Genomic DNA, 57,179 nt, shown 5'->3' with positions numbered 1-57,179 from the left:
GTGCAGGGCGAGGCGCCCGAGCCGTATGCCTCGAACGGCATGATGATCTTCGAGCCCGAGACGACGCCGGGCTCGGGGACCGGTGCCGAGGCCGGCGCGTCGCTGACCGTCGTCGGCGACTCCGACCAGTCGATCTACGCCTTCCGCGGTGCCGACATCCGCAACATCAGCGAGTTCGAGCGCGACTTCCCCGGCGCGAAGGTCGTGCTGCTCGAGCAGAACTACCGCTCGACGCAGAACATCCTCTCGGCCGCCAACGCCGTGATCGGCAACAACTTCGACCGCAAGGACAAGAAGCTCTGGAGTGACAAGGGCGACGGCGAGAAGATCGTCGGCTTCACCGGGTACTCGCAGCACGACGAGGCGCAGTTCGTGGCCGACGAGGTCGAGGCGCTGCGCCGCGCGGGCATGCCGTACTCCGAGATGGCCGTGTTCTACCGCACGAACTCGCAGTCCCGTGCGCTGGAGGAGATCTTCATCCGCGCCGCAGTGCCGTACAAGATCATGGGCGGCACGAAGTTCTACGAGCGCGCCGAGATCAAGGACGCGCTGGCCTATCTGGTCTCGGTCGCCAATCCCTCCGACGAGATGGCGCTGCGCCGCATCCTGAACAAGCCGCGGCGCGGCATCGGCGATGTCACCGAGACGGCGATCGCGCGCTTCGCCGAGGAACAGGGGATCACATTCCGCGAGGCGCTGTCGCACCCCTCGCAGCTCGGGGTCGGCCCGAAGCTGCAGGCCGCGATCGGGCAGCTCGACCAGGTGCTCACCGAGGCGACGGCGATCATGCTGCCGGCTTCCGGCGAGGTCCCCTCGGCGACCTCCGTGGCGGAGGGGCTCTCGCTGCTGCTCGAGAAGAGCGGCTACTTCGACTCGCTGCGCCGCAGCCGCGACCCGCAGGACGAAGCACGGCTCGAGAACCTCGACGAGTTCGTCGCCGTGACACGCGACTTCGCGCGGAACAACCCGGACGGCACGCTGGTCGACTTCCTCACCGAGGTCGCGCTGGTCTCGGACGCCGACGACCTCGACGACGAGTCGGGCACGGTCTCGCTGATGACGATGCACACCGCGAAGGGTCTGGAGTACGACGCGGTGTTCGTGACCGGTGTCGAGGAGGACCTCATCCCGCACCGCATCTCCGCAGGCGAACCGGGTGGGCCGCAGGAGGAGCGCCGGCTGTTCTACGTCGGCCTCACCCGCGCGCGCAAGCGCCTGCACCTGTCGCTGGCGATGACCCGCGCGCAGTTCGGTGAGGTGTCCGTGGCGATGCCGAGCCGGTTCCTGCAGGAGATCCCGGCCGAGCTCATCGACTGGCGGCAGTCGCCTGGCGACGTGAACTCCCGCGGTGGGACGCAGTCGCGCGCTCTGAACGCGCGCAGACAGGGCGGCGGCGGCCGCGACCGGTTCGCCGCGCAGCCGCTGGAGAAGCGCCTGACGCCGCTGTCGACCGCGATGGACCGGTTCCCGAACAAGGTCACCGCCAAGGTGCGCGACAACGGCGACCTGGAACTCGTGCCCGGCGACCGCATCCGGCACGACGACTTCGGCGAGGGGCGCATCGAGGCGGTCACCGGTGAGGGAGCCAAGCGCATCGCCCACGTGCGGTTCGACGCGGCCGGGCAGAAGAAGCTGCTGATCAAGATCGCCCCGATCGTCAAGCTCTGATTACGCGGTTAGGCTGACACATATGGCCCTGTTCTCCCGCCGCAAGAAGACTGCAGATCCCTCCACCGTCGAAGAGGATGCTCCGGTCCCGGGCGCTCCCGTCGAGGACATCGCCGCGCCGGAACCGGTCGAGGAAGCCGTTCCGACCGTCGGCATCTCCGTGCAGGCATTCCGAGGGGTCGGAGCGGACGCCGGTCCCGAAATCGCGGCACCCGTCGACGAGCGGGCTGCGGGCAGCGATGCCGACCGTCCCGTGGCGCAGGCGGCCCCTCGTCCACGCCGTGAGGCCACGGTCAACGTCGTCGAGACCGAGAAGCCCCGCCTTCCGCTCGCCTCAGCGCTGCCGCCGGAGGACACCCACACGATTGAGGGCCTGAAGGACAACGTTCTGCTGCGTGAGGCCCTCGCCGAGATCGCAGAGGGCGCGAGCAACGAGGAACTGCTCGGCGTGATGCGCCAGTCGATGCAGGGGCACCTGTACCTGCGCGTCCACGGCGACGCGAGCGAGCAGATCAACAGCGGACAGTCGCTGTCGGTCGCTGTGATCCGCGAGGACGAGAAGTCGTTCCTCCTGGCGTTCACCTCCGGCGCGGCGCTGCGCGCCGCGGTCGAGACCGAGGAGGACCCCTCCGCCACCTCTGCGATGGCACAGCCGGTCGCGCTGATCTACCAGCAGGTGATCGACGGCGGGTTCACCGGCATCATCATCGACAACGCGTCTGCGCCGCATCGCGTCGTGTTCCCGACCGAGCTGCTGCAGCAGGCCATGAGCCAGAGCGACCCGGCCATGGCGATCAAGGGCCTGGTCTCCGCGCCCCGTCAGCCCGACACCGCGGCGCGGGTCGGGGAGGCGCTGGCGAAGACCAAGGTCTGGGTCGCGGTGAGTGACGGCTCGACCGGGGCGCCCGTCGGCATCGCCGAGGCGCACACCGCCGACGGCAAGCGATTCCTCCAGGTGTTCTCGCACCCGCTCGAAGTGGTCGCTCTGGGCCGGAACGACCGCCCGATGCCCTTCGAGCCGGAGCAGCTCGCGAAGGTGCTCAGCAGCCACACCGAGCTCGACGGCGTGGTCGTCGACTCGGCCGGACCCTCGCTGGCCGTCGAGCGCGACGCGCTCGGTCCTGTGCTGGTGCTCGCCGTCGATCTGGGCGACGACTGACCGACTCTGCTGGTATCCGGTCGCCGCGTTCCCGTGGTTGAATGAAGGTTAGCCTTACCTCATTCACGAATGGCGGACGCATGCTCATCGACGACACTGTGATCGACGCCGTCACCGCGCACATGAACGGTGACCACTCCGATGACAATCTCATCATCGTCCGCGCCTTCGGGGTGCCGGAGGCGACCGGTGCCGCGATGATCGGACTGGATGGCACAGGCGGTCGCTGGCAGGCGGACGTGCCCGGCGGCTCAAGGGAGGTCACGGTCGCCTGGCCGATCGAGATCGCCGAACGGCGGGACATCCGCCGCGCCGCCGTCGAGCTGTACCGCGCCGCCTGCCGCGAGCTGGGTGTCGAGCCTCGCGCGGAGGAGCAGCATCCGACCCACCTCGCGGGGCAGCACGGCCAGCATGCGCATCACGGTGAGCAGGGGAACCCGCACGGCGCCTCCCACCTGCACGGCGCCTCCCGCCCGCACGGTGCCCACGGAACGGACGCGCGGGAGACCGCCGGCTTCGCCCGCGAGTTGCGCGAGGCCACCTGGGGCGACCATGGTGACAGCGAGGGCGCCGACTTCATGGCCGACATCATGCGCGGACGAGGCACCCGCACCGACTACGCGCAGCTGGTCGTGCAGCACTGGTTCATGTACGAGGCGCTGGAGCGGGCATCCGCTCTGCTGGCCGCCGATCCGCTGCTCGCGGCGGTGCACCCGGCCGAGCTGATCCGACGCGATGCGCTCATCAGCGACCTCGAGGCACTGATCGGCGCGGACTGGCGCGACGCGATCGAGGCCGTCCCGGCGACCACCGCGTATGCCGCGCGGATCGACGAACTCGCGGAGCAGGGCTGGATCGCCGGCATCCTCGCCCACCACTACACCCGCTACCTCGGTGACCTCTCCGGTGGTCAGGCCATCGCGCGCCGGGTGTCCGGTCAGTTCGGGGGAGAAGGCGTGTCGTTCTACGACTTCTCCACGCTCGGCGACCTGGGTGGTTTCAAGGACATGTACCGCCGCGTGCTCGACGCCTTCGGCGCGACGCTGGACGCCGATGAGCGCGCCCGCATGCTCGACGAGGTCCGCGCGGCCTACCGGTTCAACACCGAGGTCTTCGTGGACCTCGGGCGCGCCCGCGCCCTCGCCTGACGGTTCCGCTCGTCGGCGCGGCGTCCTAGTCTCGGAACATGGCCTCTGAGCGCGTGACGCTGACCGTGACCGACACCGACGGGGAACGGCAGATCGGACTGTCCAGTCCGAACCGTGTGGTCTGGCCGGACGAGGGCGGCGGTGGCATCACCAAGGCGGAGTACGCCGACTACGTGCAGACGGTCTCCGCGGCGTTCCTGAACGCCAACGGCCACCGGCCGGTGTCACTGGAGCGGTTCCGCGACGGCATCGGCGGCGAGGGATTCTTCTCGAAGAACCCGCCGAAGGGCACGCCCGACTTCGTCGACTCCGTGATGTGCACGTACAACAGCGGTCGCAGGCATCCGCAGATCGTGCTGAACCGCACCAGCGCGATCGTGTGGGCCGTGCAGATGAACACGATCGTGTTTCACCCGTGGGCATCGCTCGCGGCCGACACCGACAACCCGGTCGAACTGCGCATCGACCTGGATCCGCAGCCCGGCACGGGCATGGCAGAGGCGATCGTCGCCGCACGAGAGCTGCGCGCCGTCCTGCGCGAGGCGGATCTCGAGCCGTTCATCAAGACCAGCGGCAACCGCGGTCTGCACGTGTTCTGCCCGATCGCGCCGGAGTGGGAGTTCCTCACCGTGCGTCACGCGGTCATCGCCACCGGGCGCGAACTGGAACGGCGGATGCCGGAGGCGGTGACCACGAACTGGTGGAAGGAGGAGCGCGGCGAGCGCATCTTCGTGGACTTCAACCAGGCCAATCGCGACCGCACCATGGCCGGCGCCTACAGCCCACGAGCGCTGCCCGGCGCGCCGGTGTCCACGCCGATCCACTGGGAGGAGCTCGACGACCTGGACCCGAAGCGCTTCACCGTGCGCAGCATCCCCGCCAGGCTCGCCGAGGTCGGCGACCCGTGGGCCGGGATGCAGGACGCACCGGGGCGGATCGACACCCTCCTGCAGTGGTGGGACCGCGATGCGGAGAACGGGCTGGGGGAGCTGCCGTTCCCGCCGGAGTTCCCCAAGATGCCGGGAGAGCCGCCCCGGGTGCAGCCGAGCAAGAAGGTCGCCGCGAACTGGGAGAACGATGCCTGAGCACACCGCTTTCATGGACAGGCTCGTCGCTCGGATGCTGGCGACACCCTGGCTGGTGCGCGCGCCCATCGGCCTGTACCGTGCGGGCTTCGGCTGGATCTTCGGCGACCGCCTCGTGATGATCGAGCACCTCGGCAGGAAATCCCACCAGCGCCGGTTCGTGGTCGTCGAGGTCGTGGAGCGCGAGCACAACGTGATCCGGGTCGCATCCGGGTTCGGCCGGAAGGCGCAGTGGTACCGCAACCTGCAGGCCAACGGCGTCGCCTATCTCAGCACCGGTCACGCGCGCCGGGCGCGGGCCGCGGTGCGAATGCTCGACGCCGAGGAGTCCGCGGCGCGGCTGAAGGTCTACGCGGCCGAGCATCCGGACGCCTGGAAGCACCTCAGCGCGGCGATGGACTACGCCGCCGGGGGAGAGGCCGAGATCCCGATCGTCGAGTTCACGCCGCCGCGTACGGGCCGTTGAGCGTCCTTCGTCTCGTCGCTGCGCTCCTCGCTCAGGGTGCGGTTCCTCGGGTCCTGAGCGCCCTTCGTCTCGCTTCGCTCGCTCAGGACCCGTGGCACACCAAGGCGCTCAGGTCAGCACGTCCGCGAGGTCGTACCCTGCCACAGTGTCAAGCTGGTCGTAGGTGCAGGAGGAGGCATCCCGATCAGGGCGCCACCGAGCGAACTGCACGGTGTGCCGGAATCGCGCCCCCTCGAGCTGGTCGTACTTCACCTCGAGCACCCGCTCGGGTCGCAGCCGCACGAAGGAGACGTCCTTCGCGCCGCTGAACCGGGAGCGCTCGCCCTCTCCGGTGACGGCCGCCCCCTCGGCATCCCGCTCCACGAGCGGCTCCAGATCCTCGACCAGCTGCTGCCTCATCGCGTCGCTCCAGGCGGCGACGCCGCCGACCTGACGCAGGACACCGTCATCCCCGTACAGGCCCACGAGCAGCGAGCCGACGCCGGATCCGCTCTTGTGCACCCGGTAGCCGAGGGCGACGACGTCGGCCGTGCGAGCGTGCTTGATCTTGATCAGGGTGCGCTTTCCCGGCGCATACGGATCGTCCAGAGGCTTCGCGACGACGCCGTCGAGCCCTGCGCCCTCGAACTCCTCGAGCCAGCGCTGGGCGATCGCGCGGTCGTCGGTGGTGCGCGTCAGATGCAGGGGGTCGGTCGCATCCGCCAGCATCCGCTCGAGGCGTGCACGCCGCTCGCGGAACGACAGCCGCTGCAGGTCGTCGTCGCCCTCGGCGAGCAGGTCGAAAGCGATGAACATCGCCGGCGTCTCGACGGAGAGCTTCGCGACGCGAGAGGCGGCCGGGTGGATGCGCTGGCTGAGCGCCTCCCAGTCCAGGCGCTGCGCGCCGGCCGGTCCGGTCGCGACGACGATTTCGCCGTCGAGCAGGCACGGCCCCGGCAGGATGCCCGGGAGCTGCTCGACCAGCTCGGGGAAGTAGCGCGTCAGCGGCTTCGCGCCGCGCGACCCGATCTCGAGGCTCTCGCCGTCCCAGGCGATCAGCCCGCGGAAGCCGTCCCACTTCGGCTCGAACAGCATCGGCGTCTTCGAGGGATCGGGCACGGCCGCAGCGGCCTTGGCGAGCATCGGCGCGGGGATCTCGTACATGGTCACCATCCTGGCCTGTCTGCCGTCATCCCACGAGGGGTCAAGATCTGCGGGGTCGGCGGGGCCGGACCCGACGCTTTCTGACCCCTCAGGCGAGGGAGGAGGCGAACAGATCCTCCAGGGACGCGGGCGTGCCGGCATCCGCCAGCGCCGTGCGCGCGGCATGCCAGCCGGCCATGCCGTTCACGCCGGGGCCGGGCGGTGTCGACGCCGAGGCGAGGTACACCCCGCGCATCGGGGTGCGCCACGGCGTCGCGGAGACGACCGGCCGCCGGAACGCCTGCGCCATCGAGAACGAGCCGCCGAAGATGTCACCGCCGATCTCGGACGGGTTCAGCGCCTCGCGCCCGGACGCCGCAACGGCGTGACTGCCCAGAATCACGTCGCGGAAACCGGGGGCGAAGCGCTCCACCTGCCGGATGACGAGCTCGGTCGGGTCGAGGTCGGAGCCGAGCGGCACGTGGATGTACGCCCACAGTGCGGCTGCGCCATCCGGGGCTCTGGTGCCGTCCAGCACCGACGGCTGCACCGCGAGCACGTAGGGGCGATCCGACACGGCACCGCGGGCGACCGCGTTCTCGCTCGCGGCGATCTCGGCACGCGTGCCGCCGACGTGCACGGTCGGCGACTGCGCGACCCGCTCGTTCGCCCACGGCACCGGCCCGCTCAGCGCGAAGTCGACCTTCGCGGCCGCCGGCCCGTAACGGTACCTCGTCAGCGCCTGCGCGTACGCGGAGGGGATGTCCGGATGCGTGAGCGCCAGGCGAGGCGAGCAGTTCAGCACGAGCAGATCTCCGCGCGCCGGGTCGCCCCAGTCCAGATCGGCCAGGTCACCCACCTGCTCACCGGTGCGGATGCCGCCGCCGTGCGCCTCGAGGTCGTCCTGCAGGGCGTCGGCGATGCGCTGCGCGCCGCCGCGCGGGTAGGCCCAGCCCCAGGCGCCATGGGCCTGCGCGGCGAGGAGCAGTCCCGCCGCGGCGGAAGACGGCGAGGGGAGCGGGGTCGCCGCATGCGCGAGCACCCCGGCCAGCAGCGCGTTCGCCTCGTCGGTGCGGAACGCGCGCGGTCCGAGCGGACTGCCCTGCTCCAGCATCCGCACGCCGAACCGGATGCCGGTGACGGGGTGGCGCGGAACGCGCAGCATCGTCCCGCCGGTGAACTCGACCACCTCGTCGAGCCGGCGCACCAGCGGACGCAGCAGCGCGTTCCACGCCCTGGCGTCGACGCCGAGTCCCTCCGCGGTGCGCTCCAGGTCGCGCCAGGCGATGCCCGCGCGCCCGCCGTCGAGCGGATGCGCATACGAGATCTCCGGGCGGATCCAGTCCACGAGGTCCGCCATGCCGAAGGCGCGGAAGAACGGCGAGGTCAGCGCCGCGGGGTGCACGGCCGAGCACACGTCATACCGGTACCCGGGCAACGGGCCTTCGAGCGTGCGCACGCCGCCTCCGACGGTCTCAGCGGCCTCGAGCACCTCGACCGCGTAGCCCGCGCGGGCCAGGGCCACCGCGGCGGCGAGTCCGTTGGGGCCGCTGCCGATCACTGTCGCGCGCACCATGTGGTTCAGTGTGTCACGGCGTGGGATCCTTGTAGTGATGAATGAAGTACAGGGGCCGACCCCCGCAGGCACCTCCCGTCCGTATCGCAATCTCGCCGAAGCTCTCCGTGCGCACCGCATCGACCCCGTGAACCACGAGTTCATCGGGCAGATCGTCGACGCCATCGGGATCAGCAGCTTCATCGACCGCGGCCGCTACATCGAGGCGATCCGCCGCGGCCCCGGTGCCGCTCTGCACATCGGCCGCACCTACACCAACGGATTCAGCGAGGACGAGCTCGTCGTCGTCGGCTCTGCTCCGCAGCGACTGCAGCCCAGCGAGGGACGCCCGCCGTACTTCTACGTCGTGCACCCGAGCGAGTTCGTCCAGGTCGCCCCGGTCAAGGCCAAGCGCACGACGACGCCGCGCACGTCCGCGCCCGCGGCGCCGAAGGTGCCGAAGGCGACGCCGAAGGAAGACCGCGACTACGGCGTCTGCGACGTCTGCTTCATGGTCAAGACGCCCTCCGGCGGCTGCGGCTGCGACTAGGACTCAGCTGAGCTCGGCCTGGACCCGCCGGGTGATCTCGGCGATCGGCATCGACCGCGGGAAGACGGCGACGACCACGTCGTCGGACGCCGCGTCAGCGGCATCCTCCAGCACGCCGTACCGTCGCCGCACGTCGGCGAGCGACTTCTGCAGCACCGACACCGGCACCTTCTTGCCGCGCAGCAACTGGCGCAGCACGTGGTTGTGCACGGCGGTGACCAGGGCGGCGAAGCCGACGGCGTCGACAGGGTCGATGCCGGGCAGCGACTGCCGCAGGTAGTCGTCGAAGAGGCGCTCGTAGCGGAACACCGTGATGATCTCGCGCTCGCGCAGAGCGGGGACGTCGCGCACGATCTGGTAGCGGCGCCTGGCGAGCTCAGGATCGCGTGCGAAGTACGAGAACACGCGTTCGGATGCCTCGCACACGGCCTGCCAGGGGTCGTCGTGCGGTTCGTCGAGGAATGCGCGCAGCTGCTCGATCAGCGCTTCGTGGTCGGCGAAGACCACGTCCTCCTTGCCACCGAACTGGCGGAAGAACGTCGATCTCGAGACGCCGGCCGCCTTGGCGATCTGCTCGACCGAGGTCTGCTCGAAGCCCTGCTGTGCGAAAAGTTCGAGCGCTGCCCCGACGACGCCGTTCGGGGGCTGTACGGATTCGTGCATAGCGAGAGCCTAACGCCGCGGTCAGGGGGTCGTGTCGCGCGGTAGTACGCTAGATGACCGGGTCGAATCATAATCGACAACCGACAATCTTGTCGCGTCCCAACCGCCGCAACCAGCGAAGGACTGCACTGTGGATCTCTACGAGTACCAGGCACGAGACCTTTTCGAGAAGTACGAAGTGCCGGTTCTCGCCGGCATCGTCGCTGACACCCCCGAGGAGGTGAAGGCAGCGGCTGAGAAGCTCGGCGGCGTCGTCGTCGTCAAGGCGCAGGTCAAGACCGGCGGCCGCGGCAAGGCCGGTGGCGTCAAGGTCGCCAAGAACCCCGAAGAGGCGTACGAGGCGGCGAAGGCGATCCTCGGTCTCGACATCAAGGGCCACGTCGTTCGTCGTGTCATGGTCGCAGCTGGTGCGCGCATCGCCGAGGAGTTCTACTTCTCCGTGCTGCTGGACCGCGCCAACCGCTCCTACCTCTCGCTGTGCAGCGTCGAGGGCGGCATGGAGATCGAGCAGCTCGCGGTCGAGAAGCCCGAGGCGCTCGCGCGTGTCGAGGTCAACGCGCTGACCGGCATCGACAAGGCCAAGGCCGTCGAGATCGCCAAGGCCGCGAACTTCCCCGAGGACCTCGTCGACAAGGTTTCCGACGTCTTCGTCAAGCTCTACGACGTCTACAAGGGCGAGGGCGCCACGCTCGTCGAGGTGAACCCGCTGGTCCGCACCGAGGACGGCGAGATCATCGCCCTCGACGGCAAGGTCACGCTCGACGACAACGCCTCCGAGGTGCGTCACCCCGAGCACGAAGAGCTCGCCGACAAGGCCAGCGAGGACCCGCTGGAGGCCAAGGCCAAGGCGTCCGGCCTCAACTACGTCAAGCTCGACGGCGAGGTCGGCATCATCGGCAACGGCGCGGGCCTTGTCATGTCGACCCTCGACGTCGTCGCCTACGCGGGTGAGAACCACGGCAACGTGAAGCCCGCCAACTTCCTCGACATCGGCGGCGGCGCGAACGCGCAGGTCATGGCGAGCGGCCTCGACGTCATCCTCGGCGACGAGCAGGTCAAGAGCGTCTTCGTGAACGTCTTCGGCGGCATCACCTCCTGCGTGGCGGTGGCAGAGGGCATCGTCAAGGCTCTCGAGATCCTCGGCGACTCGGCCACCAAGCCGCTCGTGGTGCGTCTCGACGGCAACCAGGTCGAAGAGGGCCGCGCGATCCTCGCGGCAGCGAACCACCCGCTCGTGACGCTCGCCGCCACCATGGACGAGGGCGCCGACAAGGCCGCCGAGCTGGCCAACGCCTGAGACGAAAAGGACTAGAGACATGTCGATCTACCTCAACAAGGACTCCAAGGTCATCGTCCAGGGCATCACCGGCGGCGAGGGCACCAAGCACACCGCGCTGATGCTGAAGGCCGGCACGAACATCGTCGGCGGCGTCAACGCCCGCAAGGCCGGCACCACCGTCACGCACGAGACCGCCCACGAGGGCGAGGTCGAGCTGCCCGTGTTCGGTTCGGTCGCCGAGGCCATCGAGAAGACCGGTGCGAACGTGTCCGTCGCGTTCGTGCCGCCCGCGTTCACCAAGGACGCGATGATCGAGGCCATCGACGCCGAGATCCCGCTGCTCGTGGTCATCACCGAGGGCGTGCCGGTGGGCGACTCCGCCGAGGCCTGGGCCTACGCGATCGAGAAGGGCAACAAGACCCGGATCATCGGCCCGAACTGCCCCGGCATCATCACCCCCGGTGAGGCGCTCGCGGGCATCACGCCGGCGAACATCACGGGCAAGGGCCCGATCGGTCTCGTGTCCAAGTCGGGCACGCTGACCTACCAGATGATGTTCGAGCTGCGCGACCTGGGCTTCTCGACCGCCATCGGCATCGGCGGCGACCCGGTCATCGGCACCACGCACATCGACGCGCTCGCCGCGTTCGAGGCAGACCCCGAGACCAAGGCCATCGTCATGATCGGCGAGATCGGCGGCGACGCCGAGGAGCGCGCGGCCGACTACATCAAGGCCAACGTCACCAAGCCGGTCGTCGGCTACGTGGCGGGCTTCACCGCGCCCGAGGGCAAGACCATGGGCCACGCCGGCGCCATCGTCTCGGGCTCGGCCGGTACCGCTCAGGCGAAGAAGGAGGCCCTCGAGGCCGCCGGTGTCAAGGTCGGCAAGACGCCGTCCGAGACCGCCGCTCTGATGCGTGAGATTATCGCCTCGCTGTAAGCACTGCTTTCCTGCGAAGGGCTCGGATGCGTGGCATCCGAGCCCTTCGTCGTGTCGCCCGTTTGCGGATGGCGGACCGATCTGCAGGCGGCGGCGGACACGCCGTAGAAACGTCCGCCATCCGCGGATCGGTCCGCCACTTGCCGGAGCGCGGCGGGTACGCCGTCGGGATTCGTCGTGTCGCCCGCTTGCGGATGGCGGACCGATCTGCAGGCGGCGGCGGACACGCCGCAGAAACGTCCGCCATCCGCGGATCGGTCCGCCGGGCGTCGGCCGTGCATAGGATCGAGGCATGCCGCTTTCCGGAGAGTATCTGCCGTCCACATCCGACTGGGCCCGCAGGCAGGCCGAGAGGTTCGAGGCTTCCGGCGGTGCCGAAGGCGCCGACCTTCAGGGCAAGCCGATCATCGTGCTGACCACGGTGGGGGCGAAGACCGGTGCTTTGCGCAAGACCGCGCTGATGCGGGTCGAGCACGACGGCGAGTACGTCGTGGTGGCGTCGAAGGGCGGGGCACCCGACGAGCCGAAGTGGGCCGGCAACATGCGTCGCCAGCCGCACGTGGAGCTGCAGGACGGCGCGGAGAAGCACGACTACACGGCCCGCGAGCTCGCAGGCTCCGAGCGCGCGGTGTGGTGGGATCGTGCGGTCGAGGCGTGGCCCGCCTATGCGGACTACCAGACCCGCACCGACCGCCTGATCGCGCTGTTCCTGCTCGAACGCCGCTGACCCGCTACCGGGGCGCGACGGCGTCCAGCAGCCGCTCCAGCACCGCGTGCACGGATGATCGCGCAGCGGCGTCTCCCGGACGCTCGGAGAGCCAGAGCGCGGCCTCGTTCATCGCTCCGGAGAGCAGTGCGGTCGTGGCATCCGCCTCGGCATCCGCGACTCCGGCGGCGACCAGCGCTTCGCGGAGGTGCACGGCGGATGCCTCGGCGTCAGCCTGTCGCCAGGCATCCCAGCCGAGCACGGCCGGGGCGTCGAGGAGCAGCACCCTGGCATGGCCGCCGGCGGTGATCGCGTCGAGGAAGGCGTGGCTGCCTCGGCGCAGTGCCTCGGCGGGGGAGCCTTCGCCGGCGGCCGCGACGACGGCACCCGCGACCTCCTGCTGCATCCGCTGCACGACCGCGGTGAACAGCCCCGGCTTCGACGCGTAGTGGTGATAGACGGCGCCGCGGGTGACCGCGGCATCCGCAGCGACGTCGTCGACCGATGTCGCCGCGAATCCCTGCGCGGCGAAGCGCGCGGTCGCGGCCTCCAGCACGCGCTCCGCGGTCGCGGCGGCGTCTGCGGCAGTGGCTCTGGGCATCGGGCGTTCCCTTACATACGGTGTGCATGTATCCTAACTGTGCCAGTTACAAACACAGAGTATGTAAAGGATCGCGACATGCAGATCAGCTCGTTCTATCCCGTGCTCATGGTGGAGGACGTCGAGGCCTCCGCCCGCTTCTACCGCGAGGTGCTGGGATTCGAGACGACGTTCGAGGCCGACTGGTACGTCAGCCTGCGTTTCGACGGCGGAGAACTCGCCATCCTCGACAGCATGCACGAGACGATCCCGCACGGCTTCCGACGGCCGGTGGCCGGTCTGCTGCTGAACGTCGAGGTGGCGGATGCCGCTGCCGAGCACGCCCGCCTGGTCGGCGATCTCCGGCTGCCGGAGCGGCTTGCGCTGCGCGACGAGGACTTCGGGCAGCGGCACTTCATCGTCGAGGCGCCCGGCGGCGTGCTGCTCGACGTCATCGAGCCGATCGAGCCGTCTGCGGAGTTCGCCGCGGCATACGCCTGAGTACGACGAAGGGGACGGATGCCGCAGCATCCGTCCCCTTCGTCGCGAAACCGGCTGAGCCGGCGTCAGGCGACGCCGAAGGCGACCTCGAGCGGGCCGCGGGCGAAGAACAGCACGAAGCCGGCGGCGACGATCCACAGCAGCGGATGGATGGTCTTCGCCTTGCCGGACACCGCGTTCACGACCACCCAGCTGACGAAGCCCGCCCCGATGCCGTTGGCGATCGAGTAGGTCATCGGCATGACGGTGACGGTGAGGAACACCGGCAGCAGCACACGGAAGTCGCTGAAGTCGATGTTCTTGATCTGCGCGAGCATCATCGCGCCGACGAGCACCAGGGCCGAGGCGGCGACCGCGCTGGGCACCAGCGACGTGAGCGGCGTGAAGAACATGGTCAGGAGCAGCAGCACGCCGGTGATCGCCGTGGCGAAGCCGGTTCGCGCGCCCTCACCGATGCCCGCGCCCGACTCGACGAACACCGTGGCCGATGACGACGACGTGCCACCGCCGACGACCGCGCCGACGCCCTCGACGATCAGCGCCGACTTGATCCGCGGGAAGTCACCCTTCTCGTCGGCCAGATCGGCTTCCTTCGCGAGACCGGTCATCGTGCCCATGGCGTCGAAGAAGTTGGAGAACACCAGGGTGAACACGAACATCACCAGCGCGACGATGCTGACCTTGCCGAGGTCGAACGAGAAGTCGACGGCGCCGAGCAGGCTGAGATCGGGCACGCCGACGATGCCGCCGGAGAGATCGAACCCGAGGCCGTCCACCTTCCAGATCGCGCTGATGATCGCGCCGAGCACGGTGCCGCCGGCGAGGGCGATGAGGATGGCGCCCTTGATGCGCAGCGCGATGAGCGCGCCGCCGATCAGCAGCGTGATCACGAAGAGCAGGGTCGGGATGCTCGCCACCGAACCGCCGGTGCCGAGGTCGACCGGGGGCGAGGCGTTGCCCGTCGCCGTGACGAAGCCGGCGTTCACGAAACCGATGAAGGCGATGAACAGGCCGATGCCGACGGTGATCGCGAGCTTGAGCTGCACGGGGACGGCGTCGAAGATCATCTTCCGCAGACCGGTCGCGGCGAGCAGCACGATGACCAGGCCGTTGATCACGACCAGCGCCATCGCCTCGGGCCACGTCACGGTCCCGACCACCGAGAACGCCAGGAAGGCATTGATGCCGAGGCCCGCCGCGAAGGCGAACGGCAGCCGGGAGACGAGCGCGAACAGCAGCGTCATCACACCGGCGGTGAAGGCGGTCGCCGCGGCCACGGCGGGGCCGGGCAAGGTGTTGCCGGCGACATCCGGCGTCGACAGGATGATCGGGTTCAGGATGACGATGTACGCCATCGTCACGAACGTGACCACTCCGCCGCGGATCTCCGCGCCGAAGGTGGATCCGCGCTCGGTGATCTCGAAGAAGCGGTCGACGGCGTTCGCCGGCTCCTTCTGGCGGGTGTCGGGGGCGGCAGGGGCTGTAGTCATCGGGGGACCTCCGCAGGAGAATCTATCGCGTGCCGGGGGTGCGCGGAAAAGGGTCAGGGGCGGACGACGTAGGCTTTTGACGACATGCAACGCCTCACCGTCGCCCTTCTCGCCGCACTCGACGCCGCGATCGCCGCTGCCGTCGGCCTGGCGGTGCTGCTGGCGCCCCTGACGCTGCTGTGGACCATCGCCTTCGGCGCCGCCGCCGACTGGGGCGCGCTGTGGCCGGCGAGCGGCACGCTCTGGCAGTTCGGGCATGGCGCCGCGATGCAGATCACGATCCCCGACGAGGTCGTCCGGTCCACCGGGATCGCCCCTGAGGCCGCGCGGTTCACCCTCTCGGTCACGCCGCTCGCGCTGCTGCTGTTCACCCTGCTGTTCGCGGCGCGTTCCGGGCGGCGGGCGTCCGCGGCGGGCGCCTGGCTCTCCGGCGTGATCGGCGGCACTGCGGTCTTCGCTGCGATCTCGCTGCTGGTCGCCCTGACGGCGGCCGTGCCCGCTGCCCGCATCCCGTTCTGGGTCGGAGCCGTCCTGCCCGTCGCGGTCTATCTCGCCGGTGCGCTCGCCGGTGCCGTCCGGCACGCCTGGTCCGAGGGGGACGGCGGGGTGATCGACCGCCTGCACGACGTCGTCGACGACTGGGGAGACTGGGCACCGGTGCCCGCCGAGGCCGTTCGCGGCGCAGCGGTGACCCTGGTCGCGCTCACCGGGGTCGGAGCCCTGGGCCTTGCGGTCATGATGGTGCTGCGCGGGGGCGAGGTCATCGCCCTGTTCGAGAGCGCGCACGTGGACGGGCTCGGCGCGACCGTCATCACGCTCGGCCAGCTCGCCTACCTGCCGACGTTGGTGGTCTGGTCGGTGGCATGGATCGCCGGACCCGGCTTCGCGGTCGGTGCGGGCACCGCGGTGTCGCCCGCCGGCACCCAGCTGGGCGTCGTGCCCGGAATCCCGGTGCTCGGACTGCTGCCGCCCGTGGACTCGTTCTGGACGCTCGTCGTGGTGCTGATCCCGATCGCCGCCGGTGCGCTGGCCGGGTGGATGGTGCGCTCCAAGCTGGTCTGGGAGGGCGGGGCGGAGGGATACGGCCCGCGCGCCGTCATCGCTGCCGGCATCGCCCTGCTCTCGGCCGGCGTCGCCGCGCTGGCGGCGGTGCTGGCATCCGGGTCCATCGGCCCCGGCCGCCTGGCCGAGACCGGACCGCAGCCCGGTGCACTCGCCCTCGCGATCGGACTCGAGGTGCTCGTGGGCGCCGGCATCCTGCTGCTCGCGCCCCGTCATCGTGACGAGCTCGCAGAGGAGCGCACCGACCGCTGGCGCGAGGAGATGGCGGCGTTTGATGCGGCGCCGGCGGATGCGCGGTCATCCGGTCAGGACACGCCCGGCACCCGGGTAGACTGACCGCGTGCTGACGGTCGCTGTTCTGATCTCGGGCACCGGCTCGAATCTCCGTGCCCTGCTCGAAGCCGCCCGCCACCCCGACTTCCCGGCTCGGGTGGTCGTCGTGGGCGCCGATCGTGATGCCGACGGCCTCGCGCATGCCGAGGAGTTCGGCATCCCCACCTTCACCGTGCCCTGGCACGAGCACGACAACCGGGATGCCTGGGGCGCCGAGCTCGGCCGGCAGCTGGAGGTCTGGTCGCCCGACCTCATCGTGCTCAGCGGTCTGATGCGCCTGCTGCCGGCGTCACTGGTCGCGCAGTACGCGCCGCACATCATCAACACGCACCCGGCCTACCTGCCCGAGTTCCCCGGCGCGCACGGTGTGCGCGACGCGCTCGCCGCAGGGGTCTCCGAGACCGGGGCCAGTGTGATCGTCGTCGACGACGGGGTCGACTCCGGACCGATCCTCGCCCAGGAGCGCGTACCCGTGCTCCCGGGCGACACCGAGCACAGCCTGCACGAGCGCATCAAGCCTGTGGAGCGCAGGCTGCTCATCGAAGTGGTGCAGCACATCGCCACCGGCGAGCTCGCACTCACGTCCTGAACCACCCCTCGAAACCCGACACCGCACTCCAAGGAGCATCATCATGGCCGGCCCCCGTCAGGATCCCTCGCTCTACCGCCACCGCGACACGGTCCCGATCCGCCGCGCGCTGGTCTCCGTCAGCGACAAGTCCGGTCTGCTCGACCTCGCCGCGGCGCTGACCGAGGCCGGCGTCGAGATCGTCTCCACCGGCTCCACCGCCGCGACCATCCGCGAAGCCGGTCATGCGGTCACCGACGTGGCCGCCGTCACCGGCGTCGCGGAGATGCTCGACGGCCGCGTCAAGACCTTGCACCCGAAGATCCACGGCGGGCTGCTCGCCGACCTGCGCCTCGAGGACCACGAGCGCCAGCTGCAGGACCTCGGCATCGAGCCCTTCGAGCTGGTCGTCGTCAACCTGTACCCGTTCGTCGAGACCGTGGCATCCGGGGCCGAGGGCGACGACATCGTCGAGCAGATCGACATCGGCGGCCCTGCCATGGTGCGCGCCGCGGCGAAGAACCACGCGAACGTCGCGATCGTCGTCTCGCCGGAGTCGTACCCGGCGGTCATCGAGTCGGTGCGCGCCGGTGGCACCACGCTGGTGCAGCGTCGCGAGCTCGCCGCACGCGCCTTCGCGCACACCGCCGCCTACGACACCGCCGTCGCCGCGTGGTTCGCCGAGGGCACGCTGGGCGAGGGCGAGGACCTGCCCGCGCACCTGACGATCAAGGCCGAGCGTCTCGCGACCCTGCGCTACGGCGAGAACTCGCACCAGCGCGCGGCCATCTACACCCGGGCCGGAGGCCACGGCATCGCGCAGGCGACGCAGCTGCAGGGCAAGGAGATGTCGTACAACAACTACGTCGACGCGGATGCCGCCCTGCGCGCCGCCTACGACATGGTGCTGCCGTCCGTCGCGATCATCAAGCACGCCAACCCCTGCGGCATCGCGACCACCGCGCCGAACGCCCTCGACCCGATCGCCAGCGCCCACCTGCGCGCCCACGAGTGCGACCCGGTCTCGGCGTACGGCGGCGTGATCGCCGCGAACGGCACCGTCACCCTGAAGATGGCCGAGAACCTCAAGGACATCTTCACCGAGGTCATCGTGGCCCCCGACTTCGAGCCTGCCGCGCTCGAGGTGTTCAAGGCGAAGAAGAACCTGCGTCTGCTGAAGCTGCCCGAGGACTGGCAGCAGGAGCGCATGGACGTGCGCCTGGTGTCGGGCGGCCTGCTGCTGCAGGACGCCGACCGCTTCCCGGACGACATCTGGTCGGTGGCGAAGAACTGGGAGCTCGTCTCGGGTGAGAAGCCCGGCGATGACGAGCTGGAGAACCTCATCTTCGCGTGGAAGGCGTGCCGCGCCGTGAAGTCGAACGCGATCGTGCTGGCCAAGGACAACGCGACCGTCGGCGTCGGCATGGGACAGGTCAACAGGGTCGACTCGTGCCGCCTCGCCGTCGAGCGCGCCGGTGGCCGTGCGGCAGGGTCCGTCGCGGCATCCGACGCGTTCTTCCCGTTCGCTGACGGTGCGCAGGTGCTCATCGACGCCGGCATCACGGCGATCGTGCAGCCGGGCGGATCGGTGCGCGACGAGGAGGTCGTGGACGCGGCCCGCAAGGCCGGCGTGACGATGTTCTTCACGGGCGAGCGTCACTTCTTCCACTAGGAGCGGGCCGGGCACAGCCGTGTCCGATTTCCGCGAGCCATCGTCGTCGGGGCGTGTCAGAGTAGGGGCATGACCCTGACGATGACCTTCGACGAGCGGTACCGCGCGATCAGCGCACGGGACACCCGCTTCGACGGGCAGTTCGTGACGGCGGTGCGCTCGACCGGCATCTACTGCCGGCCGAGCTGCCCCGCTCGCACCCCGAAGCCCGCGAACGTCACCTTCTTTCCGACCAGCGCCGCCGCACACGAGGCGGGGTATCGGGCCTGCAAGCGATGCCTGCCCGAGGCGGCGCCCGGCTCGCCGGACTGGAACCTGCGCGGCGATGCCGCCGCAAGGGCCATGCGCCTGATCGGTGACGGAGTCGTCGATCGCGAGGGGGTCCCCGGACTCGCACGCCGGCTCGGTTACTCGCCGCGGCACCTGAACCGGATGCTGGTCGCGGAGCTCGGCGCCGGACCCCTCGCGCTGTCCCGCGCGCACCGCGCGCACACCGCGCGGATGCTGCTGGTCGGCACCGACCTGGCGGTGGCGGATGCCGCGTTCTCGGCGGGCTTCGCCAGCCTGCGGCAGTTCAACGACACGGTGCGCGAGGTGTTCGGGATGACCCCGACCGAACTGCGGGCGCGCCGCCGCCCCGGCGGGGCTCCGGTCTGCGACACCGTGCCCGGCACGATCGACCTGCTCCTGCCCTACCGCGCGCCGATCGACCTGGACGGGCTGTTCGACTGGATGGCCGCCCGCGCCCTTCCCGGGGTGGAGGAGTCCGGTCCGCGATCGTTCGAGCGTAACCTGCGCCTGGACGGCGGACCGGCGTGGTTCCGTCTTCATCACGACGGCACTCGGCTGCACCTGCGAGCGAGGCTGTCCAGGCTCGGCGACCTGGCACCGCTCGTCGCACGCTCGCGCCGGCTGTTCGATCTGGACGCCGATCCCGCAGCGGTGGATGCGGCGATCGCCGTGCATCCGGAGCTCGCGCCGCTCGTCGCCCGTGTCCCCGGCATCCGCGTGCCCGGCGCCGTCGATCCGCACGAGATGCTGGTCCGCGCGATGGTGGGCCAGCAGATCACGGTGGTCGCCGCCCGCACTGCTCTCACAGCGCTCGCAGACGCGCTCGGCGAGCGCACCGCCGACGGCGGCATCCTGTTCCCGACGATGACCGCGATCGCCGAGCACGGCGCCGAAGTGCTGCGCGGTCCCGCCGCGCGGATCCGGGCGATCACCGGTGCCGCCGCCGCACTGGGGAGCGGGGACCTCGTGCTCAGTGTCGGCGACGACGCCGACGACCAGCGCGCCGCCCTGCTGGCGATGCCGGGCATCGGCCCGTGGACGGCGGACTACGTGCGGATGCGGGTGATCGGCGACCCGGACGTCTTCCTCCCCGGAGACGTCGCCGCCCGGGCCGGGGGAGCGGCCGCAGGGCTCCCCGCCGATCCCGCCCCGCTCGCGGCCTGGGCCGTGCGGACGGCGCCGTGGCGCAGCTACCTCACCGCGCACCTGTGGCGCAACGCGCCCGTGAAGCGCAGAACAGCGAAGAAGACCGAGGAGAAGAACTCATGAACGCCATCATCCAGACCGTGCAGACTCCGGACGGACCCTTCACGATCCTCGCCGACGACGAGCAGCGCGTGCTGGCATCCGGCTGGACCGACTCGCGCGACGAGATCGTGGCGCGGCTCGCACCGGCGCACCGTCCGGCCGCGATCGCCGAAGGCGAGACGGATGCCGCATCCGCGGTGCGCGCCTACTACGCCGGCGACCTCGCCGCGATCGACTCCGTGCCCGTGCGGCAGTTCGGCACCGACCGGCAGCGCAGCGGGTGGGACGCGCTGCGCCGGATCGCACCGGGCGAGCCGTTGACCTACACCGAGTTCGCCATCGAACTGGGCAACCCGCAGGCGGCGCGGGCCGCCGCATCCGTCTGCGCGCGCAACGCGCCCGCACTGTTCGTGCCCTGCCACCGGGTGCTCCGCGGTGACGGCAGCATGGGCGGCTTCGCCTGGGGCGTGGACGTGAAGCGCTCGCTCCTGGCCAGGGAGGCGGCCGTCTGACGGGAGGAGGTTCGGGAATACGCTTGCATCAGCGAGTTCACAGGAATACGCTGGAGGGCTGTCGCGCCGATCGGCCGGCATCGCCGAGTTTCGAGGAGGACACCATGTTCACGACCACCGCTTCGCCGGCCGTCACGGATGTCCCCGGCTCGGTCTACGCTCCCCTTCTGGGCTGAGCACCACCGCAGTCACCGCCTCCACCGACCGGCGGGTGCCCCTTGAGGCATCCGCTTCCTCATCGTCGCCGTAGTTCCGCCCTCTCTTCAAGAATCCTCGATACGTCACATGTCTGCGTCCTCCACCCCCTCTTCTGCTTCCTCATCCCTGTCCACCCCAGCTGCGCTGTGGCGGCTGAAGCCGTTCATCCAGCCGATCATCGGCCGCCTCGTCGGCGGCGCCGCCAGCGCGCTCGCCGCTGCCGTGCTCGCGCTGATGGTGCCCATCGTCCTCGAGCAGATCATCCGCGGCCCGATCGCGACCGGCAACGTCGCGGCGATCGTCGGCGGCGCCGGCATCGTGCTGCTGCTCGGCCTCGGTGAGGCCGCGATGGTCTGGCTGCGCCGCTGGTTCGTGCTCACCCCGGCCACCGAGGTCGAGTACCGCATGCGTGCCGACATCTACGCGCGCCTGCAGACCCTGCCGGTCGCGTTCCACGACCGCTGGGGCTCCGGCCAGCTGCTCAGCCGCATGATGCAGGACATCGGCCTGATCCGCCGCTGGATCGCGTTCGGCCTCATCCTGCTGGTCGTGAACCTGCTGACCATCGTCATCGGCGCCGTGCTGCTGTTCCAGTGGCACTGGCTGCTCGGCACGATCTTCCTCGTCACCGGTGTGCCGATGTGGGTCCAGGGCTACCTGTTCGAGAAGCGCTACGGCGTGCTCGCCAGGCAGAGCCAGGACCAGGCCGGTGACCTCGCCACCAGCGTGGAGGAGAGCGTGCACGGCATCCGCGTGCTGAAGGCCTTCGGCCGCGGCAAGCACGCCCTTCGCCGCTTCAGCTCCCAGGCCGAGACGCTGCGCGAGACCGAGCTCAGCAAGGCCCGCGCGGTCGGCACCATCTGGTTCTGGCTGGACCTCATGCCGCAGCTCGCCTTCGGCCTCAGCCTGCTCGCCGGCATCTGGCTGATCTGGCAGGGGCAGATCGACGCCGCGCAGCTGTTCGCGTTCTTCGCGATGGCGACCGTGCTGCGCTGGCCGATCGAGTCGATCGGCTTCCTGTTCTCGTTCATGCTGGATGCCCGCACCGCGACCGACCGCGTGTTCGACATCTTCCAGGAGACGAACACGATCACCGACCCGAAGAACCCGGTGCACATCGCGGAGCCCCGCGGCGAGCTCGCCTTCGAGGGCGCACACTTCCGGTACCAGGATGCCGGCGCCTCGGAGCGCGACCTGCTGGACGGCATCGATCTGGTGCTGCGCCCGGGCGAGACCATGGCGCTGGTCGGCCTGACCGGAAGTGGGAAGACCACGCTCACCACGCTCCCGGCGCGTCTCTACGACGTCACCGGCGGTCGCGTCACGCTCGACGGCGTGGACGTGCGCGATCTGCCCCTGGCTGAGCTGCGGCGGCACATCGCGATGGCGTTCGAGGATGCGACGCTGTTCTCGGCCTCCGTGCGCGACAACGTGCTGCTCGGCCGCGCCGACCTCGACCCGCACAGCGAAGAGGGCGAGCGCGTCATGCGCGAGGCGCTCGACGTGGCGCAGGCCGGCTTCGTCGACTCGTTGCCGGAGGGCACGGAGACGATCATCGGCGAGGAGGGGCTGAGCCTCTCCGGCGGACAGCGGCAGCGCCTCGCGCTGGCGCGCGCCGTCGCCGCCGCACCGAAGGTGCTCGTGCTGGACGACCCGCTGTCGGCGCTCGACGTCGACACCGAGGCGCTCGTCGAGGAGGCACTGCGGCACGTGCTCGCCGAGACCACCGCGCTGATCGTCGCGCACCGGCCCTCGACGGTAGCGCTCGCCGATCGGGTCGCGCTGCTCGAGGCCGGGAAGGTCACGGCGGTCGGCACTCACGCCGAGCTGCTGAAGACCAGCGCGCACTACCGCCACGTGATCTCGAGCCTCGAGGCCGAAGAGGCGGCGCGCACAGGGACGATCCCGATCATCACCGAGGAGATGATCGAAGGCGGAGCATCCGCAACCGAGGAAGAGGAGGTGCAGGCATGACTCTCACGGGAACCCAGGGCGAGGACCGCTCGAACTACACCCGCGAGGAGAGCCGGGCCATCCGGCAGCGCTCGCTGCGACTGCTCGGCTCGCTGATCTCTCCGCTGCGCGCGCGCATCGCGCTCGCGGCCGTCGTGCTGGTCGTCTCCACGGCACTGCAGGTCGCAGGTCCCATCCTCATCGGCGTCGCGATCGACAAGGCTCTTCCGGTGCTGCTCGAGCAGAACGACTGGATGCCGGCGCTGGTGGTCAGCGGGGTGTACCTGCTGGCCGGTGCGACGGCCGCCGCGCTGATCGGCTGGTATGTCGTCGTGGCCGCGCGCATCACCCAGGCCGTGCTGCTCGATCTGCGCAAGCGGATCTTCCTGCACACCCAGCGACTCAGCCTCGAGTTCCACGAGTCGTACACGTCCGGCCGGATCATCTCGCGGCAGACCAGCGACCTGGACTCGATCCGCGAGCTGCTCGACGGCGGCCTCAACAACCTCGTCTCGGGCGTGCTGTTCGGCATCTTCACGTTCATCGCGCTCATGGTCGCGGACTGGCAGTCCGGCATGATCCTGCTGGTCGCAGGCATCCCGCTGGCGTTCCTGATGCGCTGGTTCTACAAGCGCTCGCAGCTGGTGTACCGCGAGTCGCGCGTGATCAGCGCGAAGGTGATCGTGCAGTTCGTCGAGACGATGACCGGCATCCGCGCCGTGAAGTCGTTCCGCAAGGAGCCCCGCAACGACGAGACCTTCCAGAAGCTCGCCGGCGACTACCGCGACGTGAACCGCCGCTCGATGGTGCTGTTCGGCACCTTCGAGCCCGGCCTCATGGCGGTCGCGGCACTCACCACGACGTTCGTCGTGCTCTGGGGCGGCATCCGGGTCTCCACCGGCGCCCTCGGCGTCGGGGTGCTGCTGAGCGCCGTGCTGTACGTGCGCAACTTCTTCGCGCCGATGCAGGAGATCGCGATGTTCCTGAACTCCTACCAGTCCGCCACGGCGGCGCTGGAGAAGGTCTCCGGCGTGCTCGAAGAGGTGCCGACGGTGCCCGACCCCGCGAAGCCGGTCGACCTGTGGGAGTCGCGTGGCGGCATCCGCTTCGACGAGGTGACCTTCGGGTACAACGGAGAGAAGACCATCCTGCCGAACTTCTCGCTGGACATCCCCGCGGGGCAGACGATCGCGCTGGTCGGCACCACCGGTGCCGGCAAGTCCACGCTGGCCAAGCTCGTGTCGCGGTTCTACGACCCGACGAAGGGCAAGGTCACGCTGGACGGTGTCGACCTGCGGATGCTGCATCCGAAGGACCTCCGCCGTGCCATCGTGATGGTCACCCAGGAGGCGTACCTGTTCAGCGGAACGGTCGCCGACAACATCGCGCTCGGCAAGCCGGATGCCACGCTCGACGAGATCCGTGCCGCGGCCCGTGCCGTCGGCGCCGACGAGTTCATCGAGTCGCTGCCCGACGGCTACGCCACCGACGTCAACAAGCGCGGCGGTCGCGTCTCGGCGGGTCAGCGTCAGCTGATCTCGTTCGCGCGCGCCTTCCTCGCCGACCCGGCGGTGCTGATCCTCGACGAGGCGACCGCCTCGCTGGACATCCCGTCTGAGCGGTTGATCCAGGACGCGTTGCAGACGCTGCTCGCCGACCGCACCGCGATCATCATCGCGCACCGCCTGTCGACGGTCGCGATCGCCGATCGGGTGCTGGTGATGGAGCACGGCCGCATCATCGAGGACGACACCCCCGCCGCCCTGATCGGCGGCACCGGCAAGTTCGCTCAGCTGCACGCGGCCTGGCAGGAGACGCTGGTCTGAGAGACGACGGAGGGGCGGATGCCGCGCGGCATCCGCCCCTCCGTCGTACGCGGGCGCGCGCTGCACCTGCGAAAGCGACCACGTGGTGGAAAGCGCATGTGCATGCGGCGGGCACAGAATCGACCGCGTGGTCGAAAGTGCTGGTGCGGGGCGCTTGAGGGGTGCGGAATCGACCGCGTGGTCAGTAACGCATGCGCATGCGGCGGATGGGGAATCGACCGCGTGGTCGGTAGTGCTGGTGCGGGGCGCTTGAGGGGTGCGGAATCGACCGCGTGGTCAGTAACGCATGCGCATGCGGCGGGCACGGAATCGACAGTGCGGCATAGCATGGAGGGGTGGATCCGCTCACGATCGTCGAGTTGTGGTGGGTCGTGCCGGCGGCTGCCGGGGCGACCGTCGTGACCGTGACCGGAGTGCGCAGCGGAAAGCGCCGTCGCAAGCGCCTCGCCTTCGACGCCGCGCGCGAGCAGCTCGCCGAGGCCCGTACCGCCGCGGTCGCGAGCACTGCGGCGCTTAAGGCGACCAGGGCCGAACTCGCGCACGCGACGGCCGAACGCGGAGCGGGCAGGGCGTCCGCCGCTGACGTCACCCGGGCTCGGCAAGCACTGCGTGAGGCGGAGCAGCACGCCAAGGCGGCATCCGCGCTGGTGCGTGCCCGGCGCGCCCGCGTCGCGGCATCCCGCGCCGAGCTCGCCGCTCCCGGCGACCCGCTCGAGCGTCTGTATGTCGCCCACGACGCGGTGAACAACCGGTGGATGGAGTACGAGACCGACCCCGCACGGGCGATCGCGTTCCCGCAGATGAGTGATGTGAAGGCCCCGGCGACCGCGGCGTTCTTCGCCGCGCAGCGGCGGGCGAGGGATGCCCGTCCCGCGGCGGATGCCAAGCGCGTGACGCCCGCCGACTTCGCCGCCTACCGCGATGCGGTGGCCGACCTGGAGCGGGCGCTGGTCGACGCCGAGCGCGCCGCAGGCGCCGTGCGCGAACCGCGCCCCGCCTGGCAGGACACCGCCCACCAGGTCATCGAACTCGGAGCCGAGGCGATCCGCTCGGTCACCGATCGGTCGTCTCGCCGCCGCGACACCCCCTGAACTCCGCCGCCGCTGCTCGCGCCCGCGCTTCGGCCACCTCGCTTCGGAGGCGCATCCACCCGTTCCGGTCTCACTGGTTGCGGGTTCTTCGCCCGAACACCCGCAACCAGTGAGACCGGAGCGGACGAAGGGAAGCGCACGGGAGCGCTCTCAGAGAAAGGGGGCGACGAGACCTCGATGGGGGAGGGGATTCGAGGCCCCGCCGCCGTTCTAGTCGGCGATCCGGATCTCGGCGATGACCTCGGAGTACTCGGTCTCGCCGACCGGGACGAAGCCCACGCGGCGGAAGAACGCCTCGGGGCCCTCCGATCCGGCTTCATAGATCACGTCCACGTGATCCACGCCACGGTTTCGCGCTTCGGCGAGGAGCGCTTCGACGGCGAAGCGTCCGACGCCACGACCCTGGTCGTCGGCGTCGACGTTGATCCGCCACAGGATGCTCCGGAAGTGCTCTTCTAGAGCTTCCGGATCGAAGCTCGCGCTCACGAAACCGACGACCTGATCGCCATCGAGGACCACCCGCTGCCAGGAGGTCTGCGGATTGATGACGGTTGCTGCGATGCCGTACGAGACAGGCGCGAGGAACTGCTCCTGTCCGGGCTTGAGGGACAGGTTGTTGACCGCGACGATCGTCGCGGCGGAGAGTTCGACCAGGCTCAGTTCCGACATGACCCCAGGCTAGTCCCTATCGGCATCCCACCGGCAGACCCAGATATCTCGATATCAAGATATCTCCGCGCACACGGTAAGCTGGATCGACCCATACCAGTGACGAACGAAGAGGCATGCGGTGACTGACTCCACCATCATCTACACCTACACCGACGAGGCGCCGGCACTGGCAACGGCCTCGTTCCTGCCGATCATCTCCGCCTTCACCGGCAAGGCCGGCATCGAGGTCGAGACGCGCGACATCTCGCTGGCCGGCCGCATCCTGGCCGCGTTCCCGCAGAAGCTCACGCCGGAGCAGCAGGTCGGCGACGCGCTCGCCGAGCTCGGCGGACTCGCCACGCTGCCCGAGGCCAACATCATCAAGCTGCCGAACATCTCGGCATCCATCCCGCAGCTGAAGGCCGCGATCGCGGAACTGCAGCAGCAGGGCTACGACGTGCCCGACTACCCGGACGAGCCGTCCTCGCTCGAGGAGAAGGACGTGCGCGCCCGCTACGACCGCATCAAGGGCTCCGCGGTCAACCCGGTGCTGCGCGAGGGCAACAGCGACCGTCGCGCTCCTCTCGCGGTGAAGAACTACGCCAAGAAGCACCCGCACCGCAACAAGCCGTTCGCCGACGGGTCGAAGACCCGCGTCGCGACCATGGGCCACGACGACTTCAAGAACAACGAGCGCTCCTGGGTCGCCGCGCATGACGACGTCCTCAGCTTCCGCCACACGGCGGCCGACGGCACCGTCACGGTGCTGAAGGAGGGGCTGAAGGTCCTGCCGCGCGAGATCATCGACGCCACCTTCCTGTCGGCGAAGGCGCTCGACGCCTTCCTCGCCGAGACGCTCGAGACCGCCAAGGCCGAGGACGTGCTCTACTCGGTGCACCTGAAGGCCACGATGATGAAGGTCAGCGACCCGATCATCTTCGGCCACGTCGTGAAGGCGTTCTTCGCGGACGTGTTCGCCCAGTACGGCGAGCAGCTCGCCGAGGCCGGCCTCAGCGCCAACGACGGTCTCGGCTCGATCCTGGCAGGGCTCGCCGAGGTCGCCGGCGGCGACGAGATCGCCGCCGCGTTCGACAAGGCGATCGCCGAGGGCCCCCGCCTGTCGTACGTGAACTCCGACAAGGGCATCACCAACCTGCACGTCCCGAGCGACGTGATCGTGGATGCCTCGATGCCGGCGCTGGTCCGCAACGGCGGCAAGCTCTGGGGCAAGGACGGCGGCGAGGCCGACACCCTGGCCGTCATCCCGGACTCGTCCTACGCGAGCGTCTACCAGGCCGTGATCGACGATGTCATCGCGAACGGGCCGCTCGACCCGGCCACCATCGGCACCGTGCCGAACGTCGGCCTGATGGCGCAGGCGGCCGAGGAGTACGGCAGCCACGACAAGACCTTCGAGATCGCCGCGGACGGCATCGTGCAGGTGCTCGACAGCGAGGGCGCCGTGCTCATCGAGCACGAGGTCGGCAAGGGCGACATCTGGCGCGCCACGCAGACCAAGCACATCCCGGTCATGGACTGGGTCAAGCTCGCCGTGACCCGTGCCCGTGCCACCGGCGCCCCCGCCGTGTTCTGGCTGGACGCGAACCGTTCGCACGACGCGCAGATCATCGCCAAGGTGCACCAGGGCCTCGCCACGCTCGACACGCACGGCCTGACGCTGACGATCCTCGCCCCCGAGGAGGCGACCCGCTACACGCTGGCCCGCATGCGTCACGGCCTGGACACCATCTCGGTGACCGGCAACGTGCTGCGCGACTACCTGACCGACCTGTTCCCGATCCTCGAGGTCGGCACCAGCGCGAAGATGCTCTCGATCGTGCCGCTGCTCGCCGGCGGCGGGCTGTTCGAGACCGGTGCGGGCGGGTCGGCCCCGAAGCACGTGCAGCAGCTTGTGCAGGAGAACTACCTGCGCTGGGACTCGCTGGGCGAGTTCTTCGCCCTCGCCGCCTCGCTGGAGCACTTCGCCGACGCGGAGGGCAACGAGAAGGCCCGCGTGCTGGCCGAGACGCTGGATGCCGCCACCGGCACGTTCCTCGAAGAGGACCGCTCGCCCGGTCGTGCGCTCGGCACGATCGACAACCGCGGAAGCCACTTCTACCTGGCCCTGTACTGGGCACAGGAGCTGGCGCAGCAGACGAAGGACGCCGAGCTCGCGGCCGCGTTCGCTCCGGTGGCTGAGAAGCTGGCAGCGGACGAGGCGACGATCGTCGCCGAGCTGAACGCCGCGCAGGGTTCGGCCGCCGACATCGGCGGCTACTACCGTCCGGATGCCGCGAAGGTGGCCGCGGTGATGCGCCCCTCGGCGACGCTGAACGCGGTGATCGACGCGATCTGAGCGCCCCGCGCAGAAAACGCTGCGGCCCGGCATCCGAGAGGATGCCGGGCCGCAGCGTTTCCTGCGCAGAGGATGTCACTGACGGACGGTGACCTCGAAGCCGTCCGGGGCCCAGTCGTAGACCCACTTGGCGGCCGACTCAGGCATGTTCACGCAGCCGTGGCTCATGACGTTGCCGAAGTTGTTGTGCCAGTAGGTGCCGTGGAAGGCCTGGTTGCCGTTGAAGTAGGTGACCCACTTGACGTCCTTGGTGACGTAGGTCTCACCGACCATGTCCTGCATGGCCACGTGCGCGCGGATCCGGAAGTTGCCCTGGCGGGTTTCGAATCCGGGGCGTCCGGTCGAGACCGCCCAGTCGCGGACGAGCTTGCCGTTCTCGTAGAAGTAGGCGTGCTGCTGAGAGAGGTCCACCACCGCGTGGCGCTCCAGCGCTGTGGTCGCGAACGGCGTCTCGTTCACCGTCAGGGCGTACGTGCCGTTGCCCTGGCCGAGCTGAGCGGCGAAGGCGGCTGCGATGCCGGCGGTGCTGCCGAGCGCGCGGCCGGTCTGCCCGTCGGTCAGCGTCCGCAGCACCTTGCCGTTCGAGTCGACGACGGTGGTGGCGTTGACGGCCGCACGGTCGACGGCCTTCGGCAGCGTCGCGACGGTGCTCTGAATGGCGCCGGCATCGGCCTCGATGACCAGGTCGCCGTCGACAGGGGTCACGGAGAGCCAGCTGGCGGCGAGGGCGGGCGCGACCGGGACGGTGCGCTCCTTGCCCACGTAGAAGCCGATGGTCGGAAGCATCTCGTTGAGCTTGGCGGCAGCGGCGTCGGCCTCATCGCTGGTGATGTCGGCCGCGACCGGCGTGCCCGTGGCGGTGAACTCCGCGGAGGACTTGCCCTCGGCGACCGCAGCGACGAAGACCTCGGTCAGCGCGTCGAGGTCGATGCCCGTTCCCTCGACCGCAGGTGTGACCGTGTAGGTGCCGCTCTTGGCGTCGAAGGCGACGACGGCGTCGACGCCGTCCTTGTAACTCGCCGGCACGGCGGCGCGCAGAGAGCGCTCGGCCGCGTCCGGATCGAGAGTGATCTCGGCCTCGATCGGCTCGCCCGCCCAGGAACCCAGGTTCCACATCGGGTGCGCGGCGAAGGCGGCGTCGGCCAGGGCCTTGGCGTCGGTGTCCACACCCAGGGACGCGCCGTTGACCGTGACATCCGATCCGGCCCCGGAGAGGACGATCTCAGTGTCGGCGAGATGCGAGCTGATCGCATCCGCGGCCATGCCGGCGGTCATCCCGCCGACCGGGATGCCGGCCACCGTGGTGCCGGGGGCGATCAGGATCGTCGAGGCGCCCGCGGCGGCGAGCAGCAGCGCCCCGGCGCCGATGCCGATCCACAGCCCGATGTGACGCTTCTTCGGCGCGGGCTGCGACGGTGCCCACTCGACGTGCGAGGCGCCGTCCGAGGGCGGAAGCGCATCCGTCAGCGGAACCGTCGGCGCAGCACCGTCGGCGACGATGTCCTGCGCGCCCGTGTTCGGTGCAGAAACAAGATCGGTCACGAACTCACCCCCGTGTCTTCGGACAACCCTCCACTGTCTATGATACGGGAAGCTTCATAACGGGGGAGCAACGTTCGAGGGCGGATGCCGCACGATGCAGCACCCGCCCTCGAGGTCGTGTCGGCTCAGGCCGTGCAGAGCTCCGTGAGCGCCTTCACCGAGTCGTTCAGGTCTCCCGTGAGCGTGCTGATGTCGGACGCGGCCGAGGTGTCGCCGTCGACGACGACCTTCTTGAACACGTCGCGAAGCTGCGCGTAGGAGTCGTGGAAGTCCGTGACCGCGGCCTTGACCTCGGGGTTGGAGACCGACTCGGATGCCTCGCCGAGGCTGTCGACGAGCGTCGTGAGAGCATCGATCGTGCCCTGCGGGTCGCTGGCGGCCTTCGACATGTCGATGTCCTGCAGGCCGCTGCTGGCTGCGGACACCTTGTCGGTGGCGATCTTGCAGGCGTCGGCGACCGACTGATCGGTCGTCTCAGGCGCTTCCTTCGACGCGGAGCTCGACTTGCCCGAGGACGAGTCGGAAGCGGGCGTGCCGGAGCAGGCGCTGAGGCCCAGGATCGCGACGGCGGCGATGGCGATGGCGGCGATACGGCGGTTCATCAGGTGCGTTTCCCTCCCTCGCGGGGCGTCTCCCCGCGAAAACGAACGGCGCCAAGTCAACCACAGGTGGCACGGGGCGCCGGAATCGGGCGTCGGCCGGTAGTTTTGTGAGATGCCCCTACGAATCTCCTCGGCCCTGCGGACGGTGGGCCCGTGCTTCTGAGCGCCGTGCTCGCCGCGGCCGGACGGGTCCGGGTCTTCCGCGCGGCCACGGTCGTCGACGGCAGCGGGGCGTCCCGGTACGTCGCGGATGTGGCGATCGAGGGCTCCCGGATCATCGGCATCCGCCGTCCCGGCGATGAGGACCGGTTCGAGCTCCCCGAAGGCGCCGTGGAGACGGATGCCACGGGACTGGCCCTGGCCCCGGGGTTCATCGACCTGAGCCCGCGGTCCGGCGATGCCGCCTCGGATGACGCACTCCGCCGCGGCGTGACGACCGCCGCGATCGGCGGGCACCGCTCCGATGCGGCGACCCCGGGCAACGCCGTCGTGCTCGTGCCGTTGGACGACCTGCGTCGGCGGGCGACCGGCGCCGGAGACCGGCCGGCGTCGGCCGGGATGGACGACCTGCTGCGGATGCTGGCGGAAGAGCTCGACGCAGGAGCGTGGGGCGTCCTCGCGCCCGTGCCGGGGACCGCGGCCGCCGCGGCCGAGCATGAGGCGCTGCGCCGCGTCGTGGAGGAGCGCGGCGGGCTCTGGGGCGAGGGCGGCGTGCCCCAGGCGCCCCTCCACGCGCCGACCGTCGAGCAGGTCGTGCGGGAGTTCTCGGCAGGTCCGGCGGAACGCCTCGGCCTGCACCTCGGCGACATGCCGCGCGGAGTGATCCGCGAGGGTGCGGCAGCTGATCTCGTGCTCTTCGACCCCGCAAGGCTCGAAGGACTCGCGTGGTCCGACGCACCGGATGCGGCGCAGTCCGGCATCCTCGAGGTCCTCGTGTCAGGCGTGCCAGTGCTGTCGGACGGCGAGCCCACCGGGGCGATGCCGGGGTGCACGCTGCGCAAGCCACCGCCGCCGCATCGCGCGACGGTGCCGAGGGCCGAGTGCGAGATCGACCCCGATGCGGTGCCGTTCGTGCTGCTCGCCGGCACCGCCGTGCGAGCGCCGGACGGTCTGCACGGCGTCGCCGAGCTGCTGCGCGGAGCGCTCGACGTGGGCGAGCCGGACGACGCGCTGCCCGCGATCGCGCTGCGCGTCGATGCGGAGATCGGCGGCCCGGAGGCGTTCCGCATCAGGGTGGGAGCCTCCGGCATCGACGTCGCCGGCGGCTCGGCGGAGGGCGTGTTCCGCGGGACGACCGTCCTGCGGCAGCTGTGCGATCCGGAGCATCCGCTCGGCAGCCGCCTTCCGGCGGGAACGTGGCGGGGAGAGCCCGCGTTCGGCTGGCGAGGGCTCATGCTCGACGTGGCCCGGCACTTCCGCCCCGTCGAGGAGGTGCGGCGGATGATCGACCTGCTCGCCGCGCATCATCTGAACGTGCTGCATCTGCACCTCTCCGACGACCAGGGCTGGCGCTTCGAGGTGCCGGGATACCCTCGGCTCGCCGAGGTGGGTGCGGTGCGGCATGCCACGCAGCTCGGTCACGGCCCGCTGGCGACCGTGGAGCCCGGCGCGCACGAGGGCTTCTACCGCCGCGACGACATCCGCGATCTCGTCGCGTACGCGTCCGAGCGGTTCGTGACGATCGTTCCCGAGGTCGAGCTTCCCGGGCATGTGCAGGCGGCGATCGCCGCCTATCCCGAACTCGGCAACACCGATGTGTCCGGTGCTCCGGACGGCGCGTGGGAGCGGTTCGGCGTGAACCGGCGCGTGCTGGCGCCGACGGAGGCTTCGCTCGCCTTCGGTCGCGCGGCGATCGACGCGCTGTGCGATCAGTTCGACGCGGAGTGGATCGGCACCGGCGGTGATGAGGTGCCGACCGACGAGTGGGTGGCCAGTCCCGCTGCACAGGAACGGATGCGGGAGCTCGGCCTGTCGTCTCCGCAGGAGGTGCAGCCGTGGTTCACGCGAGCGTTCGTGGCCCATGTCCGCTCGCGCGGACGCACGGCACTGGCCTGGGACGAGGTGCTGGCCGGCGACGTTCCCGACGGCGTGCGTGTGCTCGCCTGGCGCGGTCCGGTGGCGCTGGCCGAGGCGCTGCGGTGCGACATCCCGGTGGTGGCCTGTCCCGATCTGGAGGCCTACCTGGACTATCCGCAGTCCGAGTCCGAGGATGAGCCGATCAGGGTCGGTCCTCCGCTGCCGATCGAGCGCGCCTACACCCTGCGCGTGCCGGGCAGCGCCGAGGGCGGGCAGGCGAATGTGTGGAGCGAGCATCTGCCGACGCGCGACCGCGTCGACTTCGCCGTGTTCCCGCGGCTGTCCGCGATCGCGGAACGGCTGTGGGAGGGGGGAGAGCCGCCGTCGTTCGACGGATTCGCGCACCGGCTGCCTGTGCAGCTGCGCCGGCTCGACGCGGCCGGCGTGCGGTACCGCCCACTGGATGGTCCGACGCCGGCGCAGCGCCGTCCAGGCATCCCCGGCAAACCCTTGACGCTCGCCCAGCGGGAGGCGATCGTGGCGGATCTCGTCACGGGTCTGTCGGCCGAGCGTGTCGGCGATCCTGCCGCTGGCGGCGAGGAATCAGGGTAAAGTAACGTTTCGGTAACCTGGTCGCCCGCGCGGGCGAGAAGGGTTGCGAAAATTTTGTTCGTAAGGTCTACTAACAAACATGTCCGAACCGGATGAACTGCGCACGCCGACGTCGATGGATCACCTCGGCGCGCCGGCGCACGCCTTCGGACCCGTGCGGCGCCTGCGGTCCCGTGCCAAGGTTCTCCCCGAGCACGCGCGCGGGCACAACCGCGCCCTCGTCCTGCAGACGCTGTACCACTCCGGGGCCATGAGTCGCGCCGACCTGTCGCGTGAGACCGGACTGACCAGGGTGACGATCTCCGATCTGGTCGCGGAGTTCATCGCCGACGGCATCGTCGTCGAGATCGGCGTGCGCGAGACGGTGGGGCCCGGCAAGCCGCCGATCCTCGTCGACATCGACCGCGGCGGACATCAGATCATCGGCATCGACCTCTCGGGGCCGACGTACTTCGAGGGCGCCGTGATGAGCCTGGACGGCGACGTCGTCGAGAGACGCACGGTGGCCAGGCCTGATGACATGGACGGCGATGCCGCTTACGCGGCCACGCTGGCCCTCGCCCGCGAGCTGGTCGCGGCATCCACCCGCCCGCTGCTCGGCGTCGGAATCGGCGCACAGGGCATCGTGCGTTCGGACGGCGTCGTGCTCAGCTCGCCCAACCTCGGCTGGCACGGCTTCCCGCTCGAGTCCCGCCTCGGTCTCGACCTGGACCTTCCGGTCATCGTCCGCAACGACGCCAACGCCGCAGTCCTCGCCGAGTACACCTTCGGTGAGGAGCGCAGCGACTTCATGCTCATCAAGATCGGCCGCGGCGTCGGCGCCGGGCTGATCACCGGCAGCCAGCCGCTGCTCGGCAGCCGCTTCGCCGCGGGGGAGATCGGCCACGTCGTGGTCGGCACCGACGGCGGACCGCGCTGCGTCTGCGGCAAGGACGGCTGCCTCGAGGCCTGGGTCAACGTCACCCGCCTCACGGCCGCGATCGAGGAGGATCCGTCCGCCCGCGACGACATCCTCCGCGACGCCGGTGCACGGATGGCCATCGGCATCGCGCCGATCGTCGCAGCCCTCGACCTGTCCGATATCGTGCTCTCCGGACCACCCGAGCTGCTCGGCGACGTCCTCATCGACGCGGCGATCAGCACACTGCGAGCCCGCACCCTGGAGGGGATCTTCGACGATGTCGCCATCCGTCTCACCCATCAAGACGACATCGTGCTGCGCGGTGCCGCGGTGATGGTCCTGTCCGGTCAGCTGGGAGTCTCGTAGATGGCGGCAGGGATCGCCCGGCTGGAAGGCCGGGCCATACGAGTGGGCCTTGATGTCGGCGGAACCAAGACGGATGCCGTCGCCGTCGACGGCTCGGGCGAGATCGTCGGGCGCGTGCGCCGCCCCACCGGCTGGGGCCCGGACGCGGTCGTGCAGGGCATCATCGAGACCACCTTCGCGCTCGCCGACGAGGCCGGCTTCAGCATCTCCGACATCGCCTCCGTCGGGGTCGGCATCCCCGGCATGGTGGACAGCGCCTCCGGCCGCGTGCTGCACGCCGTCAACCTCGGGGTCGAGTCGCTCGACATCGCCGAGCGCGCCCGGCCGGTGATCGACGCGCCGTTCGCCGTGGAGAACGACGTCAAGGCCGCCGCCCTGGGAGCCGCCTCGCTGCGCCCCGGCGACGCCTCCATGGCGTACCTCAACCTCGGCACCGGCGTCGCCGCCGGCGTCATCACCGACGGCCGCATCTGGCGCGGCATGCACGGCAGCGCCGGTGAAGTGGGGCACATCTCGGTCGATCCGCACGGTCGCGTGTGCGGATGCGGCCAGCGCGGCTGCGTCGAGACGCTGTGCGGCGGCGGGGCACTGGCGCGGGCGTGGGGACGCCCGGGCGAGCTGCCCGTGCTCGACATCTTCGACGCAGCAGAGGCCGGTGACCCCGTGGCCGCGGGGCTCCGTGCCGACCTCGCCAGGGGAGCGGCGGCCGCCGTGCGCATCCTGGTGCTCTCGGTCGACGTCGAGACCGTCGTCATCGGCGGCGGGCTGACCGCTCTCGGCGCGCGGCTGGAGGCCGACATCGTGCAGACGCTGCGGGCCGACGCCGAGAACTCCGCGTTCATGCGCTCGCTGCGTCTCGATGAGAGAATCGAACTGCTGCCGACCGGATCACCGGTCGCGGCCCTCGGCGCCGCTCTGCTGGTCGCGGCACCGGTCGAGTGCACCATCCCCGTGAAGGAGACCGCCGCTCATGGCTGAAGTCGTCATCGTCGAGAACGCAGCTGCCGCCGGCGCGCTGGTCGCCCAGGAGATCGTCGAGCTGCTGGACCGCAAGGCCGATGCCGTACTGGGGCTGGCGACCGGCTCCACGCCGCTGGGCGTCTACAAGGCGCTCGCGCAGCGCGTCGAGGGGCGTGACCTGTCGCAGGTGCGCGGCTTCGCACTCGACGAGTACGTCGGACTCGACCCTGCGCACCCCGAGAGCTACCGCTCGGTGATCACCCGCGAGGTCGTCGAGCCGCTCGGACTCGACCCCGCCCGCGTGCACGTGCCGAACGGGTCCGATGAGACGATCCAGCACGCCGGGGCCGATTACGAGGCGGCGATCGAGGCCGCCGGCGGAGTGGACCTGCAGATCCTCGGCATCGGAACCGACGGGCACATCGGCTTCAACGAGCCCGGCTCCTCGTTCGCCTCGCGCACGCGCGTGAAGACGCTCACCGAGCAGACCCGTGAGGACAACGCACGCTTCTTCGACTCGATCGACCAGGTTCCGCGACACTGCATCACGCAGGGACTGGGCACCATCCTGCGCGCCAGGCACCTCGTGCTGCTGGCCTTCGGCGAGGGCAAGGCGCAGGCGATCGCCGACGCCGTCGAGGGCCCGGTGTCGGCCATCCTGCCGGCATCCGCCATCCAGCTGCACGAGCACGCGACCGTCGTCGTCGACGAGGCCGCGGCGTCGAAGCTGAAGCTCGCGGACTACTACCGCTACACCTTCGCGAACAAGCCCGCCTGGCAGGGCATCTGACCCTCGAGGGATTCAGCCCCAGGCGATCGGGAGCAGATGCTCCTCGCTGAGCGGCGCCAGGGGGAGCGAACCCTGCTCGGACTCGGCGATCCAGCGCAGCTCGGCGAGCTCGGCCTGCACGACGACGTCGTCGGGCTCGGCGGTCATGGCGAACGCGGTCGCGACCACGCGGTGACCCGGTTCGTTGGCGGCCTCCGACACGAACGTGCCGAGCGGGCGCAGCTGGTCCTGGAACACGACAAGGCCCAGTTCCTCGCGCAGTTCCCGCACCAGCGTCTCCGCTGCGCTCTCGCCGGCCTCGGGCTTGCCCCCGGGCTGCATGAAGCGCTCTGTGCCGTTCTTGCGCACCAGCAGCGCACGTCCTTCGCTGTCGGTGATGACGGCCGCGCTCACGTGGATGTCAGTCATGGGGAGCGAACACCTTTCCTGGGTTGAGAATGCCCTGCGGGTCGAAGACGCGCACGATCTGCCGCTGCAGCTCCCACTGGTCGTCGCCGAGCTCTTCGGCCAGCCAGCGGCTCTTCAGCGTGCCGATGCCATGCTCGCCGGTCAGCGTGCCGCCCAGGCGCAGCGCGGCGCGGAACAGCTCGCCGGCGGCCTCCCAGATGTGCGGCGGCACCTCGTCGCCGTCGATGATGAAGTTCGGATGCAGGTTCCCGTCGCCGGCGTGCGCGACGGTGGGGATCCGGATGCCGTAGGCCTGCTCGATCCGAGCGATCTCGTCGAACATCGCCGGCATGGCACTGCGCGGCACCGAGACGTCCTCGATGAGCGTGGTGCCCAGGCTCGCCATCGCGGCGTGCATCGACCGGCGGATCGCGAGCAGGCGCTCGCCCTCCTCGGCATCCGCGCTCCACGCGACGTCACCGCCCGCGGCCCGGAGGACGCCGACGATGCGCTCGGCCTCGGCACGGGCGGCGGGGCCGTCGGTGCGGATCGTGAGCTGCGCGGCGCCGGGCACCGGTGCGGGGATCCCGAGCAGGGCGTGCACGGCCTCGAGACTCGCGGCGTCCATCAGCTCCATGATCGCCGGCTGCGCACCGGCCGCAGTCACAGCGGCGGAGGCCGCAGCGGCGTCGCGCACCCCGGGGAACAGTGCGGCGAGCGTGCAGACCTCGCCTTCGACGCGGCGGCGGAGCCGCAGCGTCGCCCCCACGATGACGCCGAGCGTCCCCTCCGAGCCGATCACCAGCGAGGTCAGGTCGAGACCGGTGACGCCCTTCACCGAACGGTGTCCCAGGTGCAGCAGGCGGCCGTCGGCCAGCACCAGGTCGACGGCCAGTACCGCGTCGCGGACCACCCCGTACTTCGCGCACAGCAGCCCGCCGGCACCGGTGGCGATGTTGCCGCCGACGGTCGAGATCTCACGGCTGGCCGGATCCGGCGCCCACCACAGGCCGTACCGATCGAGCTCGGTGTTCAGATCGGCGTTCAGGATGCCCGGCTCGACGACGGCCAGCAGGTCTTCCGGCCGCACCTCGAGGACGCGGGTCATCCGGGCGGTGGAGAGGACGATCTCGCCGCTTCCGGCGTTCGCCGCACCTGCCAGGCCCGTGCCGGCTCCGCGGACGACGACCGGCGTGCCGGTCGCCGTGGCGATACGCAGGGTCTGCTGCACGTGTTCGACGGTCTCGGCGTGCACGACCGCCAGCGGGCGTCCCTGCGCGGCATGTCCCGAACGATCGGAGCGCGCGGCCTCGAGCGCAGCGGGCTCGGTGTCGACGAGCCCGCCCAGCACCTCGCGGAGCCGCTCCAGGGCGGTCATGACAGCGCGCGACGCCCGGAGATCAGTCCTGCGCCCACGGCGACGACGGCGAAGGCGATGCCCGCCCAGCCCTGGCCCATCGCCCACCAGGCGAGGGTGACGGCGACGTAGATCAGCAGTTCGACGACGGCCCGCAGGAACGGATGCAGCCGCAGCACGGGCTTCGGCGAGAGGAACAGCGCCCACACCACCAGCACGATCAGCGGCAGGCCGATGCCGAACACGAGGTTCATGGGCAGAGGCCAGGACACGAAGCCCCAGAGCCCGAGGGAGAACAGGGCGACGATCAGCACGATCGCGCGGACGATCTCGAGCGGGGTGATGTTCGGGCGGTTCACGCCCGGAACGGCGGCGGAGTCCTGCGGCATGTCTCAAGTCTAGTTCGTGGCTCCGGAGCCGAACGGCCGAAGGGGCGAGGACGAGGCCCGGTCACGCGACCGTCCGGACGGGGGTGCGACGCGCTTCGGCGGGTTCAGCCGGCGGGCTCCGAAACGGCGACGACCAGCGCGTCGGGAGCTACGGCGTCCGGGGCGTTCTCCGCGTCCGAGATGGCGGCGTCGGCATCCGCCGGCGTCGCATCCGCCGCCTCTTCTTCGACGGCGGGGGCCGGAGCGGGAAGACGCGCCGGAGCGGGGTCATCGGTCGGCGCGGGGGCCGGTGCCGGGGCCGGCGTCTCCTCGGGAGAGCTGTCGACCTGCTCGTCGGCACCCGACTCGGGGATCGAACCGGTCCAACCCAGCGCGCCGAGCGTCGTGTGCTGCCACTCGCCCGCGGTCTGCCCGACCGTGCTGCGAAGCGCGACATCGGTGCCGGTCGTGAGGTGCCCGGTGGGCAGGACCAGATCGATGGTGCCGGTGCCCGCCCCGTCGAGCACGGTTCGTGCACTCAGACCGGGCGCACCGCCCAGCTGCGCCTCGACGGTCGCACCCGGGGTGCCGCCGACGGGGATGGATGCGTGCACCCGCCCGTTCGCGTCCTCCCAGAACGTCGCCGGTCCCCGGACGAGTCCCTCCGCCGGGGGCTCCGGGTCGGTGCCGGGATCGGTTCCCGGGTCGGTGCCGGGATCGGTTCCCGGGTCGGTGCCGGGGTCGGACGGCTCCGTGGGCGGCGTCGTGGGCTTCGCCGTCTCGGCAGGCGGCGCCGGCTCGAGGAGCGCGGGCGAGTCCGGTGCGGCGTACACATCGGTGTCGGCGTCCGACGCCGGGGGTTCCACCGCGTCCGGCTCATCCGGCTGCTGCTCGTCGTCGATCTCGATCACGACCGGCTGCTTGCCGAGCACCGACTGGTCGGGCGAGACCTCGGACGCGATCGACGACGGGTCGTCATCGCCGGCGGAGGGCTGCGAGGTCGCCGGGGAGGCGTTCATCATTCCGGGGACGACTGCGACGGCGGCTACGACACCCGCCACGAGGAGCGCAGCCGAACCGGCACCGACGAGCGCGCCGATACCGCCGAGCGATCCGCCGGATGCCCCGGAGCCGCCTGCACCCGCGGCCGATCCGCCGGCCTGACCGGATGCGGCCGCACCTGCTCCGGCACTGGCGACGACCGCGCCCTCGACGACACCGGAAGGCATCGCCGCGAGCGCGACGATCGGGGTGCCGCCGCCCTGCAGCGCCGCGAGGTAGCCGCCGGCACCTGCCACGCCCAGCACGAGGGGGAGCAGCACGAGGGCGAGGCGGCTGGAGACGTCCTTCGCCTCGGCTGCGACGATCATGCACCGTGCGCACTCGTCGAGATGCGACTCGAGCCGCTTCCTGTCGCGCACGCCCAGGTTGCCGCGCGAGTACGCGCCGAGATGCTCGATGGTCCACTGGCAGTCCGACCCCGGTTCCGCGCTGCGCAGGTGAGCCTGGATCCACGCCTCGCGCAGTCCCTCGCGGGCGCGGAACGCGAGCTGTGAGACCGCGCCGGCCTTCATACCGAGCAGCGGCGCGATCTCGGCCGGCTTCATCTGCTCGATCTCGGAGTACCAGAGCACCTCCTGCCAGCGCGAGGGAAGGCTGCGGAACGCCTGCGCGGTCAGCCCGCGGTCGAGCGCCTCCTCGGCCGCCTGATCGGTGCTGGACGGGTCGGCGACGGTGTCGAGTTCGTCGATCGCGGTCTCGCGTCGGGAGCGGCCCCACGCGGCGGCGGTGTTGCGGATGCTGGTGAACAGATAGGCGCGGAACGAGCCGTTCGGGCCGCCGCCCTTCAGGATCGCCTGGTAGATGCGGGCGTAGGACTCCTGCACCAGATCGTCGGCGTCGATCGTCGAGGTGATCGAGCGGGCGACCGCCATTCCGGACGGATAGTGCCGACGCCAGAGTTCGCCGAATGCTGCGGCATCACCCGAGCGGGTGCGGAGGACGAGGTCGGCGTCTGCCGTCAGTTCGTCGGTGGTGTCGTCGTGCACAGATCTTTCCAAGGCCGATGGAGCTTCCCGGACCACGGGAGTGGTCTCACAGGAAGAGACGCGTGAACTCCGGAACTGTCACGCGCCTCACCCATTCTCACCCCAACTCCACGATTCGGAAAGCCCCTGTGGACAAGTCGGGGCGACTCCCGGCGACTGCGGATGAACCTCTCGGAAAAGTTTCTGCGAAACCCGCGTAATGAAACGCGTGGACCGCCGTCTCATTCGTAGAGCATGTCGCACGTGCCACCGGGGGGCGGTGCGGACGACAGCCGGTGCAGGGTAACGCGCCGGTCGGCGGGCCCGGGGTCCTCGGGGGAGGAGCTCCCGGGCCCCGCCGGCTCTCAGGTTTTGGGGACCTGACCCGAACAGGGGAAGAGGCCGTGGCTACTGGGGGCGACGGCCTCTTCTGTTCTCGGAATCGGATCAGCGCGCGGGGCGCGCCCCGGTCCAGACGCTGACGACCCGAAGGTCGGCATCCAGAAGAACGGCGTCGCCGAGCATCCCCGGGCGCAGCGAACCGAGTTCCTCGCCGAAGCCGATCGCGGCGGCTGGGGTCTCGGTGAGGGCGCGTACGGCCTCGGACAGAGGCACTCCGGCCGCCACCGCGTTGCGGAGCGCGGCATCCTGCGTCAGCGTCGATCCGGCGATCGAGCCGGAGTCGACCCGCGCGACGCCGTCCCGGACGGTGACGCGCAGCCCGCCCAGCGAGTACTCGCCGTCGACGGAGCCCGCGGCCGCCATGGAGTCGGTGATCAGGGCCACGCGGCCCGGCGCCTCGTCGAAGAGCAGCTTGGTGACGTGCGGGTGCAGGTGGATGTTGTCGACGATCGCCTCCAGCGTCACCCGGTGGTCGGCGGCGGCGGTGAGCACAGGGCCCGGGTCGCGGTGGTGGATCGGACGCATCGCGTTGAAGGCGTGGGTGAGGATCGTCGCACCGGCGTCGAATGCCGCCCGCACGACGTCGTCGTCGGCATCCGTGTGCCCGACAGCGGCGACGGCCCCGCTGGCGACGACGACACGCAACGCCTCGAGCCCACCGGGGATCTCCGGCGCGATCGTCATCTGCCGCACCGTGCCGCGGCCCGCATCGAGCAGCCGCTGCACGTCGTCGGCGGTCGGATCCCGGAGCAGCTCGGGGTCGTGGGCGCCCTTGTGGCCGGGGTCGAGGAACGGCCCCTCCAGGTGGCTGCCCAGGATGTCGGCATCCGTCTCACGCAGGTCGGCGATCTCGGCGACTCGGGCCTCCAGAGCATCCAGGGAGCCGGTCACCAGCGAGACGACCGCCCGGGTGGTGCCGCGCGAGCGGTGCATGTCCCGCGCGGTGCGGATGGCGGCGATGCCGTCGTCGAAAGCCGCACCCGCGCCGCCGTGGCCGTGGATGTCGATGAAACCGGGTGTGAGGATCGCTCCGGGACCCGCAAGCTCGGACACATCGACGACGGTGCCGGCATCGGGCAGGTCCCTGCCGACTCCGAGCTCGGCGACCCGGCCGTTCTCGATGAGCACCCAGGCATCATCCACGATGAAGCCGTCGTTCACCAGACGTGCGGAATGGAGCAGCAGCGAACCCTCCGCCGAGCTGTGCGTCATGCCCATGCGATCTCCTCAGAACGGCTGAACTCGATACCCGAAGCCTCCCATGCGGGGGCGAGGCCCGCGACCCGCGTGCGGAACGAGTCCCAGGTGCGCTCGGCGCCGTCCTTCGGCGACCACGCGGTCTCGGCGTGGGCGGCGATGCGCGGGAACACCAGGGTGTCGCCCGCCGCGATGCTCGTCACCGTCTCGGTCCACAGCGGCGCCTCGATGCCGAGGATCGCTTCCGCAGGCAGGCCGGGCACGACGGCGGTCGGCTCCCACTCGTAGGCGGCGCGCACCGGTACGATGCCGGCCCAGACGAGTCCGAGCGGGAAGTCCGGGGTGGGCTTCATGTCGAGGTAGGCGCGATCGGACGGTGACATGATCAGCGCGCCGCCCCGCTCTACGAAATGCGCGGCTTCTTCGGCATGCGAACCCTTCGGCTCGACGCTGCCCCAGTACTGCCCGATCGTGCCTTCTGCCATGCCGGCGACGGCGCCGGCCTCGTGCCAGGCGATCGGGGTCTTGCCGGTGTCCGCGGCGATGCGGGTGACCCTCTCGAAGAACTGCGCGAAGTCCGCGGCGGGCGTGCCGAGGCACTCGTCTCCGCCGATGTGCAGGTACGGGCCGGGGGTGAGCTCGGCGACCTCGCGCAGAACGTCGGAGATGAAGTCGTAGGTGCGCTCCTCGTGGATGCGCACCGAGGAGTGTCCGACGGCCGCCCCGCGGTAGTACTCGCCGTGGACCGGCAGCGGGATGCCGAGCGCCGCCTGTTCGGCGATCGACTGTTCGCTGAGCCAGGGCTCCTCGACCAGATCGGGGTAGGCGATCCCCACCGCGTGCGTGTGGCCGGGCAGATCGATCTCGGGCACGACGGTGACGTGCCGCTCCGCCGCGTACGCGAGGATCTCGCGGTACTGATCCTTCGTGAAGAAGCCGCCCTCTCCTCCTGTGGTGTCGCTGCCGGCGGCCCGCTCCGTGAGCAGCGGCCAGGAGTCGATCTCGAGGCGCCAGCCCTGGTCGTCGGTCAGGTGAAGGTGCAGGTGGTTGAACTTCAGATCCGCCGCGCGGTCGATGTAGGTCTTGACATCCTCGACGCCGAAGAAGTGCCTTGCCACGTCGAGCATCATGCCGCGGTAGGCGAAGCGCGGAGCGTCCTCGATGCGCACCCGGGGCACGGCCCAGCCGGCATCCGACTCCTGCAGCAGCTGCAGCAACGTGCGGGTGCCGTAGAAGAGGCCGGCCGCGTCGGCACCGGTGATGCGGATGCCGTCGCCGAGCGTGTCGAGGACGTAGCCCTCGGCCGCCCCGGCGGCCGGGTCGACGGACAGCACGATCTCGGCATCCGCTCCCTCGCCGACGATCTGCGAACGGATTCCGGTGCGCGCGACCAGCGCGTCGCGCAGCTGTCCGGCGACGACGGCGTCGCCGGAGATCCGGGCGCCGTCCAGGGGGATCACCCCCTCTTCTCTGCGGACGTCGGCGGGGTGGGGGACGAGCGGCAGGGAATCAGGAAGGGCCATGAACAAAATCTATCCTGATGGCGCGTCGCACGGGAGAGACAGGAAGTCCGGATTCCGAGAAGATTGCGGCAGCCGCCGTGGACGGCCATCGGGTAGGCTCTTCCTCGTCGCGACTGGCGTCTGGGTGGGTCACCACCGGGGAGCGACTTCTCATGGGAATCGACCGCGCGCCTGGGCCGATGCGAATCCATCCCCTTTTCCCGTGAGAAAGCAGGAAACCGCCATGACCGACCGCTTCTTCAACGCACCGCTCTCCGAGGTCGATCCCGAGATCGCGCAGGTGCTCGACCGGGAGCTCGCACGTCAGCAGACCTTCCTCGAGATGATCGCCTCCGAGAACTTCGTGCCGGTCTCGGTGCTGCAGTCGCAGGGCTCGGTGCTGACCAACAAGTACGCCGAGGGCTATCCGGGCCGCCGCTACTACGGGGGCTGCGAAGAGGTCGACGTCGCCGAGGAACTCGCGATCGCCCGCGCCAAGGAGCTGTTCGGCGCCGAGTTCGCCAACGTCCAGCCGCACTCCGGCGCCACCGCGAACGCCGCCGTGCTGCACGCCATCGCCCGGCCCGGCGACACGCTGCTGGGCCTGTCGCTCGACCAGGGCGGCCACCTCACGCACGGCATGAAGATCAACTTCTCGGGCCGTCTGTACGACATCGTCGCCTACGGCGTGAACCCCGAGACCTCGACCATCGACATGGACGAGGTGCGCCGCCTCGCCATCGAGCACAAGCCGAAGGTCATCATCGCCGGCTGGTCGGCCTACCCGCGCACCCTCGACTTCGCCGCGTTCCGCGCGATCGCCGACGAGGTGGGGGCCCTGCTCTGGGTCGACATGGCGCACTTCGCCGGTCTCGTCGCCGCGGGCCTGCACCCGAACCCGGTGCCGCACGCGCACGTCGTCTCGTCGACCGTGCACAAGACCATCGGCGGTCCCCGCTCCGGCTTCATCCTCACCAACGACGCCGAGATCGCGAAGAAGGTCAACTCCGCCGTCTTCCCCGGGCAGCAGGGCGGCCCGCTCATGCACGTCATCGCCGCCAAGGCGACCGCGTTCAAGATCGCCGGCACGCCGGAGTTCAAGGAGCGCCAGGAGCGCGTGCTGCGCGGCGCCGCGATCATCGCGGACCGCCTCTCGCAGCAGGACGTGAAGGATGCCGGCATCGCCGTGCGCTCGGGCGGCACGGACGTGCACCTCGTGCTGGTCGACCTGCGCGACGCCGAGATCGACGGCAAGCAGGCCGAGGACCTGCTGCACGACATCCACATCACCGTGAACCGCAACGCGGTGCCGAACGACCCTCGCCCGCCGATGGTGACGAGCGGCCTCCGGATCGGCACCCCCGCACTGGCGACCCGCGGCTTCGGCGACGCCGAGTTCACCGAGGTCGCCGACGTGATCGCCCTGGCGCTTCAGCCGAACGCCGACGTCGACGCACTGCGCACCCGCGTCGACGCGCTCGCCGCAGCGTTCCCGCTGTACCCCGACCTGCAGCAGTAAGCACCCACGCATCCCGATCGGACGTCCTTCGTCTCGCTGCGCTCGCTCAGGAGCCGCCTTGTACCGGCTCCTGAGCGAGGAGCGAAGCGACGAGACGCAGGACCCCAGGAAGAAGGCACAGACATGACCGCGAGAGTTCTCGACGGCAAGGCCGCTGCGGCGGAGATCAAGGCCGAACTCACCGAACGCGTCGCGGCGCTGCGTGAGCGCGGCGTGGTGCCGGGCATCGCCACCGTGCTCGTGGGGGCCGACCCCGCATCCCAGCTGTACGTCGGGATGAAGCACAAGCAGTCCGAGGCGATCGGGATGAACTCGATCCAGCGCGAGCTGCCGGCGGACGCCACGCAGGAGCAGGTCGAGGCGCTGATCGACGAGCTGAACGCCGATCCGGCGTGCCACGGCTACATCGTGCAGCTGCCGCTGCCGAAGCACCTCGACACCGACGCGATCCTCGAGCGGATCGACCCGGCCAAGGATGCCGACGGTCTGCACCCGACCAACCTCGGCCGGCTCGTGCTCAATGCGAACGCGCCGATCAGCACTCCGCTGCCGTGCACGCCGCGCGGCGTGATCGAGCTGCTGCTGCGCAACGACTACGACCTGAAGGGCAAGCACGTGGTCGTGGTCGGCCGCGGCGTCACGATCGGTCGCCCGATGGGGCTGCTGCTCACCCGTCGTGACATCAACGCCACGGTCACCCAGGTGCACACCGGCACGCCGGACATGTCGCCGTACCTGCGCACGGCCGACGTGATCGTGGCCGGAGCCGGAGTGAAGCATCTCATCAGGGCCGAGGACGTCAAGCCCGGCGCTGCCGTGCTCGATGTGGGCGTCACCCGCGAGACGGACGCCGGGACCGGCAAGAGCAAGGTCTACGGCGATGTGCATCCGGATGTCGCCGAGGTCGCCGGCTGGCTCTCGCCGAACCCGGGTGGCGTGGGGCCGATGACCGTGGCGCTGCTCATGACGAACGTCGTCGAGGCAGCCGAGCGCACCCTCGCCTGACGCCCTCGTCACGCTCGCCGAGACCCCCGCTGTCGCCGAAACCCCGCCTGATTCACGCAAATCAGGCGGGGTTTCGGCACTGAGGCGGGGTTTCGGTGGAGTGGCAGGTTTCGACGCTCAGCAAGTGGTGGGGCCGGGCAGTTCACTCCTGCGGGCAGGTCACCGCGGGGTTGTGCATGGCGAACACCCCGTGCGGGTTGGCGCGCCACAGCCAGGCATGCAGTGCGTAGAACGGCGGCAGCCCATACGGGTTCGTCTCGTCGAACGCCATGAACTTCTGACCGAACAGCATCGGCACCTGATTGTGCTCCGTGTTCCAGGCCTCCTGGAAGACGAGGTACTCCACGCCGACGAGCTCGCGGGAGCCGTCGTCTTGAGGCTCGTAGATGAGCGCCTCGGGGTGCAGTGCATCGATCATCCCGTCACCGACATCGCCCGGCTCGACGTAGTGCTCCCCCATCGCTCCCATGCCTTCGGGATCGATGATGCACGTCTCGCCGGAGAGCTTCGGGACGGGGCCCGCCGGGTAGTCGGACAGACGGGCGGCGCCGTCGAAGTCGGCGTACACCGCGAGCGCGTCCCGGACCGGATCCAGCTGCTTCTCGTGCGGCTTGCCAGCTGCGAGGGCGGGACTGGCCGCCGTGCCGCCGAGCATCAGCACCAGCGCCATGGCCACGGCCGCGCGAGTCGCTCGCCCGGCCATCTCAACTGCCCTCCTGCACGGGGTGGATGCGCGTCGCCACCAGACCGTGCGCCTCTCGGTGCACGCTGGTGGCGAGCTCAGCGCTGGGCGCTTCGACGAGGCAGAAGATCCGACCGCCCTCCTCGTCGACCCAGTAGCGCCGGTACGACACCCCGTACTGGCCCTGCGTCTGCAGATCGGCGGCGTGCGCCTGGGCGACGTCGGCCGCGGTGACCGGACCGTCCAGCTCGTGGATATCCATGAACAGAGGCATGGCCCTCTCCTTCCGTTCCGCTCGCGGCCCGGGTGGCCGCGACACTCCGACGGTAGGTCTCACTGCGCCGGCTCCGGATCGGCGGAACCGCCCATTTTCCGCCGCCCGGACGCCTATATTGCCGGTGCAAGGGCGGCGGCCGCGGTGGTGACGGCGGCGGTGCGGCTGGAGACGCCGAGCTTTCCGAGCACCGCCGACACGTGGTGGTCGACGGTCCTCGGCGAGATGACGAGAGCGGCGGCGATCTCGGCGTTGCTGTGTCCCTGCTGCAGCAGCGTCAGCACCTCGGCCTCGCGGACCGTCAGACCCAGCGGATGCCGACGCGTCGCCGCCCGCGGGGAAGCGGGAGCGGAAGCGCCCTGCGCGCGCAGATCGCGGCGGATGCGCTCGGCGGCGGGATGCGCACCGAGACGCTCGAGACGGCCGATCGCGTCGCGCATCCCGGTCTCATCCGTGTCGGCGAAGGCGAGAGCGGCGTCGTACTGCGCGCCGTGTTCGTCCAGCTCGCAGGCGAGCCGGCGGGGATCGGGGAGGGCGCCGGCGCGGTAGGGGATACCCAGGCGCCGCGCCCACGTCTGATAGGTGATGCGATCGACGTCGTCGAGCTCGGTCTCCAGCGCCACCGCATCCGGCAGCGCACGGCGGGCCTCGTCGTCGTCACCGCGCAGCCAGGCGGCCTCGGCGCGCAGCAGGGCGACGCGTGCGGCGGTGCACCACATGCCGTCCATGGCGCCGACGTCGGCGAGGGCGGCCAGCTTCTCCGGAGCGTCGTCGTCGCCGCGGCGGATCGCGATCGCGGCGAGGCAGTCCAGTGCGATGCTGAGGTTGTCCGCACTGCCGCCCTCGCCCAGGATGCGCTCCGCGACCGCCGACGCCTCGGCCCAGCTGCCTTGCTCGGTGAGGTTCGTCGCCTGCACTCCTCGCAGGCACCGCGTGTAGGCGAAGTCGTCGTGCTCCTCGCAGAACGCCAGCCCCTCGCGCGCCCACCGTTCGGACGCGGCGTAGTCGCGCCGTGCGCTGAGGATCGACGCGGTGTTCGCGTACGCGCGGGCGGCCTGGACGTGCGTCCCTTCGGCGATGGCCACCGACAGCGCCCGCCGCATGGGCTCGGCCCAGGCGTCGCCGGGGGACTGCGCGCGGATGCACGCCTGCGTGTTCAGTGCGGAGCTCTGCACGGCCGGCAGGGCGAACCGCCGGGCCAGCTCGATCGCCGCCATGGCCGCCGCGTCGCCCGCCACGGGATCGAGGTACATGTTCTGCGCGGCGACGGTCTCCCAGGCATACGCCAGTTCAGGCGACGGACCGAGCGTCGACAGCACCTCGACGGCGCGCGCCGCCGCCGGCCGGCCGGCCGCGCCGGGGAGCGCCCGGGAGAGGCGTCGCAGCGCGTCGCCCTGACGGCGGGCGTCGCCCAGCCGTTCCCACGCGTCCGCGGCGGATCGCAGCAGGGCGGCCCCTTCGTCCTTGCGATCGAGAACAAGGTACTCGTCGGCCAGGAGCGAGTCCAGCTCGATGCGCAGCGGCTCGTCGGCGTCCGTCGCGAAGCGCCGGGCGCGCTCGTACTGCGTCGCGGCCTCGCGGTGGGCGGCCAGCACGGATGCCCGGGCGCCGGCCGCCCGCGCGTGACGCAGCACGGCCTCGGCATCCTGCGCACCTTCGGCGTGATGGGCGAGCCGCACGTCGTCGGTGCAGCTGAGAGCGCGCAGCGCGGTCAGCAGACGACGGTGCAGGAGCACCCGTCGATGTGCGGGGATCTCGTGCTCGATCGCCCGGCGCGTCAGTTCGTGTCGGAACCGCACGCTCGCGCGGTCCGAGAGCACGATTCCCGCGTCGATCATCGCATCGACCGCACCTGCCGGGGTGCCGAGGCGGCCGAGCAACGCGGGGTCGATGACCGTGCCCGCGAGCGAGGCGACCTCGGCGGCGGCCCGGACGGCATCGTCCAGCTCGGCCAGCCGCGCCAGCACGGAGTCCCGCACCGACGGCGGGATCTCGTCGGCGGGGCAGCTGAGCAGTTCTGTGATCAGGTAAGGATTGCCGCCGGTCAGGCGATGCACCTCGCCAGCGTCGACGTGGGCGCGCACGCCGTCCAGGTCGCTGATGATCATCGATATCGCGTGCTCCGACAGCCCCGGCAGGACGATGCGGCGCAGGCCGGGCAGATGCGCGAGATCTCCCAGCGCCCGGCGGAGGGCGCCGCCCGGGCCGATGGCGTCGTCGCGATAGGTCACCACCAACGCGACTGGCAGCCCGGTCAGCCGGCGTCCGAGGAATCGCAGCAGATCCAGCGTCGCCGCGTCCGCCCACTGCAGGTCCTCGATCACGAGCACCGTGGATGCGGCCTGCGTCAGCTCGTCCAGAAGCACCCGGAACAGAGCCTCCCGCTCATCGCCGCGCGACACGGCATCGGCGAGCGCCCCGGGCGCGGCCTCGGCGAGATCGAAGAGCGGGCCGAGCGGACGCGGAGTGGACAGTCCGTCGCAGGCGGCCCGCAGGATGCGCTCGGCGGGGGTGGTGCGCAGGAACTCGTCGACCAGGGCGGTCTTGCCGGCCCCGGCCTCGCCGGGCACGAGGATGACGCAGCCGTGCCCGTCGCGGGCATCGGCCGCGTACTCCGCCAGCGAGCAGAGGGCCGCCTCGCGCTCCATCAGCGCCATGTACTGATTGTGCGCGCACGGCCTGCCTCGCGCCAGCGGTTCCGTCGGAGGCGCCCCGTGGTCTCGGCAAGACCCCCCGCAGTCGCCGAAACCCCGCCTGATTCACGAAAATCAGACGGGGTTTCGGCGCTGTGACGGGGGTTCGGCGCTGTGGCGGGGGTTCGGCGGCCGCGCTGGGCGGCCGGATGCCGCGGGTCAGAGCTCGTCGAGCATCCGGCGCTGTTCGGGGGTGAGGCCGTCGGCCGGCTCGTCGCGGGCGGCCGTCGTCGCCGCGGAGTCGGATGCCGGCGACGTGCGCGCCGACGGCGCCGACGGCTTCCTGCCGGTGATCTTCGCCGAGGTCGCGTCGTAGACCTGGCCGGCCTTCGCCCGCAGCCGGTCGTCGAAGCGGTCGTAGATCACCCAGCCGATCAGGAGCACCACCGGGGGCAGCACCCAGCCCCAGAAGAACCCGCTCACGGAGACGCCGCTGAGCAGCACGGTGGCGGCCCAGATGATCAGCTCGACGAGGAAGACGATCGCGTACTGCACGATCTTCTCGCCGAAGCCGGACCGTTCGTGTGCGGACTTCGCCGCCGACGAACGGAACCTCTTCAGCAGCCACGGCTTCAGCGCGAGGGCGGCGGCGGTGAGGATGACCGACGCCCAGAGCGCGTTCCAGCCGACGTACACCGAGGGCAGCACCAGCCCGAGCACGAGCAGGACGACGACGTTGAAGACGTAAAGCGCCGCGAAGCGGACGATGGCGTTACGCATCCGTCCAGCTTCGCACACCGGGGAGGTCGGAGCGCGGGTCAGGTCGTGGCGAGCGAGCTCTCGATGCCGGCGATCCGCGCGCGCTCATCGAAGCGGAAAGTCGCCGAGCCCGTGGCATCCGTCACGACGGCGCCGGTGAACGCGTCGTCGGTCCACTGCAGGTTCCACGCCGCGAGCCGCGCGAGGTCCCACACCGACGTGCGCGGGTCGGTCAGTTCGGCGGATGCCAGGATGCGCGGGAGCGCGACGACCGCGTCCGCGACCGTGAGCGGGCCGAGCACCCCGTCGAGCACGAAGACGGCGCGGGTGCCGCCACCGGCATCCGCGGCGAAGTAGGGCGCGCGACCGGTCAGCTCGCCCGCGGTGCCGCCCACGACGTGCGCGGCGTCGATCACCCAGGCATCGAGGTCGGCGATGCCATCGGGGAACGGCGTCTCGCCCTCCGCGAGCGCGGGCAGACCGTACTGCGAGCCGTAGTCGCGCAGTTTCACGGCCACGCCGTCCGGCGTGCCCATCGGGTGCGCCCACCCCCACAGCACCGACCGGGCCTCGGGCGAGACCGAGGCGATCAGGTGCGCGGTCGCGGTGATCCGGCGCGAGGGGTCGGCGGCCGAGGTGAAGGTGATGGTCCCTGTGTCCAGGTCGGCGTCCCAGCGGTGCTCGCCGAGCGCGTCGACGGCCATGACGAACTGATCCTGGCGGAGGGCGGAGAACAGGGCCGCCCGTGCGGCGAGCGGGCGGAGCGCATCGAAGGTCATGAACTCAGTGTGCGCCAGATCTCTATGAATCGGCCACGGCGATCGCACCCTCCGGGCGCCCCATCCGCCACACGCTCGGCACGGCGAGGGCCGACAGGGCGATCACGGCGTAGAGGATGCCGGAGGTGACGAGCACCGTCGCCGGATCGGCGCGCGTGATCAGCCACCCGTAGACCAGGGTGCCGATCGGCATCACGACGAAGCTGCCGAGCATGTCGTAGCTGGACACTCGGGACAGCATGTCTCCGGGGATGTTCTCCATCATCGCGAGGCTCCAGCCCGTGCTGAAGATCTCGCCGCCGGCGCCGGCGAGGAACGCCGCGATCGCGAGCAGCACCACCGCAGGATGCACACCGAGCACGGTGAGCGGGATCGCGAAGACCGCCATGCCGATCATGCCGAGCCGCAGCGGCCGGCGCAGCGGGAAGCGCATCAGGATCAGCGTCATCAGCAGCACCCCCACGCCCTCGGCGCTGACCACCCAGCCCCAGCCGGAGATGCCGAGGCGGTCATCGTTCTTCGCGATGTAGGGGCCGACGACGCCCCAGGCGCCGACGTGGATCGCGTTCATGATCATGAACGCCAGCACGATGGTCCACAACCAGGAGCGGCTCCAGAACTCGGTCCACCCGGTGCGCAGATCGGCGAACAGTGAGAACTCGCCCGAACCCGCGGGCGGCGGCAGCTTCACCATCGCGAGGATGGGGATGGCGGCGAGCCAGCCCAGCACCTGCACCACCATCGCCCATGCCGGTCCCACGGTGGACACCAGAACGCCCGCGATCACCGGACCGCCGATCGTCACCGCCGATCGCACGAACGACAGCATCGCGTTCGCCTGCTGCAGATGCGCCGGAGTCGTCAGCTGCGGGATGATGCCCTGCATCGCCGGCAGCACGAAGGCGGTCGATGCCCCGTTGAGCGCCGCCAGCCCGACCATCGCGGGGATGCTCGCCGTGCCGGTGAACAACAGTACCGCGACGGTGCCGATCGACAGGATGTCGAGCACGTAGCAGGCCTGGATCACCAGGGCGCGCGGAAGGCGGTCGGCGACCACGCCGCCGAACAGCACGAACACGATGTTCGAGACCGTGAAGGCGGCCAGCACGAAGGAGAGGCTCTCCGGGTGGTTGTCGATGTCGAGCACGGCGAAGGCCAGGGCGATCGACGACATCGAGCCCGTGATCAGCGTGATCGCCCGTGCGAGGAAGAACCAGCGGAAGTTGCGGTCGCCGAGAGCCGCGAGGCCGCGGCTCATCGGGAGGTTCTCAGGAAGCGCATCCGTCGATTCTGGCACGGCGGATGCGCGGATCCCCAGCTGTCAGTACGACGCGCGCTGTGCGGAGTCGGATGCCGGGATGAAGCGCGTCGCGAGGGCCTCGGACGCCCGGGCCAGGAGGGCGACGTCGGCGCCGACCGCGATGAAGTCGGTGCCGTGCGCGATGTACTCCTCGGCCGCGACCGGGTCGAAGGCGTTCACGCCGACCGGCTTGCCGGCATCCTTCACCGCGGCGAACGCCCTGGCGACCGCCGCGAGCACATCCGGGTGCGTCTGCTCGCCGAGGTGGCCCATCGAGGCCGCCAGGTCGCTGGGCCCGACGAACACGGCATCCACGCCGTCGACGGCGGCGATCTCCGCCGCGGCATCCACGCCGGCGGCGGTCTCGATCTGCACGATCAGCGTGGTGTGCTCGGCGGCGTCCTGAAGGTAGCCGTCGACGCGGTTCCAGCGGGCGCTGCGCGCCAGCGCGCTGCCCACGCCGCGCACTCCGGCCGGCGGGTACCGCACGGCGCGCACCGCCGCACGCGCCTCCTCCGCGGAGGAGACCATGGGCACGATGAGGTTCTGCGCGCCGAGGTCGAGGATCTGCTTGATCATGACCGTGTCGTTGAAGGGTGCGCGGACGATCGGCGTGATCGGGTAGGCGGCGGAGACCTGCAGCTGCACCAGCACCGATTCCAGCGTGTTCGCGGAGTGCTCCATGTCGATGAGCAGCCAGTCCAGACCGGACCCCGCGGCGACCTCCGTCACCAGAGGGGAACCAGAGCACGCCCACATGCCGACGAGTGCTCGGTCGCTCTCGGCGAGCCGGGCGCGGAAGGTGGGGGCGAGCTGCAGTGCCATTGATGCTCCTCGATCGTCATTGAGGGGATGGGCCGGAAGCGGCACCACACACCTATAGGGTAGAGGCGTCCGCGGGAGCCTGTCAGAGGCTGAGAGGGCCACGTGCCGACCGCTGAACCTGATACGGGTCATGCCGTCGTAGGAAAGGGCACGCAATGCGCACCGCTGTGATCGGCGCGGGGATCATCGGGCTGGCGACCGCCACCGAACTGGACCGCCGTGGCCACGATGTCGTCGCCATCGACCCCGAGCCCGCGAACGGCGCCAGTCGTGCCGCCGCAGGGATGCTGGCGGCGGCCGCCGAGGCTGCCTGGGGGCAGGACGACCTGCTGCCGCTGGCGCGCGCCTCCGCCGCGCTGTACCCCGCATTCGTCGCCACTCTGGAGACGGCCGGCGGGCGCGACGTGGGGTACCGCATGAGCGGCACGCTCGCGGTCGGAGCGGACGCCGCGGATCGTGCCGCCCTCTTCGAACTCGGCGAGCTGCAGAGCGCGCACGGTGTGCCGGTGCAGCGCCTGACCGGCAGCGCCGCGCGCGACCTCGAGCCCGCGCTCGGGCCCGCGGTGACCTCTGCCGTGCTCGCGGCCGAGGACCACAGCATCGATCCGCGCCGGGTCACGGCCGCGCTGCGTGAGATCCTCGGCGAGCGTCTCCGCGAGGAGCGCGTCTGCCACGTCGTCCGCAGGGATGGCCGCGTCACCGGCATCCGGCTCACGACGGGGGAGGAGATCGACGCCGACGTGGTGATCGCGGCCGCCGGGCTCGGCATCGCCGGCATCGACGGACTGCCCGCGCTGCCGTTGCGGCCGGTGTGGGGAGACATCCTCCGGCTACGCGTGCCCGTGGCTCTGCGTCCGCTGCTCACCCGCACGGTGCGCGCGCAGGTGCGCGGGCGCCCGGTCTATGTCGTCCCGCGCGACGACGGCACCGTCGTGCTCGGCGCCTCCGTGCGCGAGGGCGGTGTGGCAGGCGTGCAGGCCGGCTCGGTGCTCGCTCTGCTGCGCGACGCGGAGACGGTGCTGCCCGGGATCTCCGAGTGCGAGATCGTCGAGATGCTCGCCCGTCCGCGCCCGGCGACACCCGATGCCCTGCCGCTGCTGGGCACCGTCGAGCCGGGACTCGTGATCTCCACCGGCTACGACCGGCACGGTGTGCTGCTCGCGCCGCTCGCCGCGCGCCTCGGCGCCGACCTCGCCGAGGGGCTGCCGATCGATCCAGTGACCGCCGCGGCCGTCGACCCCCTGCGCTTCTCGTCGGATGTCCGCACCCGCAGAGCCTTCGCAGACCTCACCCCTCCCGCGGTCGCCGAACTCGCCGGTGCCGGACAGAAAGGCCGATGATGACCGAAACCATCCGCGTGAACGGTGACGCGATCGACGCGCGTCCTGAGGACACTCTTCTCGACCTCGTCGTCCGCCTCACCGGACACGCCCTGCACCACGACGGCTCGCGCGTCGACGGAGGCCGCCTCGGCGTCGCCGTCGCGGTGGGTGGTGCCGTCGTTCCCCGCAGCCGCTGGTCCGCGCACCAGGTCGCCGCAGGCGACGAGATCGAGATCGTCACCGCCGTCCAGGGCGGCTGAGAAGGAGCATCCGTGAGCACCATCGCACAGACCATCGCCGACCCGTTCCTCGTCGCGGGGGAGCCGTTCTCCTCCCGGCTGATCATGGGCACCGGCGGCGCGACCAGCCTCGCCCTGCTCGAGGACGCCCTCGTCGCCTCCGGCACCGAACTCACCACCGTCGCGATCCGCCGGTTCTCGCCGGAGGGCCGCGATTCGGTGTTCGCGCTGCTGGACCGCCTCGGCATCCGCGCCCTGCCGAACACGGCGGGGTGTTACACGGCGCGCGATGCCGTGCTCACTGCGCGGCTGGCCAGGGAGGCACTGGAGACCGATTGGGTCAAGCTCGAGGTGATCGCCGACGAGGAGACCCTGCTGCCGGACCCGATCGAGCTGTTCCGCGCCACCGAGCAGCTCGTGGCGGACGGCTTCCACGTGTTCGCCTACACGAACGACGACCCCGCGCTGGCCCGCAGGCTGGAAGACGCCGGTGCGGCCGCCGTGATGCCCGCCGGATCGCCGATCGGCAGCGGTCTGGGCATCCTCAACCCGCACAACATCGAGACGATCGTGCAGCGGGCGTCGGTGCCGGTCGTGCTCGACGCCGGCGTCGGCACCGCATCGGATGCCGCGCTCGCGATGGAACTCGGGGTGGATGCGGTCCTGCTGGCCAGCGCTGTCACCCGCGCCCACGATCCGGCGGTCATGGCGCGGGCGATGCGGGGCGCGGTGGAGGCGGGCAGGCTCGCGCGGGGCGCGGGACGGATTCCCCGGCGGCCGCTCGCCCTGGCATCCTCGGCGACGGACGGACTGATCGCCGCCCGTCCCTCGGAGGCCGACCTGTGAGCATCCCTCCGCTCGTCGACCCAGGGCCGCCGCCGCTGCCCGCCGGCCGCGCCGCGCGCTTCGCACGGCACCTGACGCTGCCGGGCGTGGGGGAGCAGGGGCAGCGCCGGATCGCGGCCGCGCGGGTGCTGGTGATCGGGGCGGGCGGGCTCGGCGCGCCGATCCTGCAGTACCTCGTCGCCGCCGGGGTCGGCCGGATCACCGTGATCGACGACGACCGGGTCGAGCGCAGCAACCTGCAGCGCCAGGTACTGCACGGAGAGGCGGACCTCGGCCGGCCGAAGGCGGAGTCTGTGCGGGATGCCGCCGCGCGGCTCGATCCCGACGTCGACGTGACCGCGGTGGTCGGGCGCCTTCACCCCGGCAACGCGCTCGAACTGTTCGCCGCGCACGATCTGGTGCTGGACGGCAGCGACAACTTCGCGACCCGGTACCTGGTGAACGACGCAGCCGAGTTGACCGGGACGCCCGTGGTGTGGGGAGGCATCCATCGTTTCAGCGGACAGCTCAGCGTCTTCCTGCCCGGCCGCGGCCCGATGCTGCGCGACCTGTTCCCCGACGTGCCCGACGCCGACGCGATCGAGTCCTGCGCGGTCGGCGGAGTGTTCGGAGCGCTCTGCGGGGTCGTCGGATCGGCCATGGCCGTCGAGGCGCTCAAGCTCATCTGCGGTATCGGCGAGCCGCTCGTCGGACGCCTGGCCCGCTACGACGCGCTGGCCGCCGGGTGGGACGAGCTGCGCTTCGCCGCCGACCCCGACCGGCCCGCGGTCATGAGCCTCGAGGAGATCGCCGTGCTGTGCGAGGTGCCGATGGGGCGGCCGGACGACATCTCCGCCGATGAGGTCGTCGCGCGGCTGGGCGGATCGGGGCTGACGGTCATCGACGTGCGGACGGACGCCGAGCGTGCGGCATCCGCGATCCCCGGCTCCGCGCATGTGCCGCTGCCCGAGATTCTGGATCGCGGATGGCCGGCCGTGTCCGCGGCACTCGGCGACACCGGCGGGGACATCGTGCTGGTGTGCCAGGCCGGGCTGCGCTCCGCACGCGCGATCGATGCGCTCGCCGCGTCGGCGCCGGCGGATGCCGCGCTGCGCAACCTGGCCGGCGGTATGGAGGCCTGGGCAGCGGCGAGCCAGGGGCGGTGACGGCCCGACAGATGGCGGACGTTTCTGCGGATGGCGGACGTCTGGTCGGCGTGTCTGCCGCCCGGCGCAGATTCGTCCGCCAGGTGCAAGGGCCAGGTGCAACGGCCAGGTGCAGGGGGGGGGGGGGGGGGGGGGGGGGGGGGGGGGGG

50 protein-coding genes and 2 riboswitches (1 of these 52 only partly in view) are annotated in these 57,179 nt (G+C 70.7%); of the genes, 29 read left to right on the top strand and 21 right to left on the bottom strand.

The genetic code is table 11. The features are described 5' to 3' along the window. The 5 genes from DY023_RS10590 to DY023_RS10570 form a co-directional block, all read left to right on the top strand. Nucleotides 1–1,668: the 3' portion of an ATP-dependent helicase gene (locus DY023_RS10590; protein WP_116242307.1), read on the top strand. 768 nt of this gene lie to the left of the window's left edge; only the last 1,668 of its 2,436 coding nucleotides appear in the window; its start codon lies off the left edge, out of view; its stop codon occupies nt 1,666–1,668. Nucleotides 1,669–1,690: 22 nt separating this feature from the next. Further along, on the top strand, nt 1,691–2,827 hold the full coding sequence (locus DY023_RS10585) for an SseB family protein (protein ID WP_116242306.1): 1,137 nt from the start codon (nt 1,691–1,693) through the stop codon (nt 2,825–2,827). Between the two features lie 80 nt (nt 2,828–2,907). Beyond that, nucleotides 2,908–3,975, top strand: a complete 1,068-nt coding sequence (locus DY023_RS10580; RefSeq protein ID WP_181905807.1) for a biliverdin-producing heme oxygenase — start codon at nt 2,908–2,910, stop codon at nt 3,973–3,975. Between the two features lie 38 nt (nt 3,976–4,013). Further along, complete coding sequence (gene ligD / locus DY023_RS10575; protein WP_116242305.1) at nt 4,014–5,060, top strand: non-homologous end-joining DNA ligase; 1,047 nt, start codon at nt 4,014–4,016, stop codon at nt 5,058–5,060. Then, on the top strand, nt 5,053–5,526 hold the full coding sequence (locus DY023_RS10570) for a nitroreductase family deazaflavin-dependent oxidoreductase (RefSeq protein WP_245958664.1): 474 nt from the start codon (nt 5,053–5,055) through the stop codon (nt 5,524–5,526). Before ligD ends, DY023_RS10570 begins: the two co-directional genes overlap by 8 nt. Nucleotides 5,527–5,634: 108 nt before the next feature. On the opposite strand, the gene DY023_RS10565 is transcribed toward DY023_RS10570, so the two are convergent. Continuing rightward, nucleotides 5,635–6,669 (bottom strand): ATP-dependent DNA ligase, encoded by a 1,035-nt coding sequence (locus DY023_RS10565; RefSeq protein ID WP_116242303.1) that lies wholly within the window; start codon nt 6,667–6,669, stop codon nt 5,635–5,637. Between the two features lie 88 nt (nt 6,670–6,757). Beyond that, complete coding sequence (locus DY023_RS10560) at nt 6,758–8,224, bottom strand: phytoene desaturase family protein (protein ID WP_116242302.1); 1,467 nt, start codon at nt 8,222–8,224, stop codon at nt 6,758–6,760. A gap of 37 nt (nt 8,225–8,261) precedes the next feature. Here DY023_RS10560 and DY023_RS10555 point away from each other — a divergent pair, with 37 nt between their 5' ends. Further along, on the top strand, nt 8,262–8,753 hold the full coding sequence (locus DY023_RS10555) for a hypothetical protein (protein ID WP_116242301.1): 492 nt from the start codon (nt 8,262–8,264) through the stop codon (nt 8,751–8,753). Between the two features lie 3 nt (nt 8,754–8,756). On the opposite strand, the gene DY023_RS10550 is transcribed toward DY023_RS10555, so the two are convergent. Next, nucleotides 8,757–9,416 (bottom strand): TetR/AcrR family transcriptional regulator, encoded by a 660-nt coding sequence (locus tag DY023_RS10550; protein WP_116242300.1) that lies wholly within the window; start codon nt 9,414–9,416, stop codon nt 8,757–8,759. Between the two features lie 130 nt (nt 9,417–9,546). Here DY023_RS10550 and sucC point away from each other — a divergent pair, with 130 nt between their 5' ends. The 3 genes from sucC (at nt 9,547) to DY023_RS10535 (ending at nt 12,362) form a co-directional block, all read left to right on the top strand. Further along, complete coding sequence (gene sucC, locus DY023_RS10545) at nt 9,547–10,713, top strand: ADP-forming succinate--CoA ligase subunit beta (protein WP_116242299.1); 1,167 nt, start codon at nt 9,547–9,549, stop codon at nt 10,711–10,713. A 19-nt stretch (nt 10,714–10,732) separates the two neighbouring features. Then, the gene (gene sucD, locus DY023_RS10540) at nt 10,733–11,635 is read left to right on the top strand and encodes a succinate--CoA ligase subunit alpha (RefSeq protein ID WP_116242298.1); all 903 of its coding nucleotides are present in this window, start codon (nt 10,733–10,735) and stop codon (nt 11,633–11,635) included. 292 nt (nt 11,636–11,927) lie between these two features. Beyond that, on the top strand, nt 11,928–12,362 hold the full coding sequence (locus tag DY023_RS10535) for a nitroreductase family deazaflavin-dependent oxidoreductase (RefSeq protein WP_116242297.1): 435 nt from the start codon (nt 11,928–11,930) through the stop codon (nt 12,360–12,362). A 4-nt stretch (nt 12,363–12,366) separates the two neighbouring features. Here DY023_RS10535 and DY023_RS10530 read toward each other — a convergent pair whose 3' ends face one another. Further along, nucleotides 12,367–12,942 carry a TetR/AcrR family transcriptional regulator gene (locus tag DY023_RS10530; protein WP_116242296.1) on the bottom strand — a complete coding sequence of 192 codons (576 nt, stop codon included), beginning with the start codon at nt 12,940–12,942 and terminating at the stop codon, nt 12,367–12,369. A gap of 78 nt (nt 12,943–13,020) precedes the next feature. Between DY023_RS10530 and DY023_RS10525 the strand changes: the two genes are divergently transcribed. Continuing rightward, nucleotides 13,021–13,422: a VOC family protein gene (locus DY023_RS10525; protein WP_116242295.1), complete on the top strand. Its 402-nt coding sequence runs from the start codon at nt 13,021–13,023 to the stop codon at nt 13,420–13,422. Between the two features lie 65 nt (nt 13,423–13,487). Here the strand turns inward: DY023_RS10525 and DY023_RS10520 are convergent, their stop codons facing one another. Beyond that, nucleotides 13,488–14,912 carry an NCS2 family permease gene (locus DY023_RS10520; protein WP_116242294.1) on the bottom strand — a complete coding sequence of 475 codons (1,425 nt, stop codon included), beginning with the start codon at nt 14,910–14,912 and terminating at the stop codon, nt 13,488–13,490. A gap of 84 nt (nt 14,913–14,996) precedes the next feature. Here DY023_RS10520 and DY023_RS10515 point away from each other — a divergent pair, with 84 nt between their 5' ends. The 8 genes from DY023_RS10515 to DY023_RS10480 all read left to right on the top strand — a co-directional run bounded on the left by DY023_RS10515 (nt 14,997) and on the right by DY023_RS10480 (nt 25,666). After that, nucleotides 14,997–16,310, top strand: a complete 1,314-nt coding sequence (locus tag DY023_RS10515; RefSeq protein ID WP_181905806.1) for a cell division protein PerM — start codon at nt 14,997–14,999, stop codon at nt 16,308–16,310. A 4-nt stretch (nt 16,311–16,314) separates the two neighbouring features. Then, nucleotides 16,315–16,896, top strand: a complete 582-nt coding sequence (gene purN / locus DY023_RS10510) for a phosphoribosylglycinamide formyltransferase (protein ID WP_116242293.1) — start codon at nt 16,315–16,317, stop codon at nt 16,894–16,896. Nucleotides 16,897–16,939: 43 nt separating this feature from the next. Continuing rightward, complete coding sequence (gene purH, locus DY023_RS10505; protein WP_116242292.1) at nt 16,940–18,547, top strand: bifunctional phosphoribosylaminoimidazolecarboxamide formyltransferase/IMP cyclohydrolase; 1,608 nt, start codon at nt 16,940–16,942, stop codon at nt 18,545–18,547. Nucleotides 18,548–18,616: 69 nt separating this feature from the next. Beyond that, nucleotides 18,617–20,107 carry a DNA-3-methyladenine glycosylase 2 family protein gene (locus tag DY023_RS10500; RefSeq protein WP_116242291.1) on the top strand — a complete coding sequence of 497 codons (1,491 nt, stop codon included), beginning with the start codon at nt 18,617–18,619 and terminating at the stop codon, nt 20,105–20,107. After that, nucleotides 20,104–20,598, top strand: a complete 495-nt coding sequence (locus tag DY023_RS10495) for a methylated-DNA--[protein]-cysteine S-methyltransferase (protein ID WP_116242290.1) — start codon at nt 20,104–20,106, stop codon at nt 20,596–20,598. The genes DY023_RS10500 and DY023_RS10495 overlap by 4 nt, the downstream gene beginning before the upstream one ends. Nucleotides 20,599–20,883: 285 nt before the next feature. Further along, nucleotides 20,884–22,770 carry an ABC transporter ATP-binding protein gene (locus DY023_RS10490; protein WP_116242289.1) on the top strand — a complete coding sequence of 629 codons (1,887 nt, stop codon included), beginning with the start codon at nt 20,884–20,886 and terminating at the stop codon, nt 22,768–22,770. Beyond that, a complete protein-coding gene (locus tag DY023_RS10485; RefSeq protein ID WP_116242288.1) occupies nt 22,767–24,575 on the top strand; it encodes an ABC transporter ATP-binding protein in 1,809 nt (602 codons plus the stop codon). Before DY023_RS10490 ends, DY023_RS10485 begins: the two co-directional genes overlap by 4 nt. Nucleotides 24,576–24,910: 335 nt before the next feature. Further along, nucleotides 24,911–25,666 (top strand): hypothetical protein, encoded by a 756-nt coding sequence (locus DY023_RS10480; protein ID WP_116242287.1) that lies wholly within the window; start codon nt 24,911–24,913, stop codon nt 25,664–25,666. 210 nt (nt 25,667–25,876) lie between these two features. On the opposite strand, the gene DY023_RS10475 is transcribed toward DY023_RS10480, so the two are convergent. Next, a complete protein-coding gene (locus DY023_RS10475) occupies nt 25,877–26,335 on the bottom strand; it encodes a GNAT family N-acetyltransferase (protein WP_116242286.1) in 459 nt (152 codons plus the stop codon). Nucleotides 26,336–26,456: 121 nt separating this feature from the next. Between DY023_RS10475 and DY023_RS10470 the strand changes: the two genes are divergently transcribed. Then, on the top strand, nt 26,457–28,673 hold the full coding sequence (locus DY023_RS10470; RefSeq protein WP_116242285.1) for an NADP-dependent isocitrate dehydrogenase: 2,217 nt from the start codon (nt 26,457–26,459) through the stop codon (nt 28,671–28,673). Nucleotides 28,674–28,748: 75 nt separating this feature from the next. On the opposite strand, the gene DY023_RS10465 is transcribed toward DY023_RS10470, so the two are convergent. Beyond that, complete coding sequence (locus DY023_RS10465) at nt 28,749–30,215, bottom strand: L,D-transpeptidase family protein (protein ID WP_116242284.1); 1,467 nt, start codon at nt 30,213–30,215, stop codon at nt 28,749–28,751. 125 nt (nt 30,216–30,340) lie between these two features. Continuing rightward, nucleotides 30,341–30,817: a hypothetical protein gene (locus DY023_RS10460; RefSeq protein ID WP_116242283.1), complete on the bottom strand. Its 477-nt coding sequence runs from the start codon at nt 30,815–30,817 to the stop codon at nt 30,341–30,343. A 153-nt stretch (nt 30,818–30,970) separates the two neighbouring features. Here DY023_RS10460 and DY023_RS10455 point away from each other — a divergent pair, with 153 nt between their 5' ends. The 4 genes from DY023_RS10455 to nagB all read left to right on the top strand — a co-directional run bounded on the left by DY023_RS10455 (nt 30,971) and on the right by nagB (nt 36,462). Beyond that, a complete protein-coding gene (locus DY023_RS10455) occupies nt 30,971–33,445 on the top strand; it encodes a family 20 glycosylhydrolase (protein ID WP_116242282.1) in 2,475 nt (824 codons plus the stop codon). Between the two features lie 79 nt (nt 33,446–33,524). Next, a complete protein-coding gene (locus DY023_RS10450; RefSeq protein ID WP_116242281.1) occupies nt 33,525–34,712 on the top strand; it encodes an ROK family transcriptional regulator in 1,188 nt (395 codons plus the stop codon). Beyond that, entirely contained in the window at nt 34,713–35,690 is a 978-nt protein-coding gene (locus tag DY023_RS10445; RefSeq protein WP_245958663.1) for an ROK family protein, read from the top strand. Next, complete coding sequence (gene nagB, locus DY023_RS10440) at nt 35,683–36,462, top strand: glucosamine-6-phosphate deaminase (RefSeq protein ID WP_116242280.1); 780 nt, start codon at nt 35,683–35,685, stop codon at nt 36,460–36,462. Before DY023_RS10445 ends, nagB begins: the two co-directional genes overlap by 8 nt. A 12-nt stretch (nt 36,463–36,474) precedes the next feature. Here the strand turns inward: nagB and DY023_RS10435 are convergent, their stop codons facing one another. The 6 genes from DY023_RS10435 to DY023_RS10410 form a co-directional block, all read right to left on the bottom strand. Continuing rightward, nucleotides 36,475–36,870, bottom strand: a complete 396-nt coding sequence (locus DY023_RS10435) for an NUDIX hydrolase (RefSeq protein ID WP_116242279.1) — start codon at nt 36,868–36,870, stop codon at nt 36,475–36,477. Further along, the gene (locus DY023_RS10430) at nt 36,863–38,227 is read right to left on the bottom strand and encodes an FAD-binding oxidoreductase (protein ID WP_116242278.1); all 1,365 of its coding nucleotides are present in this window, start codon (nt 38,225–38,227) and stop codon (nt 36,863–36,865) included. The genes DY023_RS10435 and DY023_RS10430 overlap by 8 nt, the downstream gene beginning before the upstream one ends. Beyond that, a complete protein-coding gene (locus tag DY023_RS10425; protein ID WP_116242277.1) occupies nt 38,224–38,595 on the bottom strand; it encodes a YrdB family protein in 372 nt (123 codons plus the stop codon). Before DY023_RS10425 ends, DY023_RS10430 begins: the two co-directional genes overlap by 4 nt. Before the next feature lie 104 nt (nt 38,596–38,699). Beyond that, complete coding sequence (locus DY023_RS10420) at nt 38,700–40,622, bottom strand: sigma-70 family RNA polymerase sigma factor (protein ID WP_116242276.1); 1,923 nt, start codon at nt 40,620–40,622, stop codon at nt 38,700–38,702. 426 nt (nt 40,623–41,048) lie between these two features. Beyond that, nucleotides 41,049–42,221, bottom strand: coding sequence for an N-acetylglucosamine-6-phosphate deacetylase (gene nagA, locus DY023_RS10415; RefSeq protein WP_245958662.1), 1,173 nt, complete (start codon nt 42,219–42,221; stop codon nt 41,049–41,051). Beyond that, on the bottom strand, nt 42,212–43,723 hold the full coding sequence (locus DY023_RS10410) for a beta-N-acetylhexosaminidase (protein WP_116242275.1): 1,512 nt from the start codon (nt 43,721–43,723) through the stop codon (nt 42,212–42,214). The genes nagA and DY023_RS10410 overlap by 10 nt, the downstream gene beginning before the upstream one ends. A 99-nt stretch (nt 43,724–43,822) precedes the next feature. Next, nucleotides 43,823–43,907: riboswitch (ZMP/ZTP riboswitch) on the top strand. Between the two features lie 39 nt (nt 43,908–43,946). Between DY023_RS10410 and glyA the strand changes: the two genes are divergently transcribed. Continuing rightward, nucleotides 43,947–45,221: a serine hydroxymethyltransferase gene (gene glyA, locus DY023_RS10405; RefSeq protein WP_116242274.1), complete on the top strand. Its 1,275-nt coding sequence runs from the start codon at nt 43,947–43,949 to the stop codon at nt 45,219–45,221. A gap of 123 nt (nt 45,222–45,344) precedes the next feature. Further along, nucleotides 45,345–46,226: a bifunctional methylenetetrahydrofolate dehydrogenase/methenyltetrahydrofolate cyclohydrolase gene (locus tag DY023_RS10400; protein ID WP_116242273.1), complete on the top strand. Its 882-nt coding sequence runs from the start codon at nt 45,345–45,347 to the stop codon at nt 46,224–46,226. A gap of 142 nt (nt 46,227–46,368) precedes the next feature. On the opposite strand, the gene DY023_RS10395 is transcribed toward DY023_RS10400, so the two are convergent. The 7 genes from DY023_RS10395 to DY023_RS10365 all read right to left on the bottom strand — a co-directional run bounded on the left by DY023_RS10395 (nt 46,369) and on the right by DY023_RS10365 (nt 53,478). Continuing rightward, nucleotides 46,369–46,929 (bottom strand): hypothetical protein, encoded by a 561-nt coding sequence (locus DY023_RS10395; RefSeq protein ID WP_116242272.1) that lies wholly within the window; start codon nt 46,927–46,929, stop codon nt 46,369–46,371. 1 nt (nt 46,930) lies between these two features. Further along, the gene (locus DY023_RS10390; protein WP_147303287.1) at nt 46,931–47,182 is read right to left on the bottom strand and encodes a DUF4242 domain-containing protein; all 252 of its coding nucleotides are present in this window, start codon (nt 47,180–47,182) and stop codon (nt 46,931–46,933) included. Between the two features lie 113 nt (nt 47,183–47,295). Then, on the bottom strand, nt 47,296–49,839 hold the full coding sequence (locus DY023_RS10385; RefSeq protein ID WP_116242271.1) for an ATP-binding protein: 2,544 nt from the start codon (nt 49,837–49,839) through the stop codon (nt 47,296–47,298). 195 nt (nt 49,840–50,034) lie between these two features. Continuing rightward, on the bottom strand, nt 50,035–50,595 hold the full coding sequence (locus DY023_RS10380) for a hypothetical protein (protein ID WP_116242270.1): 561 nt from the start codon (nt 50,593–50,595) through the stop codon (nt 50,035–50,037). 38 nt (nt 50,596–50,633) lie between these two features. Beyond that, on the bottom strand, nt 50,634–51,353 hold the full coding sequence (locus tag DY023_RS10375; RefSeq protein ID WP_116242269.1) for a DUF6882 domain-containing protein: 720 nt from the start codon (nt 51,351–51,353) through the stop codon (nt 50,634–50,636). Nucleotides 51,354–51,375: 22 nt separating this feature from the next. Continuing rightward, a complete protein-coding gene (locus tag DY023_RS10370; protein ID WP_116242268.1) occupies nt 51,376–52,611 on the bottom strand; it encodes an MFS transporter in 1,236 nt (411 codons plus the stop codon). A gap of 63 nt (nt 52,612–52,674) precedes the next feature. Beyond that, nucleotides 52,675–53,478 (bottom strand): HpcH/HpaI aldolase family protein, encoded by an 804-nt coding sequence (locus DY023_RS10365; protein WP_116242267.1) that lies wholly within the window; start codon nt 53,476–53,478, stop codon nt 52,675–52,677. Nucleotides 53,479–53,539: 61 nt separating this feature from the next. After that, nucleotides 53,540–53,641: riboswitch (TPP riboswitch) on the top strand. On the opposite strand from DY023_RS10365, the gene thiO reads away from it, so the two are divergent. From thiO to DY023_RS10345, 4 genes are all read left to right on the top strand, one after another. Next, a complete protein-coding gene (thiO, locus tag DY023_RS10360; RefSeq protein WP_116242266.1) occupies nt 53,634–54,818 on the top strand; it encodes a glycine oxidase ThiO in 1,185 nt (394 codons plus the stop codon). (Overlaps the previous riboswitch by 8 nt.) Continuing rightward, nucleotides 54,815–55,060, top strand: coding sequence for a sulfur carrier protein ThiS (gene thiS / locus DY023_RS10355; RefSeq protein ID WP_116242265.1), 246 nt, complete (start codon nt 54,815–54,817; stop codon nt 55,058–55,060). The genes thiO and thiS overlap by 4 nt, the downstream gene beginning before the upstream one ends. A gap of 21 nt (nt 55,061–55,081) precedes the next feature. Continuing rightward, nucleotides 55,082–55,885 (top strand): thiazole synthase, encoded by an 804-nt coding sequence (locus DY023_RS10350; protein ID WP_281271924.1) that lies wholly within the window; start codon nt 55,082–55,084, stop codon nt 55,883–55,885. Continuing rightward, nucleotides 55,882–57,030: a ThiF family adenylyltransferase gene (locus DY023_RS10345; RefSeq protein WP_220347281.1), complete on the top strand. Its 1,149-nt coding sequence runs from the start codon at nt 55,882–55,884 to the stop codon at nt 57,028–57,030. Before DY023_RS10350 ends, DY023_RS10345 begins: the two co-directional genes overlap by 4 nt. The last annotated feature ends 149 nt before the right edge of the window (nt 57,031–57,179 follow it).

It is taken from the genome of Microbacterium bovistercoris (genome assembly GCF_003387575.1).
GTDB classification, from domain to species: domain Bacteria; phylum Actinomycetota; class Actinomycetes; order Actinomycetales; family Microbacteriaceae; genus Microbacterium; species Microbacterium bovistercoris.
Note: the sequence above shows the minus strand (reverse complement) of the source record. Positions and strands in the feature narration are given on the sequence as shown.

Excerpts from the sequence above, each read along its gene's own strand:
- nagA (WP_245958662.1), bottom strand. The coding sequence starts at position 42,221 with ATGGGCATGACGCACAGCTCGGCGGAGGGTTCGCTGCTGCTCCATTCC.
- DY023_RS10395 (WP_116242272.1), bottom strand. The coding sequence starts at position 46,929 with ATGGCCGGGCGAGCGACTCGCGCGGCCGTGGCCATGGCGCTGGTGCTG.
- DY023_RS10475 (WP_116242286.1), bottom strand. The coding sequence starts at position 26,335 with ATGTCGGAACTGAGCCTGGTCGAACTCTCCGCCGCGACGATCGTCGCG.
- DY023_RS10400 (WP_116242273.1), top strand. The coding sequence starts at position 45,345 with ATGACCGCGAGAGTTCTCGACGGCAAGGCCGCTGCGGCGGAGATCAAG.
- DY023_RS10410 (WP_116242275.1), bottom strand. The coding sequence starts at position 43,723 with ATGGCCCTTCCTGATTCCCTGCCGCTCGTCCCCCACCCCGCCGACGTC.
- DY023_RS10495 (WP_116242290.1), top strand. The coding sequence starts at position 20,104 with ATGAACGCCATCATCCAGACCGTGCAGACTCCGGACGGACCCTTCACG.
- DY023_RS10530 (WP_116242296.1), bottom strand. The coding sequence starts at position 12,942 with ATGCCCAGAGCCACTGCCGCAGACGCCGCCGCGACCGCGGAGCGCGTG.
- DY023_RS10375 (WP_116242269.1), bottom strand. The coding sequence starts at position 51,353 with ATGACCTTCGATGCGCTCCGCCCGCTCGCCGCACGGGCGGCCCTGTTC.
- DY023_RS10515 (WP_181905806.1), top strand. The coding sequence starts at position 14,997 with ATGCAACGCCTCACCGTCGCCCTTCTCGCCGCACTCGACGCCGCGATC.
- DY023_RS10485 (WP_116242288.1), top strand. The coding sequence starts at position 22,767 with ATGACTCTCACGGGAACCCAGGGCGAGGACCGCTCGAACTACACCCGC.
- DY023_RS10445 (WP_245958663.1), top strand. The coding sequence starts at position 34,713 with ATGGCGGCAGGGATCGCCCGGCTGGAAGGCCGGGCCATACGAGTGGGC.
- ligD (WP_116242305.1), top strand. The coding sequence starts at position 4,014 with ATGGCCTCTGAGCGCGTGACGCTGACCGTGACCGACACCGACGGGGAA.
- DY023_RS10425 (WP_116242277.1), bottom strand. The coding sequence starts at position 38,595 with ATGCCGCAGGACTCCGCCGCCGTTCCGGGCGTGAACCGCCCGAACATC.
- DY023_RS10365 (WP_116242267.1), bottom strand. The coding sequence starts at position 53,478 with ATGGCACTGCAGCTCGCCCCCACCTTCCGCGCCCGGCTCGCCGAGAGC.
- DY023_RS10500 (WP_116242291.1), top strand. The coding sequence starts at position 18,617 with ATGACCCTGACGATGACCTTCGACGAGCGGTACCGCGCGATCAGCGCA.
- DY023_RS10520 (WP_116242294.1), bottom strand. The coding sequence starts at position 14,912 with ATGACTACAGCCCCTGCCGCCCCCGACACCCGCCAGAAGGAGCCGGCG.
- DY023_RS10490 (WP_116242289.1), top strand. The coding sequence starts at position 20,884 with ATGTCTGCGTCCTCCACCCCCTCTTCTGCTTCCTCATCCCTGTCCACC.
- DY023_RS10430 (WP_116242278.1), bottom strand. The coding sequence starts at position 38,227 with ATGACCGCCCTGGAGCGGCTCCGCGAGGTGCTGGGCGGGCTCGTCGAC.
- DY023_RS10555 (WP_116242301.1), top strand. The coding sequence starts at position 8,262 with ATGAATGAAGTACAGGGGCCGACCCCCGCAGGCACCTCCCGTCCGTAT.
- DY023_RS10525 (WP_116242295.1), top strand. The coding sequence starts at position 13,021 with ATGCAGATCAGCTCGTTCTATCCCGTGCTCATGGTGGAGGACGTCGAG.
- DY023_RS10450 (WP_116242281.1), top strand. The coding sequence starts at position 33,525 with ATGTCCGAACCGGATGAACTGCGCACGCCGACGTCGATGGATCACCTC.
- DY023_RS10435 (WP_116242279.1), bottom strand. The coding sequence starts at position 36,870 with ATGACTGACATCCACGTGAGCGCGGCCGTCATCACCGACAGCGAAGGA.
- DY023_RS10390 (WP_147303287.1), bottom strand. The coding sequence starts at position 47,182 with ATGCCTCTGTTCATGGATATCCACGAGCTGGACGGTCCGGTCACCGCG.
- DY023_RS10550 (WP_116242300.1), bottom strand. The coding sequence starts at position 9,416 with ATGCACGAATCCGTACAGCCCCCGAACGGCGTCGTCGGGGCAGCGCTC.
- DY023_RS10580 (WP_181905807.1), top strand. The coding sequence starts at position 2,908 with ATGCTCATCGACGACACTGTGATCGACGCCGTCACCGCGCACATGAAC.
- DY023_RS10460 (WP_116242283.1), bottom strand. The coding sequence starts at position 30,817 with ATGAACCGCCGTATCGCCGCCATCGCCATCGCCGCCGTCGCGATCCTG.
- DY023_RS10380 (WP_116242270.1), bottom strand. The coding sequence starts at position 50,595 with ATGCGTAACGCCATCGTCCGCTTCGCGGCGCTTTACGTCTTCAACGTC.
- DY023_RS10585 (WP_116242306.1), top strand. The coding sequence starts at position 1,691 with ATGGCCCTGTTCTCCCGCCGCAAGAAGACTGCAGATCCCTCCACCGTC.
- DY023_RS10535 (WP_116242297.1), top strand. The coding sequence starts at position 11,928 with ATGCCGCTTTCCGGAGAGTATCTGCCGTCCACATCCGACTGGGCCCGC.
- DY023_RS10565 (WP_116242303.1), bottom strand. The coding sequence starts at position 6,669 with ATGTACGAGATCCCCGCGCCGATGCTCGCCAAGGCCGCTGCGGCCGTG.
- thiS (WP_116242265.1), top strand. The coding sequence starts at position 54,815 with ATGATGACCGAAACCATCCGCGTGAACGGTGACGCGATCGACGCGCGT.
- DY023_RS10385 (WP_116242271.1), bottom strand. The coding sequence starts at position 49,839 with ATGGCGCTGATGGAGCGCGAGGCGGCCCTCTGCTCGCTGGCGGAGTAC.
- purH (WP_116242292.1), top strand. The coding sequence starts at position 16,940 with ATGGCCGGCCCCCGTCAGGATCCCTCGCTCTACCGCCACCGCGACACG.
- DY023_RS10370 (WP_116242268.1), bottom strand. The coding sequence starts at position 52,611 with ATGAGCCGCGGCCTCGCGGCTCTCGGCGACCGCAACTTCCGCTGGTTC.
- DY023_RS10560 (WP_116242302.1), bottom strand. The coding sequence starts at position 8,224 with ATGGTGCGCGCGACAGTGATCGGCAGCGGCCCCAACGGACTCGCCGCC.
- glyA (WP_116242274.1), top strand. The coding sequence starts at position 43,947 with ATGACCGACCGCTTCTTCAACGCACCGCTCTCCGAGGTCGATCCCGAG.
- nagB (WP_116242280.1), top strand. The coding sequence starts at position 35,683 with ATGGCTGAAGTCGTCATCGTCGAGAACGCAGCTGCCGCCGGCGCGCTG.
- sucD (WP_116242298.1), top strand. The coding sequence starts at position 10,733 with ATGTCGATCTACCTCAACAAGGACTCCAAGGTCATCGTCCAGGGCATC.
- thiO (WP_116242266.1), top strand. The coding sequence starts at position 53,634 with ATGCGCACCGCTGTGATCGGCGCGGGGATCATCGGGCTGGCGACCGCC.
- DY023_RS10570 (WP_245958664.1), top strand. The coding sequence starts at position 5,053 with ATGCCTGAGCACACCGCTTTCATGGACAGGCTCGTCGCTCGGATGCTG.